Below are 46994 nucleotides of genomic sequence, written 5' to 3'. Positions count from 1 at the left end.
TCAGACAATTTCCGCGTCATAACCCATGAAAAAATTCGGGTTTTGGGGTAGCAGCGGTATAATGCAGGTTCCTCGGAGCAGGCGTCAGTATTAAAACATAACATTAAATGGTGTTCACAACCCGAAATAACAATTATTTTGATCCCTTGATGGAGCTTTCCTACAGCTTTTGCGATCAACACTTTTTAAAAAACTCCCATAATTCGGGTTGAATTTTTTGCCTCGATGAACGCTGACGGCAGGACCGTGTTGTTGTCATCGCCTTGTTCCACCTGATCGCCAAACATCAAGAAGGGACATCGACGTTTGGTCTTTGACGTCGGCATAAACCGCAACACTCAACGGAACTTTGCCAAGCGTCTCGCCCATCGAAATTAGATCGCCATTCTCGACTTCGCGATACACCATACTGTAGGGAAGCCAACCAACGCCGATACCCTTCAAAACGAGTTCTTTGATTCCACTGGAAAACGCTGTTTCGCAAACGGGATTAGAGCAAAGTCGGGGTGTCCCGAAGTGACGCTCTTCGACGCTAAGAACTTCTCCAAAATAGCTTTCTTCTGGATAAACAATGGCGGGTGTACTGGACGGAATATCCCCGTTGGCCTTGACTGAATATCGCAATCCTCCCCCAACGACGGGGACAAGATAGTCTACGCCCCAAAGCTCACGTCGAATACTGGGTCCAAAGGGTAGGGGGGTCGCGCCTTTGGCTTCGTAACAAAGCAGCATAGTAGTGTCGCCGCGTAAAAACATGGAGACGCAATCGCGAAGATTCGCTGCACGAAGTCGGAACTTTATCGCGGGAAAAAACTGCTTTGCATGGAGGGCCATGTCGGGAAACGTGGAAAAGACTGGGGCATGTTGAGCTGCAATTGAAACGGTTGAGCTGGCAGGATCGAACTGCGTGATCTTTCCCTTTAGATCGCGAATACGGCTCACCAGCGCACGTATTTCAACCTCGTTTGATGCAAGTGAGTGGCTTACTTCAATGCTGTTCGCACCGCGTTCCAAAACATCCACACCAAGCCAATCTTCAAAGCTGCGAATACGTCTGGAAAAAGCGGGTTGCGTAATATTGCGACGTGCAGCTGCGCGGGTCAGATTGCCCTCTTCTAACAAGACCAATACATCTTCCAGCCATTGCATATCCATAGTTAACCCTCTTTGCTCAAACAAATAGTATGGGCAGGCCAACAAAAAAGCATTATTTTTCTCGCTTAATACACCTCAAGCTTTGGGCCAAACCAAAGCAAAGGATTCTCTGGCGTGACCGCTTCAACACAGACGACTGCCCTCGATACGACAACTTCTCCTGAAATGACTGTCAGCCTTTGCAAAGAGTTATCAATCGCATTGGCGAAATTCCCAAAGGTCCGCCTTGGGCACTTACCGACCCCTTTAGAACCGATGGATCGTCTAAGCGAAATCCTTGGCGGCCCGCGTCTTTGGGTAAAGCGCGACGATTGCACAGGTCTGTCATCTGGGGGAAACAAAACGCGTAAGCTTGAGTATTTGATGGCCGACGCCCAGCAAAAGGGTGCCGATACGATCATCACGCAGGGTGCCACACAGTCTAACCACGCACGCCAAACAACTGCAGCCGCAGCAAAGCTCGGTATGGATTGTCATATCTTGCTGGAAGATCGCACAGGATCGAACGATCCAAACTATATCATGAACGGCAATGTTCTGCTCGATCGCTTGCACGGTGCATCCGTATCAAAGCGTGGCAGCGGGACTGATATGAACGCTGAAATGGAAGACCTCGCCGAAAAGCTGCAAAAGGCAGGTAAGAAAGCATACATCATCCCCGGTGGCGGATCTAATCCGATTGGCGCACTGGGCTATGTGAACTGCGCGCGTGAACTGGCCGAACAGGCAGCGGGTATGGGCCTTAAAATTGATGCGCTGGTCCACGCGACTGGCAGTTCAGGAACCCAAGCAGGTCTGGTGACGGGTCTGGCTGCAATTCAAAGCGACATCCATTTGCTTGGAATTGGCGTGCGTGCGCCTCAGGCTAAGCAAGAACAAATGGTTTTTGATCTTGCTATAAAGACTGCCGATTATCTTGGTACGGGATTGGAAATTGTGCGCGAAGATGTGCGTGCAAATTGCAATTATGTTGGCCCCGGGTACGGCTTGCCAACCGATGGCATGATCGAGGCTGTAAAATTGCTGGCCCAGTCTGAGGGGCTTTTGTTCGATCCAGTCTATTCCGGCAAAGGTTTGGACGGTCTGATTGCGCAAGTGAAAGAGGGCTATTTTGACGGCATGGATAACGTCGTCTTTCTGCATACGGGCGGAAGTGCTGCCCTATTTGGCTATTCGGAAACCTTCGATCTGCATGGCTACACGGACTAACAAAACCCAAAAGACCAAAAAACGAAAACGACCAACAAGGAGACTAACTCATGTCATTCAAAACAACACTTTTGGCTGCAACCCTGCTGACTGCCTTCAGCGCGCCTGTTTTTGCGGAAAACGTCAACATTGGCGTCCCATCTTGGACAGGCGCACAGGCTGTCGCGAACGTGCTTGGTGCCATTGTTGAAACCCGCATGGGCGGAACGGTTGACTATATCCCAGGCAACAACGCCACGATCTTCCAAGCGATGGATCAGGGCAAAGGCGACATTGATGTGCACCCAGATGTGTGGTTGCCAAATCAGCAAAGTTTTACCCAGAAATATGTGGACGAAGCCAAGACCGTTACGCTGTCAAGCAACCCCTATGAGGGCAATCAGGGTTTCTGCGTCTCCAAAGACTTTGGCCAAGCCAACAACATCACAGACATCGCTGATCTGGGTCGTCCTGACGTTGCTGCGCTGATGGACAGTGATGGCAATGGCAAAGGCGAGATGTGGATCGGCGCACCTGGTTGGGCCTCTGCAAACGTGAACGAAGTGAAGACACGCGATTACGGCCTGCTTGATTTCATCGAGCCAATTCGCGCCGAAGAAAGCGTTAAAACAGCACGTATCAAAGACAGCATTGCCAAAGGCGAAGGCTATGCGTTCTATTGCTACAAGCCTCATGCGGTTTGGTTTATGTTTGACGTAGAAATGCTAAGTGAGCCAACGTTCGACGAAGCAAAATACAAGATGATCCAACCATCCGATGATGCCGATTGGTATGAGAAGTCTTCAGTCGCAACAAAAGATGCGTTGAAGAACGTACAGATCGCTTGGTCAAACTCGCTTGTAGATCGCTCACCTGCGATCGCAGAGTTTTTTACGAATTTTGCTCTGACTGCGGACGATGTGTCAGGCTTGGCGTTTGAAATCAGCGCAAATGGTCGTGACCCAGCGGATGTGGCCAAAGAGTGGGTTGAAGCAAACTCTGATCGTGTTGACGCGATGCTTGGTCTCTAATCTATTGAAATAAGGCGTGTTGGCCCTGCAATGGATTGGGGCCAACAGATCCAATTGATACCGGCATCACGCCACGGAAACGGAACCGATATCCTCCATGAGCGATGCACCTCTTATAGAAATTTCAAATGTCTGGAAAATATTTGGCGCAAAGCCAGAGGTCGCGCTGCGCGCAATTCGCGAAGAGGGGCTGACCAAGGCGCAGGTTCTCGCCAAGTATCACGCAGTCGTTGGTGTGGCGGACGTCAGCCTATCCGTTAATCGCGGTGAGATTTTCTGCATCATGGGTCTGTCTGGCAGCGGAAAATCGACCCTCGTGCGCCATTTCAATCGCCTTTTGGAACCGACAGATGGAAAGATCCTCGTAGAGGGCACGGATGTCATGGGTCTTGGCACCAAAGACCTGCAACATTTCCGCAATCGCAAGATTGGTATGGTGTTTCAAAACTTCGCGTTGATGCCGCATCGATCCGTTCTTGATAACGTCGCTATGCCCTTGGAAATCAGACAAGTCAGCAAAAATGACCGGATGAGACAGGCCGCAGCGATTTTGGACATAGTTGAACTTGGCGCATGGGGATCCAAGTTCGCGCATGAACTATCAGGCGGTATGCAGCAACGCGTGGGTCTAGCCCGTGCTTTGGCTGCGAACCCGGATGTTCTGCTAATGGACGAACCGTTCAGCGCACTTGATCCGTTGATACGTCGTCAATTGCAGGATGAATTTATTCGCCTGTCGAAAATCCTTAAGAAGACCACCGTTTTCATCACACACGACCTTGATGAAGCCGTCCGCATCGGCGACCGCATCGCTATTATGCGTGACGGGCGACTTGTGCAAACAGGAACTGCCGAAGAGATTGTGATGAAACCCGCAGACGATTACGTCGCTGATTTCGTGGCGGGTATCTCCCGTCTGAAAGTTGTTCATGCGCACGCAATCATGCAGCCAATTGAAGCTTATGTGAACCTTAATGGTCCAATCGCGGCGGATGTCCCGCGGGTCGGGGCCAAAGAAACACTGAGCACTCTTATCAATCTGGCGATTAATCATGAAAGCGCGATTATTGTGCGCGACGCTGAAAAAGATGTTGGCGTAATAACCCGCTCTGATATTTTACGCACCGTTGTCGAAGGAACAGAAATGTCATGACTGAAGCAACGCAAAACCCACTAGACGCGACCGATACCGAAGCTGCGCTAGCCTATGCTGCCGAGCGCCGAGAGAACATTGCAACTTTCGTACGCACTAACCCCGACTACTACATCGCGCAGTTCGACAAAATCGGCGCAAGTTCGAAATTCACTGCGACGTTTAATCTGTTTGCAGGTCTGTTTGGCCCCGTTTGGTATGGCGCGCGTGGACTGTGGTCTTGGGCGTTGCCGTTTCTTATAATAGAAGCATTGGCTTTGGTTCAAATTTCACGCGGATTGTTTGGTGATCTTGCTGCAGATGCCTTCAAGCGGATTGGATCAATTGAGGGGACGCTAGAACTGCGACGCAAACAGCTTGCTGCCGCAATCGAAAGTGGGTCGGAAAAAGTCGATGTGTATGAGCGAACGGTAAAATCACTTGAGGACGCTATTGGCGGGATCCGCGCTGAAGCGGTCGCACTGTCAGAACAAGGTGTCACTATTGCGCTGACAGGGCTCGCCCTTCTTGTGATCGTCAAAATTGTCCAAGCCACCGTGGCAAATTGGGCGCTTGAAACACGTTTTTCCGAGTGGTTGTCAGACCGAACTGTTCGTTCAGGCCTTCCTATTTCCCAGATCATATTCAGTGCAATTTTTATGGCTCTGATTGTTGTGGCCGCCATGCTGCACTACAGTTTTCCGGATCGCTTCACGCTTCTTAGCCAATTCCCGACGCGACCAGAATTTCGTTTGCATAGCATTGCTTGGGTCGAAGGTTTCTTCGCATCCGCAGTCGCCAATGGCGAAGCATTGTTTGATTTCATAACTTACGGCATCCGGTTGATTTTGGACGCGCTAGAGCTCGTATTTGTAAGCACTCCATGGATTGTTGTCGCAAGCTTGATCGTTTTGCTAACATGGTTGACCGCGGGTGTGCGTACCGCAATTTGGTCAAGCGCATTCCTAGCGTATATGGGGCTTCTGGGCTTTTGGGAAAAGGCAATGACCACGCTCGCGCTTCTTGGCACGGCCGCGTGTCTTTCGATCTTAATTGGCATTCCCTTGGGTATGTTCTGCGCACGCCGCAAAAGATTTTATGCGGTGATCCAGCCTATCATGGACTTCATGCAAACGATGCCTGCATTCGTCTTTATGATCCCGGTCATCGCCTTTTTCGGGACGGGCAAGCCAGCCGCCGTTGTCACAACTATGATCTTTGGTGGCACCCCAGTTGTACGATTGACGGTTCTGGGCCTGCGCGGTGTACCAGAGAGTGTAAGAGAAGCCGCAATCGCTTTTGGTGCAAACAAGTGGTATTTATTGACCCGCGTTGATCTGCCGCTTGCCAGCCCGTCGATCCGCGCGGGAATTAACCAAACGATTATGCTGTCACTTGCGATGGTCGTTGTGGCGTCCCTGATCGGGGCCAAAGGTCTGGGTGAAGACGTCTTAGAGGCGCTTCAATATGCGAATGTCGGGCAAGGCATTCTTGCGGGCTTTGCTATCCTCTTTTGCGCCATGATCCTTGATCGGATCGTGCAAGGAAAACGCAAGTGATCCCTCTGGTACTCGTGCATGGTTTCATGGGGGGCAGCGCACAGTGGGGCGCGCAAATCGACGCACTCTCGAGCGAGCATAAGGTCATCGCGGTGGATTTGCCGGGCTTTGGCGAAAATGCGGATTTGCCCGTTAAAAATACCATTGCAGGGTTTGCGCATTGGGTCATCGCCGAACTGCGTCGGTTGGGTGTCAAAAGGTACAATCTGCTTGGGCATTCGATGGGTGGCATGATTGTTCAGGAAATGATGCGCCATGATGGCGGGAACATTGAAAAACTGATCCTCTATGGAACGGGCGCAATCGGGGTATTACCGGGTCGGTTTGAAACTATCGCGCACAGTAAGGCGCGAGCGGTGCAAGACGGCGCTCGAAAAACGGCGCGGCGTATTTCTGCAACTTGGTTCTTGGAAAAGGAACAGGCGCGCGGCTTTGAAGCGTGTGCCGCGATTGCACAACGCGCTAGCCCTGAAGCCATCGCTGCGGGGCTGGATGCTATGGAGGCATGGACGGGCAAAGCGTATCTTTCCCAGATCACGGCTAAAACGATTGTCATTAGCGGTGATACGGATCGCACGTATTCATGGGATCAGACCTCTCTTTTGTGGACCTCCATACCCAATGCAAATCTCGCAGTCGTCCCGAATTGTTCACATGCGGTTCACTCAGAAAACCCCGAATTACTAAACACCATTCTTTTGGATTTTTTGAGACGGTGAGCCTTGCTGAACGCGGGCTTCAAGATCCCTTATGATCTTTGGTTTTCGATCATCTGATCCAAAATTTGCCCAAATTCTTTTTCACTCATGTCTTCGTCTAATGCACGCGTAAACAATGCTTGTTGTGTTTCAGGGGCAAGCCCGCCCTTTGGTGGATCGCGGTCTAGGTTGGTCGGAAAGGAATACCCCTCGGCAGACGACGCAATCGCACCACTTAATTCACCAGCACTTAGGCTGTTGTTTTGCTTCGCCGTCATTGCGTGCGGATACAGCAACTTGCACATTTTGCTCCGGTCAATCGTTTCCATGGCGCGCCCTAAAGCTGATGAGACTTGCAACAAGTTTGCCATACGGTGAATGTTAGTGCTCGAATTGGCACCCGCACCGTGAAAGATCGCTGGGTTAAAGAACATTGCATCGCCCTTGGACAAGGGAAGCTGAACATGTTCTTCCTCAAAGAGTGCCCGAAAATCATCGCGTCGCCATGCAACATAACCTGCTCGGTAGGCTTGCGAGAAAGGCAGCAGCTTGGTTGGGCCGCTCTCAATAGGCATATCACAATGCGCAACAGCGCCTTGCAACGTTAACGCTGGCGAAAGATCGTGGACATGCGCGGGATAATTTGCGCTGACATCGGCAGTTTGAAATCCGAGATGATAATCACGATGTGCAAGCTGTGCTGCGCCGCCTGGATGGACCAGATTGACTTGCGCCGTCATTTGATAGTTTGGGCCAAGCCAGGCTTCGCAGATTGCAGCAATGGACGTGTTGGCGAAATATCTCAGGAAGATTTCGGGTGTGTGTTCGCAGAGTTTCTGTAGGGAATTCCAAATTCGATCGTTCGCACCAGAAGCGGCAAAATGATCACTTTTGCCACCGCTTTCCTGTTTTTCAGCGGCGATGATATCGTCATAGATCGCGGTTGCATCATCAATGACAGTCGTATCGCTGTAGGTCGCGCGCATTACCAAAACCCCAGCACCCGACATCAAGACCTGCGCCCATTCTCCGAGGATTTGTTTGCGTTTAGTTGGGTCGTTCAGAAGGGGACGCAGCGCGGCCATATCGTAGATCGGGATGTTGCTTTGAACGTCGCAGGCATTCGAAACAGCGTCTTTCGATGTCGTTTGCGCGATCAACGTTTTGAAGTCGTTCAAATCACAAGCGTCTGCATTGAAATATGAAATATGGGGCGTGGGGTTTTGTGACATGATCGGACTCTCCTGTGTTCGCCTTTCAGTGTGAAGAAGAATAATCTTGCAGGGGTTACAATAAGACATCAAAAACACATCAAATGACACATCGCTTCCCCATCAAAGAGATCGCCCTGCAAGCAGGGCTAAGCACAGCAACGATTGATCGTGCTTTGAATAAGCGCTCCCATGTTAGTCCGCAGACACAGGCCCGCGTTGCGGCGGCAATATCGGAGTTGGAAGCGCAAGAAAGCCAAATGTCAGCGCGCGGACGCAGGATGTTTTTTGACTTTGTCATCGAGGCCCCGACACGGTTCAGCCGTGAAGTCAGGCAAGCGGCAGAACAGGTTGTGGGTCAGGTCAGCGGTGCATCTTGTCGGCTGCGTTTTGTCGCGCAAGAGATGATGAGCGACATCGAGATCACTAAAATCCTCACCCGCATTGCCAAGCGGGGTAGCCAAGGCGTTTGTTTGAAAGCCCGTGACACCGCCCAAGTGCGTGGCTGTGTTGAGATGCTCCACAAAGCAGGTATTCCTGTCGTGACGCTGGTGACTGATATCCGCGATGCGCATCGTATCGCCTATGTTGGACTTGATAATGAAAGTGCAGGCCAGACTGCTGCGTATCTCACCGCAACCGCGCTTGGTGACGCGCATGGCACGGTTTTGGCTTTGCGCAGCAACGAAAATTTCTTGGGGGAAGAGCAGCGCGCGCGAGCCTTTGCAGAAAAACTCTCTGAGCTTTGCCCGAACCTTCGCTTGGTGGCGCTAAGCGGGGGAAGCGGCGTTCATTTCGAAACAGCGCGTTTGCTTTCCGGTGCTGTTGGCGATCTTGCGGACATTTGCGCAGTCTACTCAATGGGCGGCGGCAATCGCGCAGTTCTTGATGTGCTCGAGCAAAGTGGACACGATCCGACAATCTATATTGCCCATGATCTTGATCGCGATAACCGTCAGTTGTTGTCCAAAGGTTCAGTAAACTTTGTTCTGCATCATGATTTGCGGCTGGATATGCAGAATGTCCTGCAAGCGCTTTTGCATCGTCATAGGCTCGTAGCTGAGGGTCCGCGCCAGCCGATTTCAAGCGTTCAGGTCATAACTCCAATGAATGTCCCGCCCGTTCACCGCGATTGAAGTAGTCAGAAATCTGCGTTGGTTTCGCTCATTTCAGCCAAAGTATGGGCCAATCCTTTGCGGATGTGGGCTTCTAAAATGTCCTTGGCGCGCCCAACGTCACGCGCAAGGGCAGCATCCAGCATTTCGCGGTGCTCATCGGTCGCAACGTCGCCGCGATAGGTGAGAACCAGCATCTGATAGCGCAAGTATTTGTCAAAAATCGTTGCGTGTAGGCTGAGCAGGTTTTGTGAATTGCACGCTTGGATCAGCGCTTGATGGAATTCCCAATCATATCGTTTCCAAAGCTCTTTTTGCGACTGATCCCCCGCCATCATCTTCTGTTCGATCTTGTGCAGTTTGTGGTGGGCCGCAACTACATTGCCCTCCCAATCCGCGTCGCCCGCCAAGATGGATGTCTCAAGCGCGGAGCACTCAAGCAGAATGCGCAGGTCCGTTATTTCGATCAAATCATCACGCGAGACGGGGCGCACAAAGAACCCGCGTTGTTCGGCAGCAACGACAAAGCCTTCACTGGCAAGTCGGTTTAAGGTTTCGCGCAGTGTTGAAACGCTTGCCTTATACCGTTCTTTTAGGCCGTCGAGCTTTAATTTGGATCCAGGAGCCAAGTCGCCAACGATCACATCCCGCTTGATGCGCTCATATGTGGTAGAGCCGACGGTGTTCAGAGTGGATGACATGAAAGGCCCTTTAAGAAAACGAACGGTGCACCCCTATCATGACTCATAGTTCGTCCTCAATCGACACTAAAATATGTAATTATGAAAAATATCATATATTATTGCAAATGAATGAAGTTGCGATATGGTGGCTTCGAATCTAACGCAGAGGACGCGATGCACGAACCTGTCAAACTTGCCGTTGTCGGCGCGGGCCTGATTGGTCAACGTCACATTGCTGCGATTGCGCAGGCCGCGAGTGTGGAGCTGGTTGGTGTTGTTGAGCCTAATGGTGTCACGGGCATATCGGTGCCTTGTTTTGCAAGTCTGACAGAGCTTTTCGATGCCGCAAGCGTAGACGGTGTCATTCTCTCAACGCCGACGCCCTTGCATGTGAGCGGGGCGATGGACTGCGTGAAGCGCGGTGTTCCGGTGCTGATTGAAAAGCCGCTCGCGACGTCCTCAACGGAGGCGGCCGTTTTGACCAAGACGGCGCAAACGGCAAGTGTTCCAATCCTTGTGGGTCATCATCGCCGTCACAATCCACTGATCCAACAGGCAGCCGCCATGATTAAGAACGGCGCAATCGGTGATGTGCGTGCGGCGCAAGCGACGTGTTGGTTCTATAAGCCGGACGATTATTTTGACGTAGCACCGTGGCGCAAACAATCCGGCGCTGGGCCGATCTCTGTCAATCTGGTGCACGATGTTGATCTGATGCGCCTATTCTGCGGTGAAGTCGTGACCGTTCAAGCGCAACTTGCCCCATCGGTACGCGGATATGAAAACGAAGACCTTGCCGCCGCTGTCTTGCGATTTGAGAGCGGCGCAATCAGCACGATAACGGTATCCGACAGCGTGGTGTCGCCTTGGAGCTGGGAGCTGACCTCGCAAGAAAACCCGAGCTATCCGTGCACGGGTCAGTCCTGCTATCAAATCGGTGGATCGAACGGTTCGTTGTCTTTGCCCGACATGCGCATTTGGCAACATCAAGATAAGAAAAGCTGGTGGAGCCCGATGTCCGCGACCAACACACCACAAGAGCAATCCGATCCTTTGGTCAATCAAATCACACACTTTTGCGAAGTCATTCGGGGCACCGTCGAGCCGCTCGTCAGTGCGCAAGAGGGGCTTAGGACATTGCAGGTTGTTGAAGCCATTCAACTTGCCGCAACTACACAAACCCTCATTCAAATGGCCGCGTTCACCGAAGAGGTAAATGCAGCCGCAGAATAACTACTTTCTTAATCTTAACGCGCTTTTCAAATCAAAAGCACACATTGTCTGGGAGGACACACATGACCCTTAAATTTACACGTCGTCTAACATTGGCCGCGATGCTTTCAGCAGGCGCGATTGCAACCACCCCCGCATTCGCGGATGGGCATCAAGTTCAAATGCGTATGTCTATGGCTGGCTCTGAGACAGACCAACGCGCTGTTGCGATGGCAGAGGTCTTTGGTCCAGCAGTTGCAGGTTTCGCCTCCTACGAGCCAAGCTACAACGCGACACTGTTCGCACAAGGCACAGAGCTTGAGGCAATCAGCCGTGGCAACCTAGAAATGTCGATCACATCGGCACAAGAACTGGCACAGTTCTTCCCTGAGTTCTCGATCTTTACCGCCGGTTATGTGCACCAAGATGCAGCACATCAGGTCGCGGTCTTTAACGATCCACTCATGGACGCGTTCAAGGACAAAGCGGAAAGCGAGTTGGGCGTAAAGCTTTTGTCTGTCATGTATCTTGGTCGCCGTCAGGTGAACCTGCGTCAGACCAAAGAAGAGTTGACGGTGATGACTCCAGCGGATTTGGCTGGCGTGAACCTGCGTATGCCCGGCACAGATGCGTGGCAGTTCCTTGGTTCGGCCCTTGGTGCCGCACCTACGCCAATGTCCTTCTCTGAGGTTTACACAGCACTTTCTACTGGTGCGGTTGACGGTCAGGACAACCCACTTCCAACGGTTGTGGACGCGAAATTCTACGAGGTCACAAACCAGATCGTTCTTACGTCTCACCTTGTGGATCTGAACTACATCGCGATGTCCGCTGAATTGTTCAACAGCCTTGACGCAGATCAGCAAGCAACGGTGCAAGCCGCAGCAGATGCAGCCGCCGAAGCGGGCCGTGTAGCACAGCTCGAAAAAGAAGAGAGCCTTGTCGCCTTCTTAGAAGGGCAGGGCATGTCCATCTATGAGCCAGACACAGCGGCCTTCCGCAATGCGGTTCAATCAGCTTACCTAGAGAGTGAGTTCGCAGCGACTTGGCCTGAAGGCGTTCTCGACAAGATCAACGCGCTTGGTAACTAATAGGTTTGAGATAGCTTAGAGACTGGACGGGAGAGTTGTTATGAAACGCGTGTTCAAAGGACTTTCCCGTCTCGCAGAGATTATTGCAGGCGGCATGCTGGCTGCAATCTTCGTGACCTTTCTGTTGCAGATCGGATCACGCTACACCCCCAGGATCATTGCTAACTTTGGCCTCGCCGAAACATTTCCAACGCTCGCGGCCATAGCCCCTTTGGGCTGGACGCTTGAGCTGATCGGCATCCTTTGGGTCTGGGTCATCTTCTTCAGTTGCGCGTTCATCGTGCGTGAACATGAGCATGTGCGCTTTGACATTATCTACCTGTCTGTCTCGACCCGCGTGCGCCGCATCTTCGCGCTTGTGTCCGCTGCAGCGATTGTCATCGGGATGCTTTATTCGTTCCTGCCTACATGGGATTACATCGACTTCATGCGCATGCGGCGCACGGCGACGGTGCGCAATCCGTTTGATGGCGCGAAAATCCCTCTACGCACGATCTTCTCTGTTTACGCGATCTTCATGGCCGCTGTTGCCGCGCGCTATGCGTGGTTGATGGTCGATGTTTGGCGCAATGGGCCGCCCAAAACTGAATTGGAAATTGCGTTGGAAGCGGATGGAAAATCGGGAGAAACTTTATGAGTTTCGAGCTTGCCTCCTGTCTCGTGACGCTCTTCGTATTAGCTGGCATCGGTACGCCCATCGGCTATTCAATCCTCCTAGCATCTGTCGTGTATCTTGGCCTTGCTGGGCTAGATATCGCGCTTGCGGGAGAGAAAATTCTGCAAGGTTTCTATGGCAGCGCAATCCTGCTCGCTGTGCCACTGTTCATCGTTGCGGCAAACATTATGAACGCGGGCTCCATCACGGACCGTTTGCTGAACTTCTGTGTCGCAGCAGTAGGGCGTTTCAAAGGTGGCCTTGGACATGTGAATGTCGTCGCTTCGCTAATCTTTTCTGGCATGTCAGGATCAGCGGTCGCGGATGCAGCGGGCATTGGTAAGATCATCATTTCGATGATGACCAAAGACGGTCGTTATAGCCGTGGGTATGCGGCTGCAATAACCGCCGCATCAGCCACGATTGGCCCGATCATTCCGCCGTCAATTCCCATGGTCCTCTACGCATTGGTGTCCAAAGCATCCATTGGTGCGCTCTTCCTAGCGGGTATTTTACCGGGTCTGATCATGGGCGCGGTGTTGATGATCATGAACGGCTACCTTGCGCGCAAACGTGGGTTCGCACTAGAAGAACCTGTCCCGCTAAAAGCGCTGCCGCGCCGCACCGCCGACGCATTCCCAGCGCTCTTGATGCCAGTGATCTTGCTCTATGGAATCTACGGTGGCGTCACGACACCAACCGAAGCGGCGGCTGTTGCTGCCTTTTACGCGCTCGTTCTTGCGATCCTATTTTATCGCGCACTTTCCTTGCGCGGTTTGTTTCAAGTCTTCATCGACTCTGCGCGCTCATCTGCCTCCGTTGGCATCGTCATTGGCGGGGCGTTCATTCTGAATTTTATCGTGATCTCAGAGCAAATCCCGCAATCCATTTCCGCTATGCTGGAAGGGGCAGAGATTAGCCCGATTGTCTTCTTGCTGGCAGTCAACGTTCTGATCTTGCTGCTGGGTTGCGTGTTGGACGCGACGACGATCATTTTGGTGATCGTGCCACTGTTCATCCCGACCTGCAAAGCGCTTGGAATTGATTTGGTACATTTCGGTGTGCTGGTCGTGGTCAACTCAATGATCGGCCTGATCACGCCGCCTTACGGCATTTTGCTTTTCGTCATCAACGCAGTCACGGGCATCCCTTTGCGGGAAATCATCTCAGAAATCTGGGCGTTTCTCGCGGTGCTCATCGCGGCGTTGATGCTGATGATGTTGCTGCCTGATTTGGTTTTATGGCTGCCTCGCTTGTTTGGATATAACGGTTAAAGGACGACACATATGAAGAACCCAACCAACCGCTTCAAAGCAGCGCTGAAAGCTGGCCAGCATCAAACGGGCATCTGGAATACCATAGGCGGCAACACGGTTCCTGAACTGCTTGGCGGGGCTGGTTTCGACTGGGTTCTGATTGATTGCGAACATGCACCGATCGAAACTGTGGAGGTTCTTCCAGCACTTCAAGCCGTGGCTGCAAATGGCAGTTCTTCTGCAATTGTGCGCCCAGCTGATAATGATCCAGCTTTGTTTAAACGAATTTTGGATATGGGCGCGCAGACTTTGCTAGTGCCGTATGTTCAATCCGCTGAAGAGGCGGCAAAAGCCGTTGAAGCGATGCGCTATGGGCCGCTCGGCATACGTGGCATGGCTGGCATGACCCGCGCAACGCGCTACGGAAAAGTTGACGACTACTTCGAAACAGCCTCGGACGAGTTATGCTTGATTGTGCAAGTCGAAACGCTTGAGGGGTTGGCGAACTTAGAAGCAATTGCGCAAACGGACGGTGTTGACGCGGTCTTCATCGGTCCTGCCGATCTAAGCGCAAGCATGGGCTTGCCGGGACAAATGAACCACCCCGATGTGGTTACGGCAATCGAGAAGGCCTTCGCGCGTTTGAAAACCCTAGGCGTTCCTGTGGGCATCATGGCGCTTGACCCTGACGTGGCGGATAAATACATCGCGCTCGGTTCTGCCTTTACGGCGGTTGGCGTTGATCTTGTTATGCTTGCCGACAGTGTCGAAGCTCTGCGCCGCAGGTTCGACAACGCGTGAAAAGTATTCCGCTGAAATTAGGGTTGATTGGCGACAACATTTCTCACTCCCGCTCGCCGGATCTACATCGTGCAGCAGGTCGTTTGGTTGGTTTGCCCGTTTCTTATGATCTGTTGATCCCCAGTGAGTTGAACGCATCATTCGAGGATGTCTTCGCAAACGCGCAACGCGACGGATTGCGTGGGGTGAATGTGACCTATCCCTACAAAGAACGTGTGGTTGAGTTGATTGCGATTGCAGACCCAACCGTGCGTGCCATTGGCGCGGTGAATACCGTTTTGTTTACGGGCAAAGGCCCGAAGGGCTTCAACACAGACTACACTGGTTTAATCGCCGCCTATCGACAAGTTTTCGGCGGTGTGACCCCGGGAAAAGTGTGTCTGATCGGCGCGGGTGGCGTGGGCAAAGCGATTGCATTCGCCTTGTGCGCATTGGGAGCCGATGAAATTTGCTGCGTGGATCTGGATTTGGAAAAGGCCAAAGCGTTGGCCGCGGCCTTAGGGGCGTTTGCAGGCCGCACGATGATCAGAGTGGCTTCAGACCCTAACCAAGCCGCCAGTTTGGCCGATGGGCTGATCAATTGTACGCCCCTTGGCATGGCGGGCATCGGCGGAACACCCCTAGAAGCAGTGGCGATGTCTAATGCAAGGTGGGCTTTTGATGCGGTCTACACCCCCATTGAAACACAATTCCTTAAGGACGCAGCTGTTGCAGGTTTGTCCATACTGTCTGGATACGAGCTGTTTTTTTACCAAGGCCTTCAGGCGTGGGCGCATTTCTCGAACGGCGCAGACCTAGATCACAGCGCCTTGCGCCGCGCCCTTGCAGGAGAGCCTTCATGAAGACCTCAATCGCGACCGTTTCGATTTCTGGAAATTTTACAGAAAAACTGGATGCAATCGCGGCCGCTGGTTTTGACGGTCTGGAAATATTCGAACAAGATTTCATCGCACATGACGGCAATCCGCGCGACGTTGGCGATTTGATCCGCTCGAAAGGGTTGGAAATTACTTTGTTCCAACCCTTTCGCGATTTTGAGGCTTTGCCCGATTCCATCCGTATTAAAGCCTTTGATCGCGCCGAGCGTAAGTTTGATTTGATGCAGGAATTGGGAACCGATTTGCTGCTGATATGCTCGTCCTGCCACCCTCAGGCGCTTGGCGGGATTGATCGCATGGCGCAGGATTTTCATGAGCTGGGTGAACGGGCAGCCAAACGTGGTTTGCGTGTTGGGTTTGAGGCGCTTGCATGGGGCAAGCACGTCAATGATCACCGTGATGCATGGGAGGTCGTGCGCCGTGCGGATCATCAGAGCGTTGGGCTTATTCTGGATAGCTTTCACACATTGTCGCGCAAGATTGACCCTAATACGATTCGCAGTATTCCGGGGGATAAGATCTTCTACATTCACCTTGCAGATGCGCCCCAGATTGAGATGGATCTGCTCTACTGGTCCCGACATTTCCGCAACATGCCAGGCGAAGGCGATTTTGATATCAAAGGCTTTATGACGGCTGTTATGGCGACGGGGTACAAGGGACCGATAAGTCTGGAAATTTTCAACGATCAGTTTCGCGGGGGCAATCCTAAAGGCATTGCGAAGGATGGATATCGCTCGCTTGTGGCATTGATGGATGATGTGCGGTGTCGCGGTGCAGTACCAAGTGCGAACGTTGCGCCCTTGCCAAAGCGTCAAAGCGTCAACGGCGTTTCTTTCGTCGAATTCGCAAGTCGTGGTGCGGAGGCTGAAGCCCTTGATATCATGCTGAAAACGCTTGGCTTTGTGCATACGGGAAATCACATTTCCAAACAGTTATCCCTTTGGACACAAGGGGACATCCGCATCGTTGTGAACCGCGAAACGATAGGCTTTGCAAGCAGCGCATATGTTGCGCATGGTTCGACCGTTTGCGCGGTTGGACTAAGCGTTGATGACGCAAGCGATGCCGCCTTGCGCGCGCGTAAGCTCGGAGCAGAGCACTTTGAACAACCAACTGGGCCGGGTGAGCTGAACATTCCCGCGATCCGTGGACTTAGCGGTAGTGTACTTCATCTCGTTGATGAGGTCAGTGGATTGTCCGAAGTTTGGGATCTGGAGTTCACGGCGGTGCATGCCAGCGATCACATGGCAGGCTTAACGCGCATAGATCATCTTGCTCAAACCATGAGCTATGATGAAATGCTCAGTTGGTCGCTGTTTTACTCGACGCTCTTTAAAATGAATAAATCCCCGATGGTAGATGTGATCGACCCCGATGGGCTGGTGCGCAGTCAAGCATTGGAAACGGTTGATGGTGCCTTTCGCATCACTTTGAACGGTGCTGAAACCCATCGCACGATGGCAGGTCGATTTCTTGCAGATAGTTTTGGTGCTTCTGTGCAGCACATTGCATTGGCGAGCGATGATATATTCGCAACGGCAAAGGCGCTGGCCGTGTCAGAATTTGAGCCGCTTGAAATACCTGAAAACTATTACGCAGACTTGGCTGCGCGGTTTGATCTTTCACCCGAGATGCTCTCACAATTGTCAGTTAACAACATTTTATATGATGAAGATGAAAACGGTTCCTTTTTTCAGATGTATTCAAAGCCGTTCTTAAAGAACATGTTTTTCGAAGTCGTTGAAAGACGAAGAAACTACCAAGGCTATGGTGCCCCGAATGCTCCGTTTCGGATCGCAGCTCAGAAACGCCTATTGCGCCCGAAGGGGGTACCAAAAGCATAAAAACTAAGTGGCCCTGTGCTTCTACCTGACGAAACGGTCAAAGAGTGCCAGTGAATTGCATTTGTAAAATATCTAAGCTGTCACGACATACCGCTACCGCCCACTTAATTCTGCACCCGTCTACCGTTGTCCGCTTTGGTAAAACTGTACTGCACCGTTGTTCAAAATGTTGAATCGCGGCCCAGGGACGAGAGTACCGGATAAGTGTCCGTAATTCAACGTTGTGGCGAAGGCGCAGTCTAAGTGATTATAAAAGACACTTGGTAGCGAAATACAGCGGCGAAACTCATGCTTTCCAATGTACGAAAGTTCAATCAGGGCTGTTCCTCAGCTTCCGTGCGCTAAAACAATAACAAGATCAGGCGAGATCGCTATTCTTCCAGCCCTAACATCCTTTTCCGATCAGATGACCACTTCAAAATGGTCAAATCGAATGTCAAAGCCATGAGCGAAACGCAGATACCCAAAACGAAATTCTTGCCCAAGTCCGTTCCAGCCAACGTCCTCTGCAATTCCTGACCTAAGTCTTGTGTGCCGATGAAGGCCGCGATAATTACCATGAAGAAGGCGAACATAATGGCTTGGTTGAAACCAACAGCCATCGTTGGCAAAGCCAAGGGCAACTCTACGTTCACCAACTTTTGCATCCGCGTCGCACCCGACATTTCCGCAGCCTCGATCACTTCGGGCGGCACAGTGCGCAGGCCCTCAATCGTGTAGCGGATCAGGGGGACCATCGCGAAGATCAGGATGGAGAAAATGACGGCGATGTCTGTGATGCCAAAAAGCATGATCGCCGGGATCAGGTAGACGAAACTCGGGAAGGTTTGCGCTGTGTCGCACACAAGCAAAAGGCGTTGCGACCATTTTTCAGTCCGCGCCGCGACGATAGCAATCGGCAGCCCCAAGAGCATGGCGATCGAGACCGCAGAGATCACGGAATAGAGCGTAATGACCGAGCGATCCCACCAACCAGAAAGTGCAACTAAGGAGAAGAAGATCAGGGCCGTGACCGCTTGGCGACGGCCACCAAGCCAAAGCGCGAAGGCGGTGATCAGCAAGATGAACGCAGGCGTCGGGATCGATAGCAGGAAATTGCGGAAAGGGATCAGAATTTGCACATTCACAAAGGCGCGCAAGAAATAGGTGATTGCTTTGACCCACTCAATGTTGAGGAACCATTTGATACCCACGTCCAGCTCTTTACCGACGGACAGGCTTTGCTTGCGACCAATTTCAGACGCGACATCTACGAACTGCGCAACAATGCAAAAGAACACGAAGGCACCCAATGCGAGCAGGAACATGATATGGCGTTTCCACCATGGAGTGCCACGTTCGAAATGCTCAGGTTGCTTGACGACCCAGGCTTTGGACATGCGATCCAATGTGACGGCGAGCAGAACAATCGTGACGCCGATTTCAAAGGAGCGGCCTAGCTTGAAACTACCCATCATCGCCAGCAGCTTTGCGCCTAAACCAGGCATGCCGATGAAAGCGGTTAGAACCACCATCGCAAGGCAGAGCATGATGACTTGGTTCACACCCACGAGGATTTCTGTACGTGCAGAGGGCAGGTAGACATGGCGCAAAAGCTGGAACTTGGTGCAGCCACTCATGTGACCGGCTTCGACAACTTCTGGGCTGACTTTTTGCAAGCCAAGCGTTGTCATCAAGATCATCGGTGGGATCGCGTAGATCGTTGTAGCGACGGCACCCGCGGTTGGCCCGACCTTGAAGAAGATCACAGCAGGCAGAAGGTATGTGAAGAAGGGTAGCGTTTGGAGCACTGACAAGATCGGTTTCAAAGTGCGATCAAACGCAGGGGATTTCCACGCAGCAATACCAAGGGACAGACCGATGATGAAGGCTGTTGGCGCGGCGACCACAAGTACCGACATCGTTTCCATTGCGATTTTCCATTGGCCGACAAGCGCGGTCCAACAGAAGGTAACAGCGACCAGCGCAGCCATTTTCCAGCCACCTAAATAGTAGCCAAGCACGGCCATAGATGCGGCAATCGCAGTCCAAGGGATCGGGCCAAGGTTGGGCCAGCGACGTTTGCCGAATAGAAGGTTGGCAGTGGTATCAAGGACGGTTTGCAACAATCCAGTGAGCCAACGGGTCAGGGTAAATAGGCCCAGATCGTCCTTCACAAAGTTGAAGAACGCATCAAGATATCGCGCGAAGTCGGGCACGAACGCTTCGGGTAATCGGTGCAGCGCGGCGGGCAGAAACCCGAGGTATTGCAAAGCCGTTAGAACAATCGCAACGCCCACGAGGAGGCTTGCAAGCTTTGAGCGGCTCATTGGGGCTGTGGCGGAAATGGCTGTTGTGTCAGCCATCAATCCGTTCCCACCAATATGCCGAGCGCTGTCTCACGGCTTATCGCGCCAATCACAGTACCGTCTTTTGCCACTGGAATAGCGACACGCGTGTCTTGGATCAGCAGTTTCGCCAAGCTCTGCACAGAGGCTGCGGCGTCCACCGGATCACCCTCACCGCTGAGGCCGGGCTCAAGCAAAGTGCTCGCATGGACAACGCGCGCTTTGTCGATTTCTTCGGTAAACTTGCGTACATATTCTGTCGCTGGATGCAGCACGATTTGATCGGGTGTGTCGCATTGCTCTACCGCACCGTCCTTCATAATTGCGATGCGATCTGCGAGGCGCAGGGCTTCGTCGAAGTCGTGTGTAATAAAGACAATCGTTTTGTTCAAAAGCTGTTGCAGGCGCAAGAATTCATCCTGCATTTCACGGCGAATGAGCGGATCGAGTGCGGAGAAGGGCTCATCGAGGAACCAGATATCAGGCTCAATCGCGAGGCTGCGCGCGATGCCGACGCGCTGCTGCTGACCGCCCGATAACTCGCGCGGGAAATAGTCTTCGCGTCCCTCAAGGCCTACGAGTTTGATCACCTCAAGCGCACGTTCGCGGCGCGCATGTTTGTCCTGACCGCGCATCTCTAATGGGAAGGCGACATTGTCGAGGACTGTTCGGTGGGGCAGCAAGCCAAAGCTTTGGAACACCATGCCCATCTTATTGCGACGCAGCTCGATCAGCTCTTTCTCGGACAAGGACATGATGTCCTGACCTTCGACTTCAATCGTGCCGCCGGTAATTTCATGTAGACGCGAGAAACAGCGCACCAAAGTGGATTTGCCAGAGCCTGACAGCCCCATGATGACCAGCATTTCGCCGCGTGACACCTCGATCGAGACATCCTTAACGCCAGCAATATAGCCATCCGCGCGGATCTCATCAAAACTCATCTCTGGTTTCATTCCTTTGAGATAAGCTTCTGGCGCGCTTCCAAAAAGCTTCCAGACGTTCTTTGCGGAGATAACGGGGGCATCAGTGGTCATGGGGAATCCTGTTTAAAAAGCCCCACCTGAAATATTCAGGCGGGGCCTATATCAACTATTGGTTAAGAGGACTTACTGAGTCCAACCCATCCAAACGTCTTTGTTTGCTGCAAGCCACTCTTCGGCCGCTTCTTCTGGCTCCATCTCGTCGATGTCTACCATTTTGGCCATTTCAGCGATCTGTGGGTTGGTGAAGGAAATTTGCTCCAGAACAGCGTAGGCTGCTGGCCATTTTTCTTCCATGCCTTCCCAAGCGGCTTTCTTCATGTAGCCTTTGGCTGGGTTGCCGCAGTCATAAAGCGCGTCTGGGTTTGGACCAACACTTGGGTCTTTGTCACAGCCATCTACCCACTCTGGGAATTCGACAAATTCACCAGGCCAAACCGCTTCCGCGAAGTTTGGTGTCCAGTTAAAGACAACCACTGGTTTCTTGTCTGCTTCAGCTGCACCGATTTCAGCCCAAAGTGCCGCCGCAGAACCCGCATTGATAACAACGAAATCCATGCCAAGCGCGTCTACACGCTCTTTACCGTGCTTGAGCCAGTCAACTGGACCATCCAAGTAGCGGCCTTTGTCGCCTGTTTCCGCTGTTGCGAAAACCGCAGCACAGTCGTTCAAAGCTTCCCAAGATGGCAGGCCGGGGCATGCATCTTTGGTCCACATTGGATACCACCAGTCTTCGCGCGTTACAGCGTTGTGGTCACCCACATCCACGATACCGCCTTTTTCCATTGCTGCGCGGAAAGATGCGCCAAAAGCGCCTTCCCAAACTTCCATCTCAAGCGTGACATCGCCAAGGCGAACTGATTCATAAACCGCTTGGCTGTCAGTTGTGACATACTCAACGTTGTTGCCCATGCCTTCAAGAATCTGGCCAACAACGTTGGACATTACGATTTGGCTGGACCAGTTGTGGATTGGAATGACGATAGGATCGCTGCTGTCTGCCGCAAAACCTGCCATTGGCAGAGCTGCGAGGATACCCGCCGCGAGTGCCGTTGTTGATCTTTTCATTATCTTCTCCCTGTTCTTCGCGATCTCTATGTGTCGCGACATATCTTTTGCCGGTGGCTGTTCACCGCCTGTGCATCCTCATTCTTGCGAATCTGCATGCGACGGTATGGCAATGCCTACACTCTGCCATTTTTTTCCTCTCAATCAAGTTTTTTTCTTGTGTGTAGTTGTTGGGGGTGGTCTTTCTTTTCTCAGAAAGCGCAGAGTCGGTCTGTTTTTGATCGATCTTGTCGCGTTTCAGCACTTTTTTGTGCAACATTGAAAGAGATTGGGCGGTGGAGGTCCAAGACATGCGATATTCTGGATTTAAGGTCATCAAAGAGGCGCTGAGCGGTCATAAAGGCTGGAAACCTGCGTGGCGTGAGCCTGATCCCAAACCGCACTATGACATCGTGATCATCGGTGGCGGTGGTCATGGTTTGGCGACGGCGCATTACTTGGCGAAGGTCTATAAGCAGAAGAACATCGCCGTGATCGAGAAGGGCTGGATTGGCGGCGGTAACGTTGGCCGCAACACAACGATCATCCGCTCAAACTACCTGCTAGATGGGAATGAACCGTTTTATGAGTTTTCTTTGAAACTCTGGGAAGGTTTGGAGCAAGACCTGAACTACAATGCGATGGTATCGCAGCGTGGTATTATGAACCTCATTCACTCTGACGCACAGCGCGATGCGTTCGTACGCCGTGGCAATGCGATGATTTTGAACGGGGCTGACGCGGAGTATCTGAATGAAGCACAAATTCGCAAAGAGTACCCTTTCCTGAAATTTGACGATCAACGCTTTCCAATCAAAGGCGGGCTGGCTCAGCGGCGTGGCGGAACTGTGCGCCACGACGCCGTTGCATGGGGCTATGCGCGCTCTGCTGATAGTCACGGTGTCGATATTATCCAAAATTGCGAAGTCACGGGTTTCAAAATCGAAAACGGCGTTTGCAAAGGGATTGAGACTTCGCGTGGTTTCATTGGTGCGGACAAGGTGGGTTGCGCCGTTGCGGGTAACTCGGGCCGTTTGATGGGCATGGCGGGAATGCGTTTGCCGATTGAGAGCCACGTCTTGCAAGCGTTTGTGTCTGAGGGCCTGAAACCTGTGCTGCCGGGTGTGATCACCTTTGGCGCAGGGCACTTCTATGTGAGCCAATCCGACAAGGGGGGGCTGGTCTTTGGCGGTGATCTTGACGGGTACAATTCCTATGCACAGCGAGGCAATCTTCCTGTGGTCGAAGACGTCTGCGAAGGCGGTATGGCGATCATGCCGATGATCGGCCGCGCGCGACTTTTACGTATGTGGGGCGGGATCATGGATATGTCGATGGACGGATCACCCTATATCGACAAAACCCATATCGAGGGGCTCTATTTCAATGGTGGCTGGTGCTACGGCGGTTTCAAGGCGACACCTGCCTCTGGCTACACGTTCGCGCATTTGCTTGCGAATGATACGCCGCATGAAACGGCGACAGCCTATCGTTTGGATCGCTACAAAACAGGTCACATGATTGACGAAAAAGGGCAGGGCAACCAGCCCAACCTGCACTGATGACGGGAGAAAAAGCATGATTATCAACCACCCGCTTCTTGGCCCACGCGACAGTGCCGAGTTCGTTTATATGGGCGACGCGCGCCTGATCGAGCGTCCCGATCCTGAGAGCGACACCGTGGCGGAGCAGTTCCACGACTACGCGTATTTGCGCGACAATCCCGCTGGAACGCTTCGCGAGTTGTGGTTTCATGAGGGGGGCGATCGCTCTTGGCTCGTGGTCACGCGCGACACCCGCACGCACGAAATTTCAAAGGTTGAGCTGGCCCGCGATGTGGCGCGCAGCAAGGGACGTTCCAAATGAGTGGCCAAATGACACAAGTGAACCGATTGGATGGCGGTCAAATTGATCGTGGATCAAGCCTGAAGTTCAAATTCGATGGCAAAAGCTTCACAGGTCACGCAGGTGACACGCTCGCCTCTGCCTTGCTTGCCAACGGCGTTCGCCTGATGGGACGTTCGTTCAAATACCACCGTCCGCGTGGTCCTCTAAGCGCAGGTAGTGAAGAGCCGAACGCGATTGTCACGCTGCGCGACGGCGCGCGCGCGGAACCCAACACACGTGCGACCACGGCAGAGCTATTTGAGGGCCTAACTGCGCGCTCGCAAAACTGCTGGCCGTCAGTGAAGTTTGACGTGATGGCTGTGAACGATGCTGCCTCTGATTTTCTTGCCGCAGGTTTTTATTACAAGACTTTCATGTGGCCTGCGTCTTTTTGGGAGAAAGTGTACGAGCCGATTATTCGGCGTGCCGCAGGTCTTGGTGCGTTGTCGATGCAAGAAGACCCGGATCAGTATGACAAGGGCTTTCGTCATTGCGATCTGTTGATTATTGGCGCTGGACCCTCGGGTCTCATGGCTGCCCTGACTGCTGGTCGCGCCGGCAAAGACGTGATCCTCGCAGATGAAGATTTTGCCTTGGGCGGGCGATTGCTGAGCGAAAATATGGCTGTTGGCGGCAAAGCCGCGCTCGATTGGACGACGCAAACGGTTGCTGAACTTTCCTCGATGCCCAACGTGCGCCTGATGACGCGCACTACTGTCATGGGTGCGTTCGATCATGGCATTTACGGCGCGGTTGAGCGTGTCTCGGATCACCTCTTTGAACCTGCCGCTGGCAAACCACGTCAAATCCTCTGGCGCATTTATGCTGGCAAAACGATGCTGTGTGCCGGCGCGATTGAGCGGCCAATAGCGTTTGAGAATAACGACCGTCCGGGCATTATGCTTGCCTCTGCGATGCGCTCTTATGTGAACCGTTGGGCGGTAACGCCTGCGCAGCGGGTCGCGATCTTTACGTCGTGCGATGATGGGCATCGCACTGCCGCTGACCTGCATGCGAAGGGCGTCAAGATTGCCGCGGTGATCGACACACGTTCAGAGACACCGATGTCGATGGATTACGAAGTGCTTGCGGGCGCGCAAGTGATCAATACCAAAGGCCGTCTTGGCCTGGCGTTCGTTGAAGTACAGCAAGCCGATGGCTCTATGCGAACGCTAGAATGTGGCGCGCTAGGTGTGTCGGGGGGGTGGAACCCGAATGTGCATCTGACATGCCATCAACGGGGTCGCCCAGCTTGGAATGCTGAACTTTCAGCCTTTGTTCCGGGGGGCACGCTGCCGCCGGGCATGTCTGTTGCGGGTGCTGCGAGCGGGGATCTCTCCACATATGGCGCTTTGCACAGCGGTGCAAAAGGCGCGGCTGACGCGTTTGGCATCAAAGCGGCGGATGTACCAACAGCCGCTGACACCCCCGCCAAGCAATCCGCTTTTTGGTATGTCGAGGGCTGCAAACGCGCGTGGCTGGATCAGCAAAACGATGTGACGGTCAAGGACGTGAAGCTTGCGCATCAAGAAGGGTTCAAATCCGTTGAGCACCTCAAGCGCTATACGACGCTGGGCATGGCGACGGATCAAGGCAAGACATCCAACATGGGCGGTCTTGCGATTATGGCGGAAATTGCAGGAAAAGGTATTCCCGATGTCGGAACAACGATCTTCCGCCCGCCTTACACGCCTGTGTCCATTGGCGCGCTCGCCGGTCGTATGCGCGGGATGGAGTTCCACCCGACACGTCTGACCCCCTCGCATTTCTGGGCGAAAGAGCGCGGCGCGGTTTTTGTTGAAGTGGGCAATTGGCTGCGCGCGCAGTGGTTCCCGATCGAGGGCGAAACCCATTGGCGTCAATCGGTAGACCGCGAAGTCAAAGCAACCCGTGCCTCTGTCGGTGTGTGCGATTGTACAACGCTTGGAAAAATCGATGTGCAAGGCGCGGATGCGGCGACGTTCCTCAACAAACTCTACTGCAATCCGTTTGCGAAACTGGCTGTTGGCAAGGTGCGCTATGGTCTGATGCTGCGCGAAGATGGTATCGCAATGGATGATGGCACGGCTGGCCGTTTGGCGGAAGATCATTTCGTTGTGACAACGACCACAGCCAAAGCTGGCCCTGTCTATCAACACATGGAATTTGTGCGTCAGTGCTTGATGCCGGACGCGGATGTGCAGCTGATTTCCACCACGGAAGCTTGGGCGCAATATGCGGTTGCTGGGCCGAATTCGCGCAAGCTTTTGCAAAAGATTGTCGACCCCGAGTTTGACATCTCGAATGAGGCGTTTGAGTTCATGGCCTGCGCCAATATTACCGTCTGTGGTGGTTTGCGCGCGCGTTTGTTCCGTATTTCTTTTTCTGGCGAAATGGCCTTTGAGATCGCTGTACCGTCGCGTTATGGCGACGCTTTGATGCGCAAACTGATGGAAGAGGGCGAAGAGTTCGACGTTGTTCCTTACGGCACAGAAGCGCTCGGCGTGATGCGTATCGAAAAGGGGCATGCGGCGGGCAATGAGCTGAACGGCACAACCACTGCGAACAATCTTGGCATGGGTCGAATGGTGTCCAAGAAAAAGGACAGCATCGGCACGGTTCTGTCTGAACGCGCAGGTTTGAATGAAGAAGATGCGTTGAAGCTGGTCGGCGTGAAGCCGCTCGCGCGCGAAGACAAGATCACCGCTGGTGGGCATTTGATGGCGGCCGATGGCCCTGTCGATGCCGCGCATGATCAGGGCTATGTAACTTCCGCCGCCTATTCGCCAGAAGTCGGGTCAATGATCGGTCTCGCGTTCATCAAATCGGGGGATGCGCGTATGGGCGAAAAGATGCGCCTTGTTTCGCCGGTGACCGATAGCGAAGTCGAGGTCGAAGTGACTTCTGCCCATTTTGTTGACCCAGAAGGGGGACGCCAACGTGCATAGCCTTACTCCTATTACTGCCCTTGGCGGGCAAACCGTGCGCGTTGACACGATTGGCAATGCTGAATTGCGCGAGAGCGATGGTCTCGCGCTCGCCTCTGTTCATGGGCGTCTAGGGCACGAAGCTGCGTGCCGCGCGCATCTGTCTGATCTGCTCGATGGTCGTTTGCCTGCGGTCGGCAAAGCGGTTCTGCGTGATCCCGAAGCCGCGTTCTGGACGGGGCCGGATCAATGGATGGTCGGCGCGCCTTTTGCGAGCCACGAAGACCTTGCGAGCCAGTTGAAGTCCCGTTTTGGCGATACTGCGTCGATCACTGAACAAACCGATGCTTGGGCGTGCTTTGATCTGCAAGGCAGCGCGATGGAGCAGGTTGTCGAGTTGTTATGTCCGATCAACGTCCGCCAGATGACAACGGGCGATGCACAACGTACGTCTATTCATCACTTGGGATGTTTCGTTCTGCGCCGCGATCCGAGTGATTGGGTGCGCATTCTTGGACCTCGCGCGTCTGCGGGGTCTTTGCATCATGCGATTGTGACGGCGATGCGCTCGGTCGCCTGAGCGTTCTTAAAACAGCCAAGAACACCTCAAAAAGCGTCAAGCGGGGGGATTTTATTTACCCGTATGAAATTTTTTATCCTATAATGAAGGGAATGGACCGAATTTCGGGTGAACTCTCGTGAATTGTTGTGTTTGCAGTTGGGCCACTCTAGGAGGCTAAGAGGATGAACATAGAAGCGATATCGCCCGAGATGGTTGTTAAACTTAGTCAAGATCCGCATGTCACATCTGCGGGAGAGCGCGAGAAGGTTCTCGAAGTTGCGATTGGCCGCGAAGTTCGCGCGTTTCGTAAACAAAAAGAGATCACCGTGGCAGAACTAGCGTCTATGACGGGCTTGTCGATTGGCATGCTCTCCAAGATCGAGAACGGTAACACCTCACCATCCTTGAGTACGCTGCAAACGTTGGCGAATGCGCTGTCGGTACCACTCACGAGCTTTTTCCGTCGCTTTGAGGAGCAACGCTCAGCGGTTCATACGAAAGCGGGCGAGGGTGTTGAGTTGGAGCGCGAAGGCACGCGCGCAGGCCATCAGTATAACCTGCTGGGCCACATTGGTGCGAATTCGAGCGGTGTGATTGTGGAGCCTTATTTGATCACTTTGTCAGAACAATCTGATGTGTTTCCGATGTTCCAACACGGCGGGATCGAGACAATTTATATGCTTGAGGGTAAAGTCGATTATCGCCACGGCGATGATGTGCATTCCTTGCTGCCGGGGGACACTCTGTTTTTTGATGCGGATGCGCCGCATGGTCCTGAAAAGCTTGTGGAATTGCCTGCACGCTATCTTTCGATTATCAGCTATCCGCAATCAACAGGCTGAGTGAGGGTAGGGTGCGTGAAACCACGCACCTTACGTTGGTGTCACGCCTGAAGCGGCGGTTCTGAGTCTTTGTCAGGCCAAATCCCTGGACTTGTGGGCAAGCCATCATCAAACTTTGCCAAGTAGTCCAGCATCATCGGACGGTTGTCGATGAAGCCTTTGTAGGTCGCCAGCTCTTCTGGCAAATCACGGATCACACGGTGCAAACGACGACCCCATTTGGGCATCGTCATCATGTCATCGAAATTGCACAGATAACAGCGGATCGGAAAGACCAGTGCGTTCGAGCGCGGCAGGCGGAAGAACGTCTGTAGCTCCACGCGTAAGTGCTGTTTCTGGCCGATGTTATCCGGTGTGATCGTCGTTTTTTGAATGCCCCATTTGTGATAGTTTTCAGGGGATGTATCTAGAAGCGGATTCACCGTCATCGTCCAGTTCAAGCGACGTGCAGGTGACCCTTGCTGGATATTCAAAAGGAACTTCAACGCTCGAACAAAGATGCCCTTTTCATGGGCCAGCGGCACAGGGGCGTGCCACTCAAAGAAGTTCATCCCGATATCGAAATCGAGTGACCAATCGGCTTGCGTCGTCACAGTGCCTGCGTCCATCCACAGATTGTCATCGCGTTGATCCAGTACACAAAAATCACCCTGCGCTTGGCGCGTGATATACTCCATCGGGCCGTAAGGTAGCGTGGTTTCATCAAGGAACGTGAACGTGTCATCAATACCAAGTGGTTTGTTCACCCAGCGCCATTGATCGCCGTCGCGGTGCAGCTCGAACAGGTCGGGATAATCCTCTGATTTGGAGACCATGATCAGCTCAAGCAAATCCCAGCCCGCAAGCGTCATATGCGGCAAAGACTGGCAGCGCAGCGGATCATCCGCGAGCACCATCGCGCGGTCGCGCATCTCAGCGACGTAATGCTCGTCTACATCAAATCGCTTTTCGTAGATCGAGCCTTCGGGACCACCGCGATGCTGCTCCATATTTACCGAATACATGTAGCTGTCTTCGTGGAACGGGAATGGGAACCGCTGGATCGCCCAATCAGAGTTTTTAAACGTGTAATCGTCGCGGAATGTTTCTTCGTTGAACTGAATGGTCATTGTTGGCTCCTATCGGTCCAGCACGAGGGTCTTGCCCTCAAATCTACTCACACACGGCATGATCTTTTCGCCTGACGCATGTTCATCATCTTCCAACCAGTGATCGCGGTGAATGAAGTTACCGGAATAATCAATCACGCGCGTTTCGCATTGCCCACAGGCTCCGCCACGGCACAGATAGGGTGCATCCACGCCTGAACGCTCCATCGCTTCCAGCAGGCTTTCATCTTCGCCGACTTGAATGACTTTGTTGGACACGGCGAGTTTCACTTCAAACGGTTTGCCCGGTTGTGGCGCGAGGAATTCCTCGTAATGCACGGCTTCGCGCGGCCAGCCGAGTTTTTCCGTCGTTGCGCGCACCCAGTTGATCATACCTTTGGGGCCACACACGTAAACATGCGTGCCAACAGGTTGACCGTTGAGCAATTCTTCCAGCGCGATCGCTTGCTTTTCATCGTCGTAGTAAACATGGGCCTCGTAAGGATGTGCTGACAACAGCTCATCCACATAGGATCCAAGCGCCGCGTTACGACACGCATAATGCAATTCCCAAGCACCACCCAAGCGTTCCATCTGCTTGATCTGGCTCAAGAACGGCGTGATTCCGATGCCGCCTGCAATGAACAGTTGTTTCTTGGCGCGCAGGTCCAGCGAGAAAAGGTTCACAGGATAGCTGATCACCATTTTGTCCCCAACAGAGACATTGTTATGCATGAACAGGGATCCACCACGCCCCTCATCATCGCGGCGCACAGATATTGTGTAGGCGCTTTGATCCATAGGATCGGACATTAGCGAGTAGGGGTTCATACGCGTGATTGCGCCGTCTTTCATTTCAACAACCGTATGCGCGCCACCGGAGAAGGTGGGCAGCAAGCCACCATCCGTGCGCTCAAACTTGAAGCGTGTGACGAGTTCATTCACAGCAACGATTTCGGTGACAGTGACGTCAATTTTCTCTGCACCACTCATTCGTAAATCCCCTTTGATGGAGGAACATTTCCGGGGTCTTCCGCGTCAATGCACACGCCTTGATAGGCGGCAAGACGACGGGAGTAATGATCGCGCACGAACAGGTTCAAACCGCAGTGAGAGCAAACGAATGGATCAATCGCGACGTCCTCTGTGATGCCCTTGCAGTGAACGCATTGCATACGGCGCGCGGTGCTGCCGCGATGTTCGGTCTGGACGGCTGTATATGGAATGCCTGCGTTCGTGCATTCGCGCATAGCTTGACCCATCAGGCTTTCGGTGCCCGACAGATAGACCTGCGTGCTCATCTTGGCGTCCTGCAACACACGCTGAATGCGGGAAGCGGCGGCCTCGTAAGACGGGCCTTCGTAGTATTGCGCAGGGTTCAACGCGCGCAGCTTGTCGCCATAATCGGTGCCTTTGGCGATGAAAATGATATGCGCGCCTGTCATCAATTCTGGCGTTGCGACGTCCAAAATAGCCTCTGCGCCTTGTGCGTCAGCGATCATCAAGTGATGCTTGCCTGCGCGTGGCTCAAGCGTGCCCCAAACAGGGCGGCTTCGGATCGATTGTGGGAATTCGAATTTCGACATGAGTTACCCTGTGAGCGATGGAAAGAGGGCGCGAAGAATATCTCGCGCCCTGAAGTCATAACAAATCAGCCTTTGGCTGTGCGGATTGATTTGTCTACATCGTAGAACGGCATCTCTTCTGCAGTTGCTGCCCGCTCTGTTCCGTCCGGCTGCACAACTGTCAGCTTCGTGCCTGCTTTTGCCACCTCTGGTGACAGACGCGCGATGGCGACAGAGTAGTTGTTCAGATCGGAAGACAGACCGTAAGTTATCACGCCAACGTCTTTTCCGTCGTGCATGACGCGGGCGAACATTTCCATCTGGTCCATGCTGTCGGATAGCTGAACGCCGAAGATCTTGAAGCGCTCTTTGCCTTTGGCGGCATAATGGTTCTCTGCACCGATAAAGCCGATCTTGTCGGGTGAGACCGTAAAGTCGAGGCCCAGTTCCCAAAGCGTGTCGCCGCAGGGCTCATCGTCGAACGGGAAGGTCTCAGAGTTATCGCCGGGATAGAACAGCAGATAGCTTTCAATTCGCAGCATATCGAGTGTGGAGAACTGCGTCGGACGCACGCCCATGTCCTTGCCGGATGCGAGAATGTTGTCCCACAGATGCACCGCATCCTTGCCACGGCAGAAAATCTCATAGCCACGCTCGCCAGTATAACCTGTGCGCGAGATCATGACGTCTTTGCCAAAGAGGCGGGTTTGCATGATGCCAAAATAGGCCAAATCGCGGATTGCTGGGATTTCTTTGGCCAGCAGATCAACCGAAAGCGGACCTTGCAGCGACATGTCGTGCAGATCGTCGTCCATCAAAACGGTGCAGTTCTTTGCGGCAGCGACAGAGGTCAACTGCTCCATGCCTGTGCCTGTGCCGTGCACGACCAACCATGAATTTACTGCGAGGTGATAGATGATGCAGTCATCAATGAATTTGCCGTCGCTGTTGAGGATCGACGCATAGGTCGAGCGACCCGGTGCAATTTTCTCAACGTTACGCGTTGTGACGCGGTCAATGACGTAGGCCGCATCTGGGCCAGTGACGTGGACTTTCTTCAAGCCAGAGACGTCCATCAAGCCAGCCTTGGTGCGGATCGCCTCATAGTCGGCTTTCGCGCGCTCGGGCGTGTGATCATAGAACCAAGCGGTTCCCATGCCGTTCCAGTCTTCCAACTCGCCGCCAATTTCTGCGTGACGGTGTGCTAGTGCTGAATGTCTCCAGATGATCGCCATCGGATTCCCCTATCTGTTGTGAGTCTTGTTTGGCTGTATTCAGCCCGACAGCGCTTCAAAAAGCAACATTGCGATTAAACTTTTTTTCCTGTCAGGCAATAAAAATGAAAAAGGGGGGCCGTATTTGGCCCCCCGATCCGTGTTCGAGCTGAAATTACTTGTCGAACGTTTTCGCTTTCGCGCTTTCAGAGCGCTGACCAATCACCAGCACGACGACACAAGCGATCATCGCAAGGACAGTCGTGATGCCGGGCAGGGAGGTGCCCCAACCGATGAACATGGCACCGTCAACAACACTCCAGGACGCTTCAGAATATGGAAACATGTGTTTCTCCTAAGTTTCTAAGTTGATTATTCAGCAGGTGTGACTGGAGCATCTGTGCCCCACTCAGGATAACCAGCCGCTGGTACTTTCACGAGATCCATACCCGCAAGCTCTGCACCTTCACGGATACGCAGCATGCCGAACATCTTGAGAATGTAGGACACAACGTAACCCGGCACGAAACCAAGCAAGAAGAAGACAACTGCTCCGCCGATTTGACCCATCAGGCTCACAGTTGGTGCGTTGTCGATCGCAAGCGATGGATAACCAGCGCCCCAGATACCGAGCATAACCACACCATAAAGGCCGATTGTGCCGTGCACTGTGACCGCGCCAACCGCATCGTCGATACCGCGACGCTCTAACCAATCTGCGCAAGGCTTCAGGATCAGACCTGCAGACATTGCAATCAGGAAAGCATGTGCAGGGAAGTAGATATCCAGACCAGACGCCGTGGAAATAATACCCGCAAGCGCGCCAGACATCATCCAGAATGGATCACGTGTGAAGAGCCATGTACCTATGATACCACCCGCAACACCCATCAGGATGTTGAACGATAGGGAACCAAGCGTAATCGGCGTGCCATAGATCGTTGCGAACTTGTCTGGGAACCAGCTCCATGCTTCGCCCGGAGGAACGACGCAAGCCATCAAGAAGCCCCAGAAGCCAACAATAATCAGCATCAGACCAACAACAGTGAGGGGCATATTGTGGCCCGGAATGTGGTTAGCTGAGCCATCCGCGTTGAACTTGCCGATCCTTGGCCCAAGGTTGATGAGAACACCCAGCGCAAAGAAGCCAGCAACCGCGTGAACAAGACCCGCAGCACCGAAGTCATGGACGCCCCATTTTGTGACCATCCAGCCATCTGCATGCCAGCCCCAAGCCGCCGCAACGACCCAAGCGAACGAGCCAAGCACAACAGCGAGGATGATAAAGCCGACCGTTTGGATGCGTTCAATGACTGCACCGGACATGATAGAAGCCGTTGTACAAGCGAACAGCGCGAAGGCACCAAAGAACACGCCAGAAATGTTATCGGCAATGTTCGGACCCATGTACTGAGCAGACTCGCCCCAGCCCCATGCAATCGAGTTGGCATATTCAACGCCGGAAATGCCCATCGGACCAGCGGCACCGGGAATGCCTGTTGGGAAACCGAAGTAGACCCACCAGCCAAAGAAGTAGAATGTCGGGATCATGAACGCGAAGGCGAGAATGTTCTTAACGCCAGAGGACAACACGTTCTTGAGCCGAGATGCGCCCATTTCATACGCAAGGAATCCCGCGTGGATGATGATCATCAACGGAATGGTCAGATAATAGTAGGTTTCAGCGAACATGGTGTTGGTGACTTTTGCACCTGCACCGCTTCCCGCCGCTTCAAGCGCTGCCACTTTGGCAACGAGCTCTGCGATTTGGTCTTCCACTGTGAGGACTCCCCTTTGGCTGTCGTTTTTTCGATGCCTTCCGTCGTGAATGCGGTCGGCTGGTGCGCAATCAAACATGAGATTCGCAATTTTCATAGTGTTTTTTGCCTTAAGTGAAAAAAAGTTTCCTAACAGTTGAGCCGGAAAAAATTTGCTGTTAGCGTCTGAGTCGAATGCCGCGAGCCAAGCGGCCGTTTTTCGAGGGATTTTAATATGTGCGGAATTGTTGGCCTTTTTCTCAAGGACAAGTCGCTAGAGCCAGAATTGGGCAAAATGCTCACCTCCATGTTGATCACGATGACCGATCGTGGCCCCGACAGTGCGGGCATTGCGATTTACGGTGATGAATCAAAAGGTTCCTCCAAGATGACAGTGCAATCTGACGCGCCTGATCTGGAGTTTTCTGGTCTTGACAGTGCGCTCGCTGATGCGCTCGGCGGTGCTGTGTCGATGCAAGTGATAAGCACGCACGCGGTTCTGTCCATCCCGGCAGGCAGCTTTGAAAAAGCGCGCCAAACACTGAGCGAAGTGCGCCCCAATGTGCGCATCATGAGTCGTGGTGACACGCTTGAGATTTATAAAGAGGTGGGCCTGCCAAAAGACGTCGCCGCGCGGTTTGACGTCTCCTCCATGTCGGGAACCCATGGAATCGGCCACACTCGTATGGCGACCGAATCTGCGGTGACAACGATGGGTGCGCACCCGTTCAACACCGGCGATGATCAATGTTTGGTGCACAACGGGTCACTCTCCAACCACAATTCCTTGCGCCGCAAACTGCGCCGCGAGGGTATCCACATCGAAACAGAGAACGACACAGAAGTTGGTGCCGCCTACCTCACGTGGAAAATGCGCGAAGGCGCGACATTGGGCGAAGCGTTGGAAAGCGCGCTGGATGATCTCGATGGTTTCTTCACCTTCCTTGTTGGTACGAAAGACGGCTTTGGCGTGGTGCGGGACCCGATTGCGTGCAAGCCTGCCGTGATGGCCGAAACCGATCGATATGTAGCGTTCGGCTCCGAGTACCGTGCGCTCGTTGATTTACCAGGGATCGAAACTGCCCGTGTTTGGGAGCCAGAGCCAGCAACCGTTTACTTTTGGAGCCACAACACGCTCCCAACCAACACAGAGAAAGCAGCGTAAATGCAGACAGTCGATTTACAGGAAATGGGCCTGCGCGGCGTGAATGCGGCGCTGCATGCTCAGGCGGATGATACGAACCAGACCGCTTGGACCATCGAGAACGCCAAAGGCGCGCATGCGATTGCATGTGGTCTGGATGCGCCGATTGAAGTCACTGTCAAAGGCTCCACAGGGTATTACTGCGGTGGCATGAACCAGCAGGCGACGATCAAGATCGATGGCTCTGCGGGGCCAGGCACGGGCGAAAACATGATGTCCGGCAAAATTGTAATTGAGGGCGATGCGAGCCAGTACCTTGGTGCGACGGCGCATGGCGGCATGATCGTGGTCAAGGGCAATGCCTCTTCGCGCTGCGGCATTTCGATGAAAGGCGTGAACATCGTTGTTCAAGGCAACATTGGCCACATGTCTGCGTTTATGGGTCAATCTGGCAACCTTGTGGTGTGCGGTGATGCAGGCGATGCGCTAGGTGACAGCTGCTACGAGGCACGTTTCTTTGTGCGCGGTTCGGTGAAAAGTCTTGGTGCCGATTGCGAGAAGAAAGAAATGCGGAGCGAGCATCTGACGCTTTTGCAAGGCCTCTTGGATGAAGCAGGGATCGACGCTGATCCGAAAGACTTCACGCGCTATGGCTCGGCGCGCAATCTCTACAACTTCGACGTTGATAACGCTGCTGCGTATTAAGGATACCAAAAATGAAAACACACGACGCAAAAGGTATTCCGCACACATCGCCCCGGCAGTCTGCGACCTTCACACAAGACATCAACTCTGACATCCGCCGCGCGGCTGCGACGGGTATCTATGACATTCGCGGCGGTGGTGCGAAGCGTAAAGTGCCCAGCTTTGATGATCTACTCTTCATGGGCGCTTCTATTTCGAGATATCCTTTGGAAGGCTACCGCGAGAAGTGCGAAACATCCGTTACGATTGGTGGCTTGCACGCCTCCAATCCGATCGAGCTTGATATCCCTGTGACCATCGCAGGCATGTCCTTTGGTGCGTTGTCTGGTCCCGCGAAAGAAGCGTTGGGGCGCGGCGCGTCTATGGCGGGCACCTCCACGACAACGGGCGATGGTGGCATGACGCCCGAAGAGCGCGGGCATTCTGACAAGCTGGTCTATCAGTATCTTCCATCGCGTTACGGCATGAACCCCAATGATCTGCGCAAAGCGGATGCGATTGAAATCGTGGTTGGCCAAGGCGCGAAACCCGGTGGTGGTGGAATGCTCTTGGGTCAGAAAATCTCTGATCGTGTGGCGCATATGCGTAACCTTCCTAAAGGGATCGACCAGCGCTCTGCGTGTCGTCACCCTGATTGGACGGGGCCAGATGATCTGGAGATCAAAGTTTTGGAGCTGCGTGAGATCACCGGCTGGAAAGTGCCAATTTATGTGAAAGTCGCGGGTGCACGTCCTTATTACGACGTCACTTTGGCTGTGAAAGCTGGTGCGGATGCAATCGTGCTGGACGGTATGCAGGGCGGTACAGCGGCGACGCAAGACGTGTTCATTGAACACGTAGGCCAGCCAACGCTGGCGATCATTCGCCCTGCGGTTCAAGCGCTTCAGGACCTCGGGATGCACCGCAAGGTTCAGTTGATTCTGTCGGGCGGGATCCGTTCTGGCGCGGATGTGGCCAAGGCGATGGCGCTTGGCGCGGATGCGGTTGCGATCGGTACGGCCGCGTTGATTGCTTTGGGTGACAATGATCCAAAATACGAAGCAGAATACAACGCGCTTGGCACGACGGCAGGGGCTTATGATGACTGGCACGAGGGCCAAGACCCCGCAGGCATCACTACGCAGGATCCAGAGTTGATGAAGCGTTTCGACCCGATCGAGGGTGGTCGCCGTTTGCGCAACTACCTCAAGGTAATGACGCTTGAGGCGCAAACAATCGCGCGTGCTTGCGGCAAGAACCATCTGCACAACCTTGAGCCAGAAGATCTGGTTGCTTTGACGATGGAAGCGGCAGCGATGGCCAAAGTTCCGCTTTGCGGCACGGATTGGTATCCCGGCAAGCCCGGCACTGGTTACTAGAGACATAAACAAAGGCGCGGCCAGCATGTGGCACGCGCCTTTTTCAATACAAAATATAAGACGACAGGGACAAAAACAATGACAGTTGATCTGGCAAAATTCGCGCAAGAGAACGGCGTAAAATACTTCATGATTTCTTTCACCGACCTGTTCGGCGGTCAGCGCGCCAAGCTGGTTCCCGCGCGCGCGATTGCGGATATGCAGGAAGACGGGGCTGGGTTTGCGGGCTTTGCCACATGGCTCGATCTCACACCTGCGCACCCTGATATGCTTGCTGTGCCTGATCCTGATGCGGTGATCATCCTGCCGTGGAACAAAGAAATCGCTTGGGTTCCAGCCGATTGCGTCATGGAAGGTGAGCCCGTCGAGCAAGCCCCGCGCAATGTGCTGCGCAAACTAATTGCCGAGGCTGCCGAAGAAGGCATGCACGTCAAGACAGGGATCGAAGCAGAGTTTTTCCTGCTGACCCCTGAAGGCGATCAGATCAGCGACAGCTTTGATACAGCGGCGAAGCCTTGCTACGATCAGCAAGCGTTTATGCGTCGTTTGGACGTGATCCGTGAAATCTCTGACTACATGTTGGAAATGGAATGGGGTGCCTATCAGAACGACCACGAGGACGCGAACGGACAGTGGGAAATGAATTGGGACTTTGATGATGCACTAAAGACCGCAGATAAGCACAGTTTCTTCAAGTTTATGACCAAATGCGTCGCCGAAAAGCACGGTTACCGCGCGACATTTATGCCCAAGCCTATTGAAGGCCTGACAGGCAACGGGTGTCATGCGCATGTTTCTGTTTGGGATGCGCCGGGTAAAGCGTCCAAGACCAACGTCTTCGCGATGGAGGCAAATGATTCCAGCCAAACCGCAGAGCTGGGTTTGTCTGAAAAAGGTCGTCACTTCCTTGGTGGTATTATGAAGCACGCATCCGCACTGGCCGCGATCACCAACCCGACAGTGAACAGCTACAAACGCATCAACGCGCCGCGCACGATGTCTGGTGCGACTTGGGCACCGAATACGGTGACTTGGACAGGCAACAACCGCACACATATGGTGCGCGTTCCTGGCCCGGGTCGTTTCGAGCTGCGTTTGCCAGACGGTGCGGTGAACCCGTATCTGCTTCAAGCCGTGATCATCGCGGCGGGTCTGTCTGGGGTGCGTTCCAAAGCGGATCCTGGCAAACGTCATGACATTGATATGTATGCAGAAGGCCACAAGATCACAGATGCGCCAAAGCTGCCTTTGAACATGCTCGATGCGATGCGCGAGTATGACAAAGATGAAGGTTTGAAGGCGGCGATGGGCGAAGAATTCTCGCGCAGCTATCTCAAGATGAAGATGCAAGAGTGGGATTCATTCGTGTCGTATTTCTCTGGTTGGGAAAAAGACAACACGCTGGATATTTAAAAGCGAGGTGCGTGGGAAACCACGCACCTTACGGGCGATTTGCTACAAATAATGGAGACACAAATGACCAAAAGAGTTGCAATCATTGGCGCGGGTCCATCGGGTCTTGCACAACTGCGTGCCTTTCAATCTGCCGCTGAAAAAGGAGCCGAGGTTCCAGAGATCGTTTGCTTTGAAAAGCAATCAAACTGGGGCGGTCTTTGGAATTACACATGGCGCACGGGGTTGGATCAATATGGCGAGCCTGTACACGGTTCTATGTATCGATACTTGTGGTCGAATGGTCCAAAAGAGGGTTTGGAGTTTGCGGATTATTCCTTTGAAGAGCATTTCGGCAAGCAAATCGCCTCTTATCCGCCGCGCGCTGTTTTGTTCGACTATATCGAAGGTCGCGTGAAGAAAGCCGGTGTGCGTGATCAGATCCGTTTTGAGACCGCTGTGCGCTGGGTTCAAAAGACCGATGCGGGATTTGATGTGACTGTTTGTGATCTACCAAATGATCGCACATATACCGAGAGCTTTGATCATGTGATCGTCGCGTCTGGCCATTTCAGTACGCCGAATGTACCGCAATTTGATGGGTTTGAGAGCTTCAAGGGCCGAACCTTGCACGCCCATGATTTCCGCGACGCGATGGAATTTGCAGGCAAGGATATCTTGATTGTCGGCACATCTTATTCAGCAGAGGACATCGGTTCGCAACTTTGGAAATACGGTGCAAAGACGATCACAGTCAGCCACCGCACAGCTCCAATGGGCTATGATTGGCCGGGAAATTGGCAAGAGGTCCCGCTGCTCACAAAGGTTGAGGGCAACACGGCACATTTCAAAGATGGCACTACGAAAGATGTCGATGCCGTAATTCTTTGCACAGGCTACAAGCATCACTTTCCTTACATGCCTGACGATCTGCGTCTTCAAACCGCGAACCGCTTGGCGAGTTCTGACCTTTATAAAGGTGTGTCCTTCGTGCCTGAGCCGGACCTCTTTTACCTTGGGATGCAGGATCAATGGTTTACGTTCAACATGTTCGACGCACAGGCGTGGTATGTGCGCGACGTGATTATGGGACGGATTGCAATGCCTGACAAAGCGGCGATGGAGGCGGATGTTGCTGACCGCATCGCGCGCGAAGACGCTGGTGAAGATGATTATGACGCGATCTGGTATCAAGGCGATTACATCAAGGAATTGATCGCGGATACGGACTATCCCGACTTTGACGTGGAGGGCGCGTGCCAAGCGTTCAAAGAGTGGAAAGGTCACAAGAAAAAAGACATCATGACTTTCCGCAACAACGCCTACAAGTCGGTGATCACAGGAACGATGGCACCGATCCACCACACGCCTTGGAAAGATGCGCTTGATGATAGTTTAGAAGTGTATCTGCAGAACTAGCCATAACGGGGGATGGGGAGTTTGTCCCCATCCGCTGATCTTGCAAACTATTAGCGACATATCGCGCAGACTCTTTGACGCGGATTTGCATGATTTCACGGCTTTTTGAGGCAAGGCTAGGACAGGAACAACCTCCGGAGCCTCTCTTATGACAGAGCCAAGCCACCTCGATATCGCCTTGGAGCGGATCAAAATCCTGCATGAAACGCACCCGGAAGTCCGTGCATTTTGCCGATTTCCGAGCGACGTCGTGGGGCAAGACATTACACCGTTTCATGTTCCAGCGTCTGACTTGCTTCAACAAGAAAAGGGCTTGCAGCGTTCAAACGATCCGCAGCTTCGCGATGCGTTGATTGCGATGGCGCCTGACATGATCTGGCGCGAGACTTATAAAGATAGCGACATCGGTGCCGACTTCATGACGCGTTTCGGGTGCTATGAGATTATCGGACGTGACGCGCCTTTTGCCAGCCAATGCATGCGCAGTTTTCTGGTCTATCATCCACCACACTTGCATTATCCGTGGCACCATCATCCTGCGGATGAGATCTATGTAGTGATCGCAGGTGAAGCGGAGTTCCATATGCGCGGACAGCCCTCGCGCATTTTGCAAGCGGGGGAAGCGGCATTTCACCCCTCGGGAACCCCTCATGCTTTGACAAGCCATGACCACCCTGTTTTGACTTATGTGGTCTGGCGAGATGATTTTGATGTGGCACCGGTTTGGTCTGAAACCGAAGGCTAACCGCTCATTATTGGCAGGCTGAGTCTGGGGCAGACGTCCCATCAAGACGCAGAAAAACCAGCGTTTGATTGAGATTTCCTTTGTCCTTCAGCGACAGGCTCAGATGAGCGTTCGGGGCACAAAACTGGTTTTGATCAAAGCTATCAGGATGATTGACGAGCCCGCCTGCGCCCTTTTGCGATTTGGCGGTGAAGCAGTTGGACAGGTTTGTGTTCAGCAGATTGAACGCGTCACGCGCGTCCGTCGTGCGGTAGTCGAAAATCGCATAGCAATAGGAACTTTCCTGACCATCCGCCATCAGTGCAATCGCGCAAATCACATCTCTCGCCGTCTCTTGCTGAAGATAGGTTTTGATATTCTCGCGTGAGCTCAGTTGCGCTTGCAAAGCATTGCAGGTCTCTGCCTGCGCGGGCAGGGCGAGTGCCAAAGCACTCAGCATGAGGCTAGTTCGCAACAAGTTGCTCGCCTTGCTCTACACGAAAAGGGGTGGGCGGCGTGGCTTTGCTGACCCAATAATAAGCCCCTGCATATTCCATGACATACCAGCCCTCCCAGGCGTCGTCCCGTGGCCAAATGCTCTGATATTCGTCGCGTGTTTGGTCAATGCGCCATTCGCCGCGCGCAGAACGTGCGCCCTCTTGCGCGTAAATCGTTACGCCATCTGCACCAAAAAACTGACGATAGCGCGCGCCGTCCCATTTGCCCACGGCTGTGTTGCCCGTAAGCAAGTCGCTGATTTGCGCCGCGGTGAGTTTGACCGATTGCGCGTGGGCGCTGCTGGCAAGGAAGAGCAACGCGCTAGCTGCGAGGACGCGGATCATGAGCGGGGACGTTCCTTTTTCGGATCATAGGCGGCTGTTGCACCGGTGATAACCGCAGGCAAGCGCTTTTGATGGCCGTCGAGCTTGCCAACTTCCAAGGCTGTACCGACAGCAGAATGCGCAACATCTACACGGGCCATGGCGATGTTCTTGCCCAACAGTGGCGAGCGCATCGAAGAAGTGATTTCACCAATCTGCGCGCGGCCAACATGGATGCAATCGCCATGCTCAACGTCCACATTGCTATCAATTTCAAGGCCGACGAGCTTGCGTGCAGGGGTTTCCTTGCGACGGATCAAAGCGTCGCGACCGATGAAATCATCCGTCTTGGACTTGAGCGGAACGGTAAAGCCAATGCCAGCTTCAAAGGGGTCGGTCTGATCGGAAAAGTCGTAATCCGCAAAGATCAAACCCGCTTCGATGCGCACCATATCCAGCGCTTCTAGGCCCATAGGTTTGATGCCGTGCTCTTGTCCTGCATCCCAAATCGCTTGCCAGATTTCGGCGCAATCTTTGGGGTGGCACATGACTTCGTAGCCAAGCTCGCCCGTGTAGCCCGTGCGGGAGACGACAAAAGGAGTACCGCTTTCATCATTGAGACGGGCAGGGGTAAAGCGGAACCATTCCAACTGTTCAAACTCGGGGTTATGGGGCGCAGTCCAGACGATTTTCTTCAACAAATCACGGCTTTCGGGGCCTTGAACGGCCACGTTGTGCAATTGATCGGTTGAGGAACGGACCATGACTTTGAGGCCCAGCTTTTCAGCCTGTTCGCGGATCCATTCACCACCGTAATCATTGCCACCAATCCAACGGAAGTTATCTTTGCCCAAACGGAACACTGTACCGTCGTCGATCATACCACCGTGTTCATAACACATCGCCGTATAAACCACGCCTCCGATAGCGAGGGTCTTCATATTGCGCGTGAAGACATATTGGCAGAGCGCTTCTGCGTCAGGTCCAGTGATCTCGAACTTACGCAGAGGTGAGAGATCCATGATCACGCACTTCTGACGGCAGGCATGGTATTCCTCAATCGGGCCAGCGGCGGCGTAACAATTGGCCAGCCAATAGCCGTTGTATTCGATGAAATTGCGCGTGTGCTTGGCGAATTGATCGTGAAATCCGGTCTGTTTGGTCATCTTGTATTCCGCATCTGGAGTGGGGCGATAAGCGACAGAGCGTTGGAACGTCTCTTTGCCAGAGTATGTGCGCACGTGGATATCGCTAGGGTTCCATCCGTTCGCGGCAGTGGTGTCATCGGGGCAGGCGGAGCTGACACAGACGATATCCGTCAGCGCGCGCAGCAGAACGTAATCACCAGGGCGCGACCATGGCTCATCTGCATACATCACGCCGTGATCATCAAGGCCTGTGTTGAAGAAGAAGTTGATCGCCATCCAGCCTTTGCGACCTGCGATGTTGTATTCGCTTAAGGCTCTGTTGAAGTTGTCAGAGCAGTTGATGTGGCCCGGATAGCCGATGTCGTCATAGTATTTTGCAGAGCACGCCAGCGCGAAAGCGTCGTGGCGCCCGCAGGTGTCTTGCACGACTTCGACCAATGGGACCATTTCCTGATCGTAGTATTTGGCGTGCAAGCCGGGCATCGGATAAGCGTGGCCCATCAAAGTGCGCGTGGTTGTGACGTCAAGCGCGTGTTCGATCCCTTTGTCGAGCTTGCGGGCCGAGAAGCATTCGAAATCCGAACACTGTCGCCCGTCCACGTCGATGATCTGGATGTAATCACCGGCTTTGACAAAGAACGCCTCGGCGGTTTGCGTGTGCACGCGTATATCAGCAATCGGGTCGGCTAGAGGGGTTGGCAACGCAAACCTGACATTCTGTTGCAGCTTCGCGCGCGTCAGCATCACCGTTAGCGGTGTTGACGTGTTCTGCGTCTCAAAATCCATCGGCGTGCCAGGTGCTGCGACGATCAATGTGCCCTCTGATGCGACGGAAAAGCTCTCGCAGGTGCCCGCAGGGGTTTCAGCCCCGAACAAACCGATCGCGCCTGTTTGCGCCAAATCGATCCCGCGCGCATCAAGGCCCATGCGCAACCCGCGTAAAGACTGATCAGAGCTGGTAAGAAGCGCTTTCAACCCATCCGCAGACGCGCTGCTGGCATGGCCAAGAATCTCAGGCGAGAGCTTGCCAGCCTTATCTGTCACAACAATTTCGCAAGGCTGACCGCCTTCATCGTTGGTGATTGTAAACGTATCGCCCGCATGTACGGGAACAAGGATTGCGCCTGCACCCTCAACAACATAGCGTTCTGTCCCGGCGGGTAGGGAAAATACCCGTGGTTCAATAATAACGCTCGGCTTAGGTGGGCCGGGTCGCACCAATGGGTAGTTATCAAGCATCTTGTCTCCGATCCCGCAGTCCCAACGCTTTGGAAATTTGCATCTGTGGAATATTTGTTTAATCGTGAGAATAATATCAAAATGAAAGAGTCGGCAAATGAAATCGGAGCAAAACAGTGAGTAACCATCAGATAAACTTCATCGGTTGGATATTGTTCGTGATTTCAGCGGTCGGGTTTTGCATTGCAAGCATTGGCAGCTTTTGGGCAATATTCGGCAGCGTCTTCTTTTTGATTGCGTACCTCGTCTTTATGATTCCGTTCATACGGTCCGATAAATGAGCGCGCTCACGCTCGGGTTGATCGCCGCGGTCATGTGGGGCTTCCATGACGTTTGCGTGCGTTTTGTCAGCCAGAAAACACCGCTCATGGCATCGCTCTTGACTGTGCTTGTGATTGGAACAGTGTTTCATCTCGGCGTCATGGGCGTGCAGCAAAGCGCACTCTTTCCAAAGGCTTCTGTGCTTGGGATTTCGACACTGTCAGGTGTGTTCTTTCTCGCCGCTAGTCTTGGCTTGTACGGAGCGTTTCAACGTGGCCCTGTCAAGTTGGTCTCACCCATCATTGCAAGTTATCCGATCTTGTCTATCGCTTGGGCGGCTTGGAACGGCGTGAGTATCTCTGCGCTGCAATTGGGCGCAGTTGTTTTGATCATTTTGGGTGTTTCGTTGGTGGCAGCGTTATCTGATGACAGCGACGGGGACGTGCCACCAATGGGCAAGACGATTGCCTATTCTATTCTCGCCTCTGTCGGCTTTGCGGGGACCTTTGCATTGGGACAGATGGCCAGTGCACAAGCAGGCGAATTGCCCGTGACGCTGGTCACGCGTCTGGTCGCGATTGCATTGCTTTTGATCGGCATTCTTACTTTGAAACTTCCTGTTTGGCCAGGTCGCGCGGCCTTGCCTGTCCTCAGCCTGATGGGGGTGGCGGATGGTATTGCGTTGTTGATGATCAACTCTGCAGGCCATTTGCCTGACGCGCAATATGCGGCGGTAGCCAGCTCGATGTTTGGTCTGTTGACGATTGTCTTTGCTTGGATATTTTTGAAGGAACGTCTGAGCACTGTGCAATGGCTCGGGTGTTTGATTGCCTTTGCAGGGATCGGTTATCTAGCGCTTTAGGCGCATCTTTTTGGGGCTAAGTCCGTATTGCTTCTTGATCGCTTCATTCAGCGAACTGCTTGACCCGAAACCTGTTGCAACAGAAATTTCAATCATAGAAAGTTGGGTTTCTTCAATCAGAGCGCGCGCTTTCTTGGTACGTAGCTGTTTGTAAAACCGCGCTGGTGTTTGGTTGAACACCTCTTTAAACATGCGCTCAAGGTGGCGCGTCGATACGCTCACCTCTTGCGCCAATTCGTACACGTTGAACGGCAGATCGAGCGAGCTTTCCATGATTTCGACGGCACGTTTGAGACGCTGATCAGAGAGAGCTGGCAGCATTGTGATATCGTTAGGTTGTTCAGATTGCGGCGAGCGCACCACGCTCAGCATCAAACGATTACCGAGTTCAGCTAGATCCGCAGTGCTTAGATGAGGCGCGATATGTGCGATCACCAATTCCATTGTTGCGCCGCTACCAGCAGCGGTCAGCACGCCTGATGAAATTTCCGTTAATGCGTTGGTGAGCTTCGGGTAATGTCCTGCTTCTTTGAGAGAAAGTGCGTCGTGCCAATGTGTTGTAACACTGCCGATGGGAGATTTCGTGCGCTTAATGTAGGCCGTTGCGGCTTCAGAAAGCAGTGCAACAGGTCGCGCCAAGCGTCGCATCTGATGCATACGGGACAGCCAATCAGCGTCTCGTCCGCTGCGCCCACCAACGACAAACAATGCATCGCCAAGCTCGTGGTCTTGCACCACAGGTTCTGCACGCACGATCATCCCACATTTGCCTGACAAAAGACCAGGTGTTTCAGAGATGTATCGCCAGCTAAAAGCCTCTTCGCCAAGCATATTGTTGGCGCAGTTTAAAACTTGTGCAATTGCAGAGGTTTCAAATTCGCAAAACCCGCGCCCCACATATATCTCCACCGCCAAAAGCAGTGTCGCGTCATCATCAGGCGCATGTGGTTTTGAAGCGGTGAGGGGCATATTCGTTACGCGCTTTCTATGAGATCCAGCCAGCAGCGACTTGACGTTTGTGCGCGACAATCGCGTTGCGGATCAAAATCGCAACTGTCACAGGTCCTACGCCGCCGGGCACCGGTGTAATCCAGCCAGCGACTTCTGTCACTGCTTGGGTTTGCACGTCGCCTACGATTTTGAAATTGCCGTCCTCATCCGTAATTTGGTTAATTCCAATATCAATCACCGCTGCGCCGGGTTTGATCATGTCTGGCCCAAGAAAGCCCGCGATCCCAACTGCAACAACGACAACATCCGCACGACGCGAGTGCATAGCAACTGAGCGCGTAAGATGATGGCATACTGTTACTGTCGCCCCTTCGGCCATCAGCATCATTGCGGCTGGTTTGCCGACGATCTCGGAATGACCGATCATCACGACCTCAAGCCCTTCGAGGTTGAGACCTGTTTCTTTGATCAACTCGACACTTGCCGCCGCCGTACAAGGCGCAAGGGCGACATCAGAATAAACGATGTTGCCGATTGATGCCGGGTTCATCCCCTCGACATCTTTCAAAGGGTGAACCGCCGATTGTAATGAGCGAATGTTGATATGCGCAGGGGCCGGACGTTGGATGATCACACCAAGAATAGACGCATCATCGTTCATCTGTTGAATGATCTGCTTCGCTTCATCTTGAGTGATGTTGGCGTCCCAATTCACTTGCTCAAACGGTAAACCAGCTCGCTCTGCCCCGCGCGCTTGGTTGCGCACGTAAACTTCGGTTTCCGGCACATCACCGATGCAAATAGAGACAAGACGACCGAGATTGTTTTGCTCATCGGTGTAGTCTTTGCACTCGGCTAAGATTCTGCGCGCAACATTGCGCCCGTCTATAAGGCGGTGATCAGGAAGGGTTTGTGTCATAGTGCGACTCTCGTATTTGCTAAGCGAGAGAGGGTCATGTTTTTGCCTTTAATGCAACAAATATTCTTATCAGGAATATATTGATCACTACATTTTGTCTGCTTACAGCTTTGATTGTCATTAAAAAGGTTCTTTGGGATGAAGTTGCGATTGGGCTCCATTGGACAGAAGTACGAGCAAGCACTTTTTGCAATCAGGCGATTGGCATTCTCAATTTCTGTTTAACTATTCTAGCTTCCTTTTGTGACGATCAGTTGCATATGAACGGTTCTTGTATCGTTTCCTCTCGTCAGACAAAGCGCTGTTTGAAGTGGTCCTACTAATTCGGACAGGTTTGTGGCTCAGCTAAGATGTAATCGGG

The 46994-nt window shown here is 53.1% G+C and carries 42 protein-coding genes; 25 read left to right on the top strand and 17 right to left on the bottom strand.

Going from position 1 to position 46994, the window contains the following annotated elements; all coding sequences use genetic code 11:
* Window positions 1-255 precede the first annotated feature (255 nt).
* Window positions 256-1155, bottom strand: a complete 900-nt coding sequence (locus tag PFRI_RS07385) for a LysR family transcriptional regulator (RefSeq protein WP_072630061.1) — start codon at window positions 1153-1155, stop codon at window positions 256-258.
* A 195-nt stretch (window positions 1156-1350) separates the two neighbouring features.
* Here PFRI_RS07385 and cuyA point away from each other — a divergent pair, with 195 nt between their 5' ends.
* From cuyA to PFRI_RS07360, 5 genes are all read left to right on the top strand, one after another.
* Complete coding sequence (gene cuyA / locus PFRI_RS07380) at window positions 1351-2364, top strand: D-cysteate sulfo-lyase (protein ID WP_483878465.1); 1014 nt, start codon at window positions 1351-1353, stop codon at window positions 2362-2364.
* A 50-nt stretch (window positions 2365-2414) separates the two neighbouring features.
* A complete protein-coding gene (locus PFRI_RS07375) occupies window positions 2415-3374 on the top strand; it encodes an ABC transporter substrate-binding protein (RefSeq protein ID WP_072630059.1) in 960 nt (319 codons plus the stop codon).
* Between the two features lie 97 nt (window positions 3375-3471).
* Entirely contained in the window at window positions 3472-4527 is a 1056-nt protein-coding gene (locus PFRI_RS07370; RefSeq protein WP_072630058.1) for a quaternary amine ABC transporter ATP-binding protein, read from the top strand.
* Window positions 4524-6065, top strand: coding sequence for an ABC transporter permease (locus tag PFRI_RS07365; protein WP_072630057.1), 1542 nt, complete (start codon window positions 4524-4526; stop codon window positions 6063-6065). Before PFRI_RS07370 ends, PFRI_RS07365 begins: the two co-directional genes overlap by 4 nt.
* Window positions 6062-6784, top strand: a complete 723-nt coding sequence (locus PFRI_RS07360) for an alpha/beta fold hydrolase (protein WP_072630056.1) — start codon at window positions 6062-6064, stop codon at window positions 6782-6784. The genes PFRI_RS07365 and PFRI_RS07360 overlap by 4 nt, the downstream gene beginning before the upstream one ends.
* A gap of 29 nt (window positions 6785-6813) precedes the next feature.
* On the opposite strand, the gene PFRI_RS07355 is transcribed toward PFRI_RS07360, so the two are convergent.
* Window positions 6814-7995 carry a phytanoyl-CoA dioxygenase family protein gene (locus tag PFRI_RS07355; protein ID WP_072630055.1) on the bottom strand — a complete coding sequence of 394 codons (1182 nt, stop codon included), beginning with the start codon at window positions 7993-7995 and terminating at the stop codon, window positions 6814-6816.
* 83 nt (window positions 7996-8078) lie between these two features.
* Here PFRI_RS07355 and PFRI_RS07350 point away from each other — a divergent pair, with 83 nt between their 5' ends.
* A complete protein-coding gene (locus tag PFRI_RS07350; protein WP_072630054.1) occupies window positions 8079-9110 on the top strand; it encodes a LacI family DNA-binding transcriptional regulator in 1032 nt (343 codons plus the stop codon).
* Window positions 9111-9115: 5 nt separating this feature from the next.
* On the opposite strand, the gene PFRI_RS07345 is transcribed toward PFRI_RS07350, so the two are convergent.
* Window positions 9116-9790: a GntR family transcriptional regulator gene (locus PFRI_RS07345; RefSeq protein ID WP_072630053.1), complete on the bottom strand. Its 675-nt coding sequence runs from the start codon at window positions 9788-9790 to the stop codon at window positions 9116-9118.
* A 156-nt stretch (window positions 9791-9946) separates the two neighbouring features.
* Between PFRI_RS07345 and PFRI_RS07340 the strand changes: the two genes are divergently transcribed.
* From PFRI_RS07340 to PFRI_RS07310, 7 genes are all read left to right on the top strand, one after another.
* Window positions 9947-11005 (top strand): Gfo/Idh/MocA family protein, encoded by a 1059-nt coding sequence (locus PFRI_RS07340; RefSeq protein ID WP_072630066.1) that lies wholly within the window; start codon window positions 9947-9949, stop codon window positions 11003-11005.
* Between the two features lie 62 nt (window positions 11006-11067).
* Complete coding sequence (gene dctP / locus PFRI_RS07335) at window positions 11068-12075, top strand: TRAP transporter substrate-binding protein DctP (RefSeq protein WP_072630052.1); 1008 nt, start codon at window positions 11068-11070, stop codon at window positions 12073-12075.
* Window positions 12076-12115: 40 nt separating this feature from the next.
* Window positions 12116-12712 carry a TRAP transporter small permease gene (locus tag PFRI_RS07330; protein WP_072630051.1) on the top strand — a complete coding sequence of 199 codons (597 nt, stop codon included), beginning with the start codon at window positions 12116-12118 and terminating at the stop codon, window positions 12710-12712.
* The gene (locus tag PFRI_RS07325; RefSeq protein WP_072630050.1) at window positions 12709-14004 is read left to right on the top strand and encodes a TRAP transporter large permease; all 1296 of its coding nucleotides are present in this window, start codon (window positions 12709-12711) and stop codon (window positions 14002-14004) included. Before PFRI_RS07330 ends, PFRI_RS07325 begins: the two co-directional genes overlap by 4 nt.
* A gap of 12 nt (window positions 14005-14016) precedes the next feature.
* On the top strand, window positions 14017-14787 hold the full coding sequence (locus tag PFRI_RS07320; RefSeq protein ID WP_072630049.1) for an HpcH/HpaI aldolase family protein: 771 nt from the start codon (window positions 14017-14019) through the stop codon (window positions 14785-14787).
* A complete protein-coding gene (locus PFRI_RS07315; protein ID WP_084649637.1) occupies window positions 14784-15629 on the top strand; it encodes a shikimate dehydrogenase family protein in 846 nt (281 codons plus the stop codon). The genes PFRI_RS07320 and PFRI_RS07315 overlap by 4 nt, the downstream gene beginning before the upstream one ends.
* On the top strand, window positions 15626-17512 hold the full coding sequence (locus tag PFRI_RS07310; protein WP_072630048.1) for a bifunctional sugar phosphate isomerase/epimerase/4-hydroxyphenylpyruvate dioxygenase family protein: 1887 nt from the start codon (window positions 15626-15628) through the stop codon (window positions 17510-17512). The genes PFRI_RS07315 and PFRI_RS07310 overlap by 4 nt, the downstream gene beginning before the upstream one ends.
* A gap of 371 nt (window positions 17513-17883) precedes the next feature.
* Here the strand turns inward: PFRI_RS07310 and PFRI_RS07305 are convergent, their stop codons facing one another.
* The 3 genes from PFRI_RS07305 to PFRI_RS07295 all read right to left on the bottom strand — a co-directional run bounded on the left by PFRI_RS07305 (window position 17884) and on the right by PFRI_RS07295 (window position 21890).
* A complete protein-coding gene (locus tag PFRI_RS07305; protein ID WP_072630047.1) occupies window positions 17884-19857 on the bottom strand; it encodes an ABC transporter permease in 1974 nt (657 codons plus the stop codon).
* Window positions 19857-20876: a quaternary amine ABC transporter ATP-binding protein gene (locus PFRI_RS07300; RefSeq protein WP_072630046.1), complete on the bottom strand. Its 1020-nt coding sequence runs from the start codon at window positions 20874-20876 to the stop codon at window positions 19857-19859. Before PFRI_RS07300 ends, PFRI_RS07305 begins: the two co-directional genes overlap by 1 nt.
* Window positions 20877-20948: 72 nt before the next feature.
* On the bottom strand, window positions 20949-21890 hold the full coding sequence (locus PFRI_RS07295; RefSeq protein WP_072630045.1) for an ABC transporter substrate-binding protein: 942 nt from the start codon (window positions 21888-21890) through the stop codon (window positions 20949-20951).
* Window positions 21891-22180: 290 nt separating this feature from the next.
* On the opposite strand from PFRI_RS07295, the gene PFRI_RS07285 reads away from it, so the two are divergent.
* The 5 genes from PFRI_RS07285 to PFRI_RS07265 all read left to right on the top strand — a co-directional run bounded on the left by PFRI_RS07285 (window position 22181) and on the right by PFRI_RS07265 (window position 28066).
* Window positions 22181-23431: a sarcosine oxidase subunit beta family protein gene (locus PFRI_RS07285; protein ID WP_072630043.1), complete on the top strand. Its 1251-nt coding sequence runs from the start codon at window positions 22181-22183 to the stop codon at window positions 23429-23431.
* A 16-nt stretch (window positions 23432-23447) separates the two neighbouring features.
* Window positions 23448-23735, top strand: a complete 288-nt coding sequence (locus PFRI_RS07280) for a sarcosine oxidase subunit delta (protein ID WP_072630042.1) — start codon at window positions 23448-23450, stop codon at window positions 23733-23735.
* Between the two features lie 8 nt (window positions 23736-23743).
* Complete coding sequence (locus tag PFRI_RS07275) at window positions 23744-26683, top strand: sarcosine oxidase subunit alpha family protein (RefSeq protein ID WP_072630064.1); 2940 nt, start codon at window positions 23744-23746, stop codon at window positions 26681-26683.
* On the top strand, window positions 26676-27242 hold the full coding sequence (locus PFRI_RS07270; RefSeq protein ID WP_072630041.1) for a sarcosine oxidase subunit gamma: 567 nt from the start codon (window positions 26676-26678) through the stop codon (window positions 27240-27242). Before PFRI_RS07275 ends, PFRI_RS07270 begins: the two co-directional genes overlap by 8 nt.
* Before the next feature lie 164 nt (window positions 27243-27406).
* Window positions 27407-28066, top strand: a complete 660-nt coding sequence (locus tag PFRI_RS07265; RefSeq protein ID WP_072630040.1) for a helix-turn-helix domain-containing protein — start codon at window positions 27407-27409, stop codon at window positions 28064-28066.
* A gap of 41 nt (window positions 28067-28107) precedes the next feature.
* On the opposite strand, the gene PFRI_RS07260 is transcribed toward PFRI_RS07265, so the two are convergent.
* The 6 genes from PFRI_RS07260 to PFRI_RS07240 all read right to left on the bottom strand — a co-directional run bounded on the left by PFRI_RS07260 (window position 28108) and on the right by PFRI_RS07240 (window position 33712).
* On the bottom strand, window positions 28108-29175 hold the full coding sequence (locus PFRI_RS07260; protein WP_072630039.1) for a heme-dependent oxidative N-demethylase family protein: 1068 nt from the start codon (window positions 29173-29175) through the stop codon (window positions 28108-28110).
* 9 nt (window positions 29176-29184) lie between these two features.
* Window positions 29185-30147: a PDR/VanB family oxidoreductase gene (locus PFRI_RS07255; RefSeq protein WP_072630038.1), complete on the bottom strand. Its 963-nt coding sequence runs from the start codon at window positions 30145-30147 to the stop codon at window positions 29185-29187.
* The gene (locus PFRI_RS07250; RefSeq protein ID WP_072630037.1) at window positions 30144-30740 is read right to left on the bottom strand and encodes a dimethylamine monooxygenase subunit DmmA family protein; all 597 of its coding nucleotides are present in this window, start codon (window positions 30738-30740) and stop codon (window positions 30144-30146) included. The genes PFRI_RS07255 and PFRI_RS07250 overlap by 4 nt, the downstream gene beginning before the upstream one ends.
* A 65-nt stretch (window positions 30741-30805) precedes the next feature.
* The gene (locus PFRI_RS07245) at window positions 30806-31954 is read right to left on the bottom strand and encodes an aminomethyl transferase family protein (RefSeq protein WP_072630036.1); all 1149 of its coding nucleotides are present in this window, start codon (window positions 31952-31954) and stop codon (window positions 30806-30808) included.
* A 154-nt stretch (window positions 31955-32108) separates the two neighbouring features.
* The gene (locus PFRI_RS21335; RefSeq protein ID WP_170124853.1) at window positions 32109-32279 is read right to left on the bottom strand and encodes a hypothetical protein; all 171 of its coding nucleotides are present in this window, start codon (window positions 32277-32279) and stop codon (window positions 32109-32111) included.
* A gap of 26 nt (window positions 32280-32305) precedes the next feature.
* A complete protein-coding gene (locus PFRI_RS07240; protein ID WP_072630063.1) occupies window positions 32306-33712 on the bottom strand; it encodes an ammonium transporter in 1407 nt (468 codons plus the stop codon).
* Window positions 33713-33925: 213 nt separating this feature from the next.
* Here PFRI_RS07240 and PFRI_RS07235 point away from each other — a divergent pair, with 213 nt between their 5' ends.
* The 6 genes from PFRI_RS07235 (at window position 33926) to PFRI_RS07210 (ending at window position 40453) form a co-directional block, all read left to right on the top strand.
* Window positions 33926-34855, top strand: a complete 930-nt coding sequence (locus PFRI_RS07235; RefSeq protein WP_072630035.1) for a class II glutamine amidotransferase — start codon at window positions 33926-33928, stop codon at window positions 34853-34855.
* Window positions 34856-35539: a GltB/FmdC/FwdC-like GXGXG domain-containing protein gene (locus PFRI_RS07230; RefSeq protein WP_072630034.1), complete on the top strand. Its 684-nt coding sequence runs from the start codon at window positions 34856-34858 to the stop codon at window positions 35537-35539.
* Window positions 35540-35550: 11 nt separating this feature from the next.
* Entirely contained in the window at window positions 35551-36897 is a 1347-nt protein-coding gene (locus PFRI_RS07225; protein WP_072630033.1) for an FMN-binding glutamate synthase family protein, read from the top strand.
* Between the two features lie 78 nt (window positions 36898-36975).
* The gene (gene glnT / locus PFRI_RS07220) at window positions 36976-38310 is read left to right on the top strand and encodes a type III glutamate--ammonia ligase (RefSeq protein WP_072630062.1); all 1335 of its coding nucleotides are present in this window, start codon (window positions 36976-36978) and stop codon (window positions 38308-38310) included.
* A 63-nt stretch (window positions 38311-38373) separates the two neighbouring features.
* Window positions 38374-39708 (top strand): trimethylamine monooxygenase, encoded by a 1335-nt coding sequence (locus PFRI_RS07215; protein ID WP_072630032.1) that lies wholly within the window; start codon window positions 38374-38376, stop codon window positions 39706-39708.
* Between the two features lie 148 nt (window positions 39709-39856).
* A complete protein-coding gene (locus tag PFRI_RS07210; RefSeq protein ID WP_072630031.1) occupies window positions 39857-40453 on the top strand; it encodes a dimethylsulfonioproprionate lyase family protein in 597 nt (198 codons plus the stop codon).
* Between the two features lie 7 nt (window positions 40454-40460).
* Here the strand turns inward: PFRI_RS07210 and PFRI_RS07205 are convergent, their stop codons facing one another.
* Genes PFRI_RS07205 through PFRI_RS07195 form a run of 3 tightly spaced genes read right to left on the bottom strand, consistent with a single transcriptional unit; the run spans window position 40461 to window position 43640 of the window.
* Window positions 40461-40910: a hypothetical protein gene (locus PFRI_RS07205; protein ID WP_139292104.1), complete on the bottom strand. Its 450-nt coding sequence runs from the start codon at window positions 40908-40910 to the stop codon at window positions 40461-40463.
* Window positions 40897-41274, bottom strand: a complete 378-nt coding sequence (locus tag PFRI_RS07200; RefSeq protein ID WP_072630029.1) for a hypothetical protein — start codon at window positions 41272-41274, stop codon at window positions 40897-40899. Before PFRI_RS07200 ends, PFRI_RS07205 begins: the two co-directional genes overlap by 14 nt.
* Window positions 41271-43640 (bottom strand): trimethylamine N-oxide demethylase, encoded by a 2370-nt coding sequence (locus PFRI_RS07195; protein WP_072630028.1) that lies wholly within the window; start codon window positions 43638-43640, stop codon window positions 41271-41273. The genes PFRI_RS07200 and PFRI_RS07195 overlap by 4 nt, the downstream gene beginning before the upstream one ends.
* A 277-nt stretch (window positions 43641-43917) precedes the next feature.
* Between PFRI_RS07195 and PFRI_RS07185 the strand changes: the two genes are divergently transcribed.
* Window positions 43918-44763 carry a DMT family transporter gene (locus PFRI_RS07185; protein ID WP_072630026.1) on the top strand — a complete coding sequence of 282 codons (846 nt, stop codon included), beginning with the start codon at window positions 43918-43920 and terminating at the stop codon, window positions 44761-44763.
* On the opposite strand, the gene PFRI_RS07180 is transcribed toward PFRI_RS07185, so the two are convergent.
* On the bottom strand, window positions 44752-45732 hold the full coding sequence (locus PFRI_RS07180) for a GlxA family transcriptional regulator (RefSeq protein WP_072630025.1): 981 nt from the start codon (window positions 45730-45732) through the stop codon (window positions 44752-44754). The two genes, PFRI_RS07185 and PFRI_RS07180, sit on opposite strands and share 12 nt — an antisense overlap.
* A 16-nt stretch (window positions 45733-45748) precedes the next feature.
* Window positions 45749-46633 (bottom strand): bifunctional 5,10-methylenetetrahydrofolate dehydrogenase/5,10-methenyltetrahydrofolate cyclohydrolase, encoded by an 885-nt coding sequence (locus PFRI_RS07175; RefSeq protein WP_072630024.1) that lies wholly within the window; start codon window positions 46631-46633, stop codon window positions 45749-45751.
* Between the last annotated feature and the right edge of the window lie 361 nt (window positions 46634-46994).

Origin of the sequence: Planktotalea frisia (assembly GCF_001890925.1) — a bacterium.
Lineage (GTDB): Bacteria > Pseudomonadota > Alphaproteobacteria > Rhodobacterales > Rhodobacteraceae > Planktotalea > Planktotalea frisia.
The sequence above is the reverse complement of the archived record's forward strand: the minus strand, read 5'-3'. Positions and strand labels throughout refer to the sequence as shown.

What these genes read in the sequence shown, in the direction of transcription:
- PFRI_RS07385 (WP_072630061.1), bottom strand. Translation starts at nt 1,155, where the DNA reads ATGGATATGCAATGGCTGGAAGATGTATTGGTCTTGTTAGAAGAGGGC.
- PFRI_RS07375 (WP_072630059.1), top strand. Translation starts at nt 2,415, where the DNA reads ATGTCATTCAAAACAACACTTTTGGCTGCAACCCTGCTGACTGCCTTC.
- PFRI_RS07370 (WP_072630058.1), top strand. Translation starts at nt 3,472, where the DNA reads ATGAGCGATGCACCTCTTATAGAAATTTCAAATGTCTGGAAAATATTT.
- PFRI_RS07365 (WP_072630057.1), top strand. Translation starts at nt 4,524, where the DNA reads ATGACTGAAGCAACGCAAAACCCACTAGACGCGACCGATACCGAAGCT.
- PFRI_RS07355 (WP_072630055.1), bottom strand. Translation starts at nt 7,995, where the DNA reads ATGTCACAAAACCCCACGCCCCATATTTCATATTTCAATGCAGACGCT.
- PFRI_RS07350 (WP_072630054.1), top strand. Translation starts at nt 8,079, where the DNA reads ATGACACATCGCTTCCCCATCAAAGAGATCGCCCTGCAAGCAGGGCTA.
- PFRI_RS07345 (WP_072630053.1), bottom strand. Translation starts at nt 9,790, where the DNA reads ATGTCATCCACTCTGAACACCGTCGGCTCTACCACATATGAGCGCATC.
- PFRI_RS07340 (WP_072630066.1), top strand. Translation starts at nt 9,947, where the DNA reads ATGCACGAACCTGTCAAACTTGCCGTTGTCGGCGCGGGCCTGATTGGT.
- dctP (WP_072630052.1), top strand. Translation starts at nt 11,068, where the DNA reads ATGACCCTTAAATTTACACGTCGTCTAACATTGGCCGCGATGCTTTCA.
- PFRI_RS07330 (WP_072630051.1), top strand. Translation starts at nt 12,116, where the DNA reads ATGAAACGCGTGTTCAAAGGACTTTCCCGTCTCGCAGAGATTATTGCA.
- PFRI_RS07325 (WP_072630050.1), top strand. Translation starts at nt 12,709, where the DNA reads ATGAGTTTCGAGCTTGCCTCCTGTCTCGTGACGCTCTTCGTATTAGCT.
- PFRI_RS07320 (WP_072630049.1), top strand. Translation starts at nt 14,017, where the DNA reads ATGAAGAACCCAACCAACCGCTTCAAAGCAGCGCTGAAAGCTGGCCAG.
- PFRI_RS07310 (WP_072630048.1), top strand. Translation starts at nt 15,626, where the DNA reads ATGAAGACCTCAATCGCGACCGTTTCGATTTCTGGAAATTTTACAGAA.
- PFRI_RS07305 (WP_072630047.1), bottom strand. Translation starts at nt 19,857, where the DNA reads ATGGCTGACACAACAGCCATTTCCGCCACAGCCCCAATGAGCCGCTCA.
- PFRI_RS07300 (WP_072630046.1), bottom strand. Translation starts at nt 20,876, where the DNA reads ATGACCACTGATGCCCCCGTTATCTCCGCAAAGAACGTCTGGAAGCTT.
- PFRI_RS07295 (WP_072630045.1), bottom strand. Translation starts at nt 21,890, where the DNA reads ATGAAAAGATCAACAACGGCACTCGCGGCGGGTATCCTCGCAGCTCTG.
- PFRI_RS07285 (WP_072630043.1), top strand. Translation starts at nt 22,181, where the DNA reads ATGCGATATTCTGGATTTAAGGTCATCAAAGAGGCGCTGAGCGGTCAT.
- PFRI_RS07280 (WP_072630042.1), top strand. Translation starts at nt 23,448, where the DNA reads ATGATTATCAACCACCCGCTTCTTGGCCCACGCGACAGTGCCGAGTTC.
- PFRI_RS07275 (WP_072630064.1), top strand. Translation starts at nt 23,744, where the DNA reads ATGACACAAGTGAACCGATTGGATGGCGGTCAAATTGATCGTGGATCA.
- PFRI_RS07265 (WP_072630040.1), top strand. Translation starts at nt 27,407, where the DNA reads ATGAACATAGAAGCGATATCGCCCGAGATGGTTGTTAAACTTAGTCAA.
- PFRI_RS07260 (WP_072630039.1), bottom strand. Translation starts at nt 29,175, where the DNA reads ATGACCATTCAGTTCAACGAAGAAACATTCCGCGACGATTACACGTTT.
- PFRI_RS07255 (WP_072630038.1), bottom strand. Translation starts at nt 30,147, where the DNA reads ATGAGTGGTGCAGAGAAAATTGACGTCACTGTCACCGAAATCGTTGCT.
- PFRI_RS07250 (WP_072630037.1), bottom strand. Translation starts at nt 30,740, where the DNA reads ATGTCGAAATTCGAATTCCCACAATCGATCCGAAGCCGCCCTGTTTGG.
- PFRI_RS07245 (WP_072630036.1), bottom strand. Translation starts at nt 31,954, where the DNA reads ATGGCGATCATCTGGAGACATTCAGCACTAGCACACCGTCACGCAGAA.
- PFRI_RS21335 (WP_170124853.1), bottom strand. Translation starts at nt 32,279, where the DNA reads ATGTTTCCATATTCTGAAGCGTCCTGGAGTGTTGTTGACGGTGCCATG.
- PFRI_RS07235 (WP_072630035.1), top strand. Translation starts at nt 33,926, where the DNA reads ATGTGCGGAATTGTTGGCCTTTTTCTCAAGGACAAGTCGCTAGAGCCA.
- PFRI_RS07230 (WP_072630034.1), top strand. Translation starts at nt 34,856, where the DNA reads ATGCAGACAGTCGATTTACAGGAAATGGGCCTGCGCGGCGTGAATGCG.
- PFRI_RS07225 (WP_072630033.1), top strand. Translation starts at nt 35,551, where the DNA reads ATGAAAACACACGACGCAAAAGGTATTCCGCACACATCGCCCCGGCAG.
- glnT (WP_072630062.1), top strand. Translation starts at nt 36,976, where the DNA reads ATGACAGTTGATCTGGCAAAATTCGCGCAAGAGAACGGCGTAAAATAC.
- PFRI_RS07215 (WP_072630032.1), top strand. Translation starts at nt 38,374, where the DNA reads ATGACCAAAAGAGTTGCAATCATTGGCGCGGGTCCATCGGGTCTTGCA.
- PFRI_RS07210 (WP_072630031.1), top strand. Translation starts at nt 39,857, where the DNA reads ATGACAGAGCCAAGCCACCTCGATATCGCCTTGGAGCGGATCAAAATC.
- PFRI_RS07200 (WP_072630029.1), bottom strand. Translation starts at nt 41,274, where the DNA reads ATGATCCGCGTCCTCGCAGCTAGCGCGTTGCTCTTCCTTGCCAGCAGC.
- PFRI_RS07195 (WP_072630028.1), bottom strand. Translation starts at nt 43,640, where the DNA reads ATGCTTGATAACTACCCATTGGTGCGACCCGGCCCACCTAAGCCGAGC.
- PFRI_RS07185 (WP_072630026.1), top strand. Translation starts at nt 43,918, where the DNA reads ATGAGCGCGCTCACGCTCGGGTTGATCGCCGCGGTCATGTGGGGCTTC.
- PFRI_RS07180 (WP_072630025.1), bottom strand. Translation starts at nt 45,732, where the DNA reads ATGCCCCTCACCGCTTCAAAACCACATGCGCCTGATGATGACGCGACA.
- PFRI_RS07175 (WP_072630024.1), bottom strand. Translation starts at nt 46,633, where the DNA reads ATGACACAAACCCTTCCTGATCACCGCCTTATAGACGGGCGCAATGTT.